At 68.3% G+C, this 40,435-nt stretch carries 38 protein-coding genes, 1 pseudogene and 1 riboswitch (1 of these 40 cut by a window edge); of the genes and pseudogenes, 21 read left to right on the forward strand and 18 right to left on the reverse strand.

Translation table 11 applies throughout. The annotated features are described in order from the left end of the window. Both AWC03_RS16165 and AWC03_RS16170 read right to left on the reverse strand, forming a co-directional pair. A protein-coding gene (locus tag AWC03_RS16165) for a VWA domain-containing protein (protein ID WP_085241779.1) crosses the window boundary here: on the reverse strand, positions 1 to 738 show its 5' portion. The gene continues 270 nt to the left of window position 1, outside the view; the window shows 738 of its 1,008 coding nt (coding positions 1-738); the start codon lies at positions 736 to 738; its stop codon lies beyond the left edge, outside the window. Between the two features lie 48 nt (positions 739 to 786). Beyond that, the gene (locus AWC03_RS16170) at positions 787 to 1,815 is read right to left on the reverse strand and encodes a cupin domain-containing protein (RefSeq protein WP_085241724.1); all 1,029 of its coding nucleotides are present in this window, start codon (positions 1,813 to 1,815) and stop codon (positions 787 to 789) included. A 192-nt stretch (positions 1,816 to 2,007) separates the two neighbouring features. Here AWC03_RS16170 and AWC03_RS16175 point away from each other — a divergent pair, with 192 nt between their 5' ends. Both AWC03_RS16175 and AWC03_RS16180 read left to right on the forward strand, forming a co-directional pair. Further along, positions 2,008 to 2,679 carry a GntR family transcriptional regulator gene (locus tag AWC03_RS16175; RefSeq protein WP_085241725.1) on the forward strand — a complete coding sequence of 224 codons (672 nt, stop codon included), beginning with the start codon at positions 2,008 to 2,010 and terminating at the stop codon, positions 2,677 to 2,679. 93 nt (positions 2,680 to 2,772) lie between these two features. Continuing rightward, entirely contained in the window at positions 2,773 to 3,057 is a 285-nt protein-coding gene (locus AWC03_RS16180) for a GlsB/YeaQ/YmgE family stress response membrane protein (protein ID WP_085241726.1), read from the forward strand. 42 nt (positions 3,058 to 3,099) lie between these two features. Here the strand turns inward: AWC03_RS16180 and AWC03_RS16185 are convergent, their stop codons facing one another. Genes AWC03_RS16185 through AWC03_RS16195 form a run of 3 tightly spaced genes read right to left on the reverse strand, consistent with a single transcriptional unit; the run spans position 3,100 to position 5,869 of the window. Next, on the reverse strand, positions 3,100 to 4,191 hold the full coding sequence (locus AWC03_RS16185; RefSeq protein WP_085241727.1) for an adenosine deaminase: 1,092 nt from the start codon (positions 4,189 to 4,191) through the stop codon (positions 3,100 to 3,102). Next, complete coding sequence (locus AWC03_RS16190) at positions 4,188 to 5,474, reverse strand: thymidine phosphorylase (protein ID WP_085241728.1); 1,287 nt, start codon at positions 5,472 to 5,474, stop codon at positions 4,188 to 4,190. Before AWC03_RS16190 ends, AWC03_RS16185 begins: the two co-directional genes overlap by 4 nt. Further along, positions 5,471 to 5,869, reverse strand: a complete 399-nt coding sequence (locus AWC03_RS16195) for a cytidine deaminase (RefSeq protein ID WP_085241729.1) — start codon at positions 5,867 to 5,869, stop codon at positions 5,471 to 5,473. Before AWC03_RS16195 ends, AWC03_RS16190 begins: the two co-directional genes overlap by 4 nt. Before the next feature lie 254 nt (positions 5,870 to 6,123). On the opposite strand from AWC03_RS16195, the gene sdhC reads away from it, so the two are divergent. From sdhC to AWC03_RS16215, 4 genes are read left to right on the forward strand one after another with little or no spacing between them, the layout of a single operon-like run. Continuing rightward, entirely contained in the window at positions 6,124 to 6,462 is a 339-nt protein-coding gene (sdhC, locus tag AWC03_RS16200; protein WP_244275515.1) for a succinate dehydrogenase, cytochrome b556 subunit, read from the forward strand. Then, on the forward strand, positions 6,459 to 6,929 hold the full coding sequence (locus tag AWC03_RS16205) for a succinate dehydrogenase hydrophobic membrane anchor subunit (protein WP_085241731.1): 471 nt from the start codon (positions 6,459 to 6,461) through the stop codon (positions 6,927 to 6,929). Before sdhC ends, AWC03_RS16205 begins: the two co-directional genes overlap by 4 nt. A gap of 4 nt (positions 6,930 to 6,933) precedes the next feature. Then, the gene (gene sdhA / locus AWC03_RS16210) at positions 6,934 to 8,706 is read left to right on the forward strand and encodes a succinate dehydrogenase flavoprotein subunit (RefSeq protein ID WP_085241732.1); all 1,773 of its coding nucleotides are present in this window, start codon (positions 6,934 to 6,936) and stop codon (positions 8,704 to 8,706) included. Continuing rightward, positions 8,706 to 9,500 carry a succinate dehydrogenase iron-sulfur subunit gene (locus tag AWC03_RS16215; RefSeq protein WP_085241733.1) on the forward strand — a complete coding sequence of 265 codons (795 nt, stop codon included), beginning with the start codon at positions 8,706 to 8,708 and terminating at the stop codon, positions 9,498 to 9,500. Before sdhA ends, AWC03_RS16215 begins: the two co-directional genes overlap by 1 nt. A gap of 12 nt (positions 9,501 to 9,512) precedes the next feature. Here AWC03_RS16215 and AWC03_RS16220 read toward each other — a convergent pair whose 3' ends face one another. Continuing rightward, on the reverse strand, positions 9,513 to 10,583 hold the full coding sequence (locus tag AWC03_RS16220; protein WP_085241734.1) for a GGDEF domain-containing protein: 1,071 nt from the start codon (positions 10,581 to 10,583) through the stop codon (positions 9,513 to 9,515). 62 nt (positions 10,584 to 10,645) lie between these two features. Between AWC03_RS16220 and AWC03_RS16225 the strand changes: the two are divergent. Continuing rightward, positions 10,646 to 11,312 (forward strand): annotated as a pseudogene (locus AWC03_RS16225) (carboxymuconolactone decarboxylase family protein); the annotation flags it as partial. Here AWC03_RS16225 and AWC03_RS16230 read toward each other — a convergent pair. Next, positions 11,251 to 12,186, reverse strand: a complete 936-nt coding sequence (locus AWC03_RS16230; protein ID WP_085241736.1) for a sigma-70 family RNA polymerase sigma factor — start codon at positions 12,184 to 12,186, stop codon at positions 11,251 to 11,253. The pseudogene AWC03_RS16225 and the gene AWC03_RS16230 overlap by 62 nt on opposite strands. Positions 12,187 to 12,221: 35 nt before the next feature. Between AWC03_RS16230 and AWC03_RS16235 the strand changes: the two genes are divergently transcribed. Further along, positions 12,222 to 13,556 carry an aspartate aminotransferase family protein gene (locus AWC03_RS16235; protein WP_208859433.1) on the forward strand — a complete coding sequence of 445 codons (1,335 nt, stop codon included), beginning with the start codon at positions 12,222 to 12,224 and terminating at the stop codon, positions 13,554 to 13,556. Here the strand turns inward: AWC03_RS16235 and AWC03_RS16240 are convergent. Next, complete coding sequence (locus tag AWC03_RS16240) at positions 13,553 to 13,777, reverse strand: hypothetical protein (RefSeq protein WP_085241780.1); 225 nt, start codon at positions 13,775 to 13,777, stop codon at positions 13,553 to 13,555. The genes AWC03_RS16235 and AWC03_RS16240 overlap by 4 nt on opposite strands. A gap of 227 nt (positions 13,778 to 14,004) precedes the next feature. Here AWC03_RS16240 and dacB1 point away from each other — a divergent pair, with 227 nt between their 5' ends. The 3 genes from dacB1 (at position 14,005) to AWC03_RS16255 (ending at position 18,773) form a co-directional block, all read left to right on the forward strand. Then, the gene (gene dacB1 / locus AWC03_RS16245) at positions 14,005 to 15,258 is read left to right on the forward strand and encodes a D-alanyl-D-alanine carboxypeptidase DacB1 (RefSeq protein WP_085241738.1); all 1,254 of its coding nucleotides are present in this window, start codon (positions 14,005 to 14,007) and stop codon (positions 15,256 to 15,258) included. 174 nt (positions 15,259 to 15,432) lie between these two features. Beyond that, on the forward strand, positions 15,433 to 15,870 hold the full coding sequence (locus tag AWC03_RS16250; protein ID WP_085241739.1) for an MmpS family transport accessory protein: 438 nt from the start codon (positions 15,433 to 15,435) through the stop codon (positions 15,868 to 15,870). Continuing rightward, positions 15,867 to 18,773, forward strand: coding sequence for an MMPL/RND family transporter (locus AWC03_RS16255; RefSeq protein ID WP_085241740.1), 2,907 nt, complete (start codon positions 15,867 to 15,869; stop codon positions 18,771 to 18,773). The genes AWC03_RS16250 and AWC03_RS16255 overlap by 4 nt, the downstream gene beginning before the upstream one ends. A gap of 4 nt (positions 18,774 to 18,777) precedes the next feature. Here AWC03_RS16255 and AWC03_RS16260 read toward each other — a convergent pair whose 3' ends face one another. After that, positions 18,778 to 20,046, reverse strand: a complete 1,269-nt coding sequence (locus AWC03_RS16260) for an MFS transporter (protein ID WP_085241741.1) — start codon at positions 20,044 to 20,046, stop codon at positions 18,778 to 18,780. Between the two features lie 103 nt (positions 20,047 to 20,149). After that, complete coding sequence (locus tag AWC03_RS16265) at positions 20,150 to 21,463, reverse strand: MFS transporter (protein WP_085241742.1); 1,314 nt, start codon at positions 21,461 to 21,463, stop codon at positions 20,150 to 20,152. A 119-nt stretch (positions 21,464 to 21,582) separates the two neighbouring features. Here AWC03_RS16265 and AWC03_RS16270 point away from each other — a divergent pair, with 119 nt between their 5' ends. Both AWC03_RS16270 and nagA read left to right on the forward strand, forming a co-directional pair. Beyond that, positions 21,583 to 22,917 (forward strand): sugar porter family MFS transporter, encoded by a 1,335-nt coding sequence (locus tag AWC03_RS16270; protein ID WP_085241743.1) that lies wholly within the window; start codon positions 21,583 to 21,585, stop codon positions 22,915 to 22,917. Beyond that, positions 22,911 to 24,044: an N-acetylglucosamine-6-phosphate deacetylase gene (gene nagA, locus AWC03_RS16275; RefSeq protein WP_085241744.1), complete on the forward strand. Its 1,134-nt coding sequence runs from the start codon at positions 22,911 to 22,913 to the stop codon at positions 24,042 to 24,044. Before AWC03_RS16270 ends, nagA begins: the two co-directional genes overlap by 7 nt. Here nagA and yhjD read toward each other — a convergent pair. Together yhjD and trpS are read right to left on the reverse strand one after the other, a co-directional pair. Further along, positions 24,041 to 25,066, reverse strand: coding sequence for an inner membrane protein YhjD (gene yhjD, locus AWC03_RS16280; protein WP_085241745.1), 1,026 nt, complete (start codon positions 25,064 to 25,066; stop codon positions 24,041 to 24,043). The two genes, nagA and yhjD, sit on opposite strands and share 4 nt — an antisense overlap. Before the next feature lie 7 nt (positions 25,067 to 25,073). Beyond that, complete coding sequence (trpS, locus tag AWC03_RS16285; RefSeq protein ID WP_085241746.1) at positions 25,074 to 26,093, reverse strand: tryptophan--tRNA ligase; 1,020 nt, start codon at positions 26,091 to 26,093, stop codon at positions 25,074 to 25,076. A 290-nt stretch (positions 26,094 to 26,383) separates the two neighbouring features. Here trpS and AWC03_RS16290 point away from each other — a divergent pair, with 290 nt between their 5' ends. Then, a complete protein-coding gene (locus AWC03_RS16290) occupies positions 26,384 to 27,181 on the forward strand; it encodes an alpha/beta fold hydrolase (protein ID WP_169716531.1) in 798 nt (265 codons plus the stop codon). Here the strand turns inward: AWC03_RS16290 and AWC03_RS16295 are convergent. After that, on the reverse strand, positions 27,174 to 28,403 hold the full coding sequence (locus AWC03_RS16295; RefSeq protein WP_085241748.1) for an NADP-dependent isocitrate dehydrogenase: 1,230 nt from the start codon (positions 28,401 to 28,403) through the stop codon (positions 27,174 to 27,176). The two genes, AWC03_RS16290 and AWC03_RS16295, sit on opposite strands and share 8 nt — an antisense overlap. Positions 28,404 to 28,438: 35 nt before the next feature. Then, positions 28,439 to 30,679 (reverse strand): NADP-dependent isocitrate dehydrogenase, encoded by a 2,241-nt coding sequence (locus AWC03_RS16300; protein ID WP_085241749.1) that lies wholly within the window; start codon positions 30,677 to 30,679, stop codon positions 28,439 to 28,441. Between the two features lie 147 nt (positions 30,680 to 30,826). Then, positions 30,827 to 30,943, forward strand: a riboswitch (SAM riboswitch). Between the two features lie 166 nt (positions 30,944 to 31,109). Between AWC03_RS16300 and AWC03_RS16305 the strand changes: the two genes are divergently transcribed. The 4 genes from AWC03_RS16305 to AWC03_RS16320 all read left to right on the forward strand — a co-directional run bounded on the left by AWC03_RS16305 (position 31,110) and on the right by AWC03_RS16320 (position 34,623). Beyond that, entirely contained in the window at positions 31,110 to 32,489 is a 1,380-nt protein-coding gene (locus tag AWC03_RS16305) for a bifunctional o-acetylhomoserine/o-acetylserine sulfhydrylase (protein WP_085241750.1), read from the forward strand. A gap of 9 nt (positions 32,490 to 32,498) precedes the next feature. Beyond that, positions 32,499 to 33,638 carry a homoserine O-acetyltransferase MetX gene (gene metX / locus AWC03_RS16310; RefSeq protein ID WP_085241751.1) on the forward strand — a complete coding sequence of 380 codons (1,140 nt, stop codon included), beginning with the start codon at positions 32,499 to 32,501 and terminating at the stop codon, positions 33,636 to 33,638. Then, the gene (locus AWC03_RS16315; protein WP_085241781.1) at positions 33,635 to 34,369 is read left to right on the forward strand and encodes a class I SAM-dependent methyltransferase; all 735 of its coding nucleotides are present in this window, start codon (positions 33,635 to 33,637) and stop codon (positions 34,367 to 34,369) included. The genes metX and AWC03_RS16315 overlap by 4 nt, the downstream gene beginning before the upstream one ends. Positions 34,370 to 34,431: 62 nt before the next feature. Further along, complete coding sequence (locus AWC03_RS16320) at positions 34,432 to 34,623, forward strand: three-helix bundle dimerization domain-containing protein (RefSeq protein WP_141659267.1); 192 nt, start codon at positions 34,432 to 34,434, stop codon at positions 34,621 to 34,623. Here the strand turns inward: AWC03_RS16320 and AWC03_RS16325 are convergent. Both AWC03_RS16325 and AWC03_RS16330 read right to left on the reverse strand, forming a co-directional pair. After that, positions 34,616 to 35,068: a hypothetical protein gene (locus AWC03_RS16325; protein WP_142278410.1), complete on the reverse strand. Its 453-nt coding sequence runs from the start codon at positions 35,066 to 35,068 to the stop codon at positions 34,616 to 34,618. The two genes, AWC03_RS16320 and AWC03_RS16325, sit on opposite strands and share 8 nt — an antisense overlap. Positions 35,069 to 35,188: 120 nt before the next feature. Continuing rightward, on the reverse strand, positions 35,189 to 36,619 hold the full coding sequence (locus AWC03_RS16330; RefSeq protein WP_249025899.1) for an FAD-dependent oxidoreductase: 1,431 nt from the start codon (positions 36,617 to 36,619) through the stop codon (positions 35,189 to 35,191). Positions 36,620 to 36,914: 295 nt separating this feature from the next. Between AWC03_RS16330 and AWC03_RS16335 the strand changes: the two genes are divergently transcribed. Then, complete coding sequence (locus AWC03_RS16335; RefSeq protein WP_085241755.1) at positions 36,915 to 37,502, forward strand: DUF732 domain-containing protein; 588 nt, start codon at positions 36,915 to 36,917, stop codon at positions 37,500 to 37,502. Here the strand turns inward: AWC03_RS16335 and AWC03_RS16340 are convergent. Both AWC03_RS16340 and AWC03_RS16345 read right to left on the reverse strand, forming a co-directional pair. Beyond that, positions 37,499 to 37,780 (reverse strand): DUF3017 domain-containing protein, encoded by a 282-nt coding sequence (locus AWC03_RS16340; RefSeq protein WP_085241756.1) that lies wholly within the window; start codon positions 37,778 to 37,780, stop codon positions 37,499 to 37,501. The two genes, AWC03_RS16335 and AWC03_RS16340, sit on opposite strands and share 4 nt — an antisense overlap. Beyond that, on the reverse strand, positions 37,777 to 38,622 hold the full coding sequence (locus AWC03_RS16345; protein WP_085241757.1) for a bifunctional methylenetetrahydrofolate dehydrogenase/methenyltetrahydrofolate cyclohydrolase: 846 nt from the start codon (positions 38,620 to 38,622) through the stop codon (positions 37,777 to 37,779). Before AWC03_RS16345 ends, AWC03_RS16340 begins: the two co-directional genes overlap by 4 nt. A gap of 83 nt (positions 38,623 to 38,705) precedes the next feature. Between AWC03_RS16345 and AWC03_RS16350 the strand changes: the two genes are divergently transcribed. Continuing rightward, positions 38,706 to 39,923: an NADH:flavin oxidoreductase gene (locus tag AWC03_RS16350; protein ID WP_085241758.1), complete on the forward strand. Its 1,218-nt coding sequence runs from the start codon at positions 38,706 to 38,708 to the stop codon at positions 39,921 to 39,923. A 78-nt stretch (positions 39,924 to 40,001) separates the two neighbouring features. Beyond that, a partial coding sequence (locus AWC03_RS16355) for an FHA domain-containing protein (RefSeq protein ID WP_211279245.1) occupies positions 40,002 to 40,435 on the forward strand: 434 nt, incomplete at its 3' end.

A 40,435-nucleotide genomic window follows, 5' to 3' on the forward strand; every position in this document is an offset into this window, starting at 1 on the left:
CGTCCCGAACGAGATCGTCGAGATCTGCACGCCCTCGGCCTTGGCGGCGCGGGCGGCGGTGAAGGCGCCCTGCGGGGCGTTGGGGTCCAGCGGCACGTTCTCGGCGCCGTCGGACTCGAGCACGATACGCGCCGGCGGTGGGCCCTCGCCGCCACCCATCACCGAGCCCACCGTCGCGATCGCCTGCAGCGCCGTGAAGAGCCCTTCACCGGTCGCGGTCTTGGGGGCCGGTTTGAGGCTGTCGATCGCCGCCTTCACCGCCTGCCGGTTGGTCGTCGGCGAGACCAGCAGCGAGGCGTTGGCCGCGAACTCCACCAGCCCCAGGTTGATGGCGGGGGTGAGCTCGTCGGCGAATTGCTTGCCCGCCACCTTGGCCGCGGTCAGCCGGTCGGGCGCGACGTCGTTGGAGGCCATGGATTCCGACACGTCGATCACCAACACGACGACCGCCCGGTTCAGCGGGATCCGGACATCGGAGGTCGGCCCGGCCATCGCGGTGGTCAGCAGCACCAGCGAGGTGGCCAGCAGGATCGTCGGCAGGTGCCGCCACCGGCTGGGATGCGCCGGCGCGACCCGCTCCAGCACCTCCATGTTGGCGAAGCGCAGCACCCGCCGGCGGCGGGCGAACTGCAGCACGACGTAGATGCCCAGGACCAGCAGGACGGCCAGCAGGAACAGGAAGAACCACGCGTTCTGGAAGCCGGTGACCGACACGGGGCCCAGCAGGGGCAACTTCATGTCCAGCCACACTATGCGCCCGGTGTGGAAGGCGCACGGCCCGCCGGATCAGCCGGCGACGAGGTCGCGGCGCTGCGTGAACTTGATGTCGAGGCTGCGCAGGTGGGTCTGCAGCCCGGCGTCCTGGATGGGGATCAGGTGCGCGGGGTGGTCGGTCTCGTTGTAGTGGGCGTGCCACATGCCCGGCGGAGTGGTGAAGGCGCAGCCGGCCCGCCAGTCCACCCGGGTCGGATCGACGATGTCGCCGCGCTCGTCGAGCCGGGTGCCCAGCAGCGTGTAGCAGCCGTCGGCCGGCGCGTCGAGGATCAGGTCGAGGGCGACCGACTGGTGCCGGTGCGGGCGCTGCACCTGGTTGGGGGGCAGCACGCCGAACATGGCCCACAACACGTGGGTGATGGTCAGGGTCTGTTCCTGGTTGGCGTTGGCCAGCAGCACGCTGACCCGGCTTTTCTCGTTGGCGCCCGGCCGGGAGGCGATCTCCTCCAACTTGGCGACGGCATCCGTTCGGCGGAACTTGGTCGCACGGAACCGCGGCCGGGTGGCGTCGGCACCCAGGTAGCGCATGAGCGGCTCGTCGTGCACCCAGTACATGGCCGTGTCGGCGGCCGCGTAGAACACCGAGTGGGTGCCCGCGGGCAGGGTCAGGAAGTCGCCCTTCTCCCACTCGACGAGGTGGCCGTCGACCGCGGCGAAGCCCCGGCCGTAGAGCACGTAGTACAGCTGCGAGGTGGCGTTGGGGCTGGTGTCGATCTGTTCGCCCGGACGGATGCGCAGGAAGTTGGCCAGCAGCGCGGGGCTGGTCGCCGCACCGGTCTCGATGCGCAGCTCCTTGGACAGGTCGAGCGGGATCACGCCGGTCGGCTGGCCGGTGTAGACATCCGGATCGAAGCGGGTAATCGGCACCTGCGGGACATGTCCCGAGCCGATGGGGTTGGCGGCTTTGGAGTACTCGAAGTACTCCGCGTCCTCGGCCCAGTCCTGGAAGCGGCCTTCGAACCCGTACTCGGCCACGTTGATCATCGGGGCGGGAATCGTCGGATCGAGGTTCGGGGTCAGGGCTTGTTCCGTGCCGGGCATTTCGCGTCTCCTTCGCACTGCTCGAGCGCTTCCTGAGTGCATCTCATGTCTTTCTCGTATCTATCTTGTATCTCAGTTGCTCCGGTTGTCAATGCCACCACGGAAGATGTCCCGATATCCGCCGGCCGAGGCCGCGGCGCGGGTACCGTCACCACACTGCTGGGATACGACTGAGCTACAGGAAGGGCTGCGGTGGCAACGGGTGAGCCCCGGGCGGGCACAGCAAAGGACCGCGCGCTGGATTACGTCAAGACGCGGGTGCTCACCGGCGCGTTCCCCGGCGGGGAGTTGATCAGCGAGGGCGACGTCGCCACGGCGCTGGGGATGTCGCGCACGCCGGTGCGCGAGGCGTTCCTGCGACTGGAGGCCGAGGGACTGCTGCGGCTGTACCCCCAGCGCGGCGCCCTGGTCGTCCCCGTGTCGCCCGACGAGGTCCGGTCGGTGATGGAGGCGCGCCTGGTGCTGGAGCAGTTCGCCGCGACCAAGGTGGTGCGCCGCGGAGCTGCCGCATGCGCCGCCGTTTTCGAGCGGTTGTCGGGCGAGCTGGAGCGGCAGCGGACCGCCGTCGACCGCACCGATTGGCCCGAGTTCCTCGATGCCGACCGCGCCTTCCACGCCATCACGCTGGCCGAGTCGGGGAACGCCATCTTGTCGGGCTTCTATGCCTCGCTACGCGATCGGCAGATGCGGATGATCGGCGAGTCGTCGCTGCGCGACCCCGACCGCGTCACGACGATCCTGGCGGAACACCGCGCTATCGCCGAGGCGCTGCGTGACGGCGACGGCCCGCGGGCGCTGGAGGCGGTGCAAACCCACCTGCTCAGCACGGTGCGCGCCATCGGACTCGCCGCCGACGCGATCTGACGTCCGCGCGAATTGTGTTAGAAGTCGGTCTCTTAGGGGAAATCCCAGTCGAAGATGGCGCCCACCCCGGGAGCCGCTATGACAGGAGCTGAAATGGTCGGATCCATCATCCTCGCCATCATCGTGGGCGCGATAATCGGTGTCGTCGCCCGTCTGGTGATGCCGGGCAAGCAGAACGTCGGCATGATCATGACGGTGGTGATCGGCGCCGTAGGCGGCTTGATCGGCTCGGCGGTGGCCAGCCAGTTCGGATACCACAATGCCAACGGTGGCATCGCGTGGATTCCGTTCTTCATCGGAGTCGCCGCAGCTGTCGTCCTCATCGCCCTCTACGAGGCGCTGACGGGTCGCCGCACCGGCACGCGGCTCACCCGCTGAGCCGAAAGCTGCGCCGCTCGCCTGCTTTTCGGGTGAGCGGCGTCAGCCTGCGATCAGCACCGCGTAGCGCGGCTTGATGACGTCGTCGATAATGGCCAGCCGCTCGTCGAACGGCAGGAACGCCGACTTCATCGCGTTGATGGTGAACCGCTCCAGGTCGCTCCACCCGTAGCCGAAAGCCTGCACCAGCCGGTGCATTTCGCGGCTCATCGAGGTATCGCTCATCAGCCTGTTGTCCGTGTTGACGGTGACCCGGAACCGCGTTCGGGCCAGCAGGTCGAACGGATGGTCCGCGATGCTTTTCACCGCACCGGTTTGCACGTTGGAGCTGGGACACAGCTCCAACGGAATTCGCTTGTCCCGCAAGATGGACGCTAGCCTGCCCAGCCTGACCTCTCCGTCGGCGAGGACGTCGATGTCGTCGACGATGCGCACCCCGTGACCCAGGCGGTCGGCGCCGCAGAACGCGATCGCCTCGTGGATGGAGGGCAGCCCGAACGCCTCGCCCGCGTGAATGGTGAAGCGCGCGTTGTGGTCTCGCATGTACTCGAAGGCGTCCAGGTGCCGCGTCGGCGGGTTTCCCGCCTCCGCGCCGGCGATGTCAAAACCCACAACTCCTTTGTCCCGGAACCGAATCGCCAGCGCGGCGATCTCCCGGGACACCGCGGCGTGGCGCATGGCGGTGACCAGCAGCCGCACCACGATCGGCCGGCCCGCGGCGGCGCAGGCCTTCTCACCGTCGGCGAAACCGGCCAGCACGGCGTCGACGATCGCGTCGAAGGACAGCCCACGGTCGATGTGCAACTCGGGCGCGAACCGGACCTCGGCGTAGACGACGGAGTCGGCGGCCAGGTCCTCGACGCACTCGTAGGCGACCCGGTGCAGCGCGTCGGCCGTCTGCATCACCGCCACGGTGTGCGAGAACGGCTCCAGGTAGCGCTCCAGCGAGCCGCTGTGCGACTGGGTGCGAAACCAGGTGGCCAGCTCGTCGACGTCGCTGGTGGGCAGCCCGTCGTAACCGGTCTGTTCGGCGATCTCCACCACGGTCGACGGGCGCAGCCCCCCGTCCAGGTGGTCGTGCAACAGCGCCTTGGGCGCCTTGGCGATCTGCTCGAGGCCCAGTGGCGTGGTCACGTGACGATCCGATCGATGATCAGCGGCCGCGAGGCCGGCGGTGTGTCGCCCACGCGGTAGCCGCCGTCCAGCTCGGCCAGTGCGGCGCCGAAGCGCTCCGGGGTGTCGGTGTACAGGGTGAACAGCGGCGCACCGGCCGAGACCGGCTCGCCGGGACGGCGGTGGATCCGGATGCCGGCGCCGGCCTGCACCCCTTCGCCCGGACGGGACCTGCCCGCGCCGAGCCGCCATGCCGCCAGCCCCACTGCCATCGCGTCGATATCGCCCATTGTGCCGCCCCGGGCCGCGGTCACGGTCTCGGAATGCGCACCGATCGGCAACGGAACCGACAAATCGCCGCCCTGGGCGGCGATCAGCCGGCGGAATCGGTCCATCGCGGTGCCGTCGCACAGCGTGTCGGCGGGATCGCGGGCGTCGACCCCGGCCAGCTCGAGCATCTCGGACGCCAGCCGCAGCGTCAGCGCCACCACGTCGGGCGGCCCGCCGCCGGCCAGCACCTCCAGCGACTCGGCGACCTCGAGGGCGTTGCCGACCGTCGCGCCGAGCGGGCCGTTCATGTCGGTCAGCAGCGCGTGGGTGGGCACCCCGTGCGCGGCGCCCAGCTCCACCATGGTGTGGGCCAGCTCGCGACACCGCTGCGGGGAGCTCAGCAGCGCCCCCGAGCCGACCTTCACGTCGAGCACCAGCGCGCCCGCCCCCTCGGCCAGCTTCTTGCTCATCACCGAGCTGGCGATCAGCGGTAACGACTCGACGGTAGCGGTGACGTCGCGCAGCGCGTACAGCTTGGCGTCGGCCGGCGCCAACTCCCCGGCGGCGAAGATGGCCGCGCCGACGTCGCGCAGTTGGTCGCGCACCCGCTCGTTGGACAGCATGGCGGAAAACCCGGCGATGGACTCCAGCTTGTCCAGCGTGCCGCCGGTGTGCCCGAGCCCGCGCCCCGACGCCTGCGGCACCGCGGCGCCACAGGCGGCGACCACGGCCACCAGCGGCAGGGTGATCTTGTCCCCCACTCCCCCCGTGGAATGCTTGTCCACGGTGGGCGTGCCCAGGTCGCTGAAGTCGAGCCGGTCCCCGGACGCCAGCATCGCCGCCGTCCAGCTGGCGGTCTCGCCGCGGTCCATGCCGCGCAGGAAGATCGCCATCAGCAGCGCCGACATCTGTTCCTCGGCGACCCGGCCGTGGGTGTAGGCGTCGACGACCCACTCGATGGCGGCGTCGGACAGCCGGCCGCCGTCGCGCTTGGTGCGGATCACCGTCGGCGCGTCGAAGCCCAAGTCGGTCAACGGGGTTCCCGCGGCAGGTCGGCGGTGAACGCGTCGGGCAGCAGGTCGCCGAGGCGGCGCGGGCCGTCCGGATGGTCGATCAGCAGCTCGGGGCCGCCGTGCTCGAGGAGCAACTGGCGGCAGCGCCCGCACGGCATCAGCGGCGATCCCCGCCCGTCGACACAGGCCAGCGCGATCAGCCGGCCACCGCCGGTCGTGTGTAGGGCGCACACCACACCGCATTCGGCACAGAGACCAAGGCCATATGAGACGTTCTCCACATTGCAGCCGGTGATCACCCGCCCGTCGTCGACCAGTGCGGCCGCTCCCACCGGGAACCGGGAGTAGGGCGCGTAGGCCCCCGCCGCAGCACCGATCGCCTTGTGGCGCAGCGCGTTCCAGTCGACATCAGGCATACCCAACCCCGTTCAAAACCCCGCTCACCGACGGGCTCGTGCGACTGCCACCCTAACTCTGGCACGACGCTTCGCCTCGCGGACTGTTCGGCACGGGCCGTCCTTCGGCCGGGTTAGGCTGAACTGCCCGAACGATGTCAGAAGGCGGTGAGGACTGGGTGACCACACAGGCGACAACCGCGGATCCGGCAAGAGAATCTGCGCCCGCGCGTAAGCGGCGACCGCCCCGGACGCTGTATCGGGGCGACCCGGGCATGTGGTCGTGGGTGTTGCATCGCATCAGCGGCGCGACGATCTTCTTCTTCCTGTTCGTCCACGTGCTGGACGCCGCGATGCTGCGGGTCAGCCCGCAGACCTACAACGCGGTGATCCACGACTACCAGACCCCGGTCGTCGGCCTGATGGAGTACGGGCTGGTGGCCGCGGTGGCATTCCACGGGCTGAACGGGGTCCGCGTCATCCTCATCGACTTCTGGTCCGAGGGCCCCCGCTACCAGCGGTTGATGTTCTGGATCGTCGGCGTCGTCTTTTTGCTGCTCATGGTTCCGGCCGGCGTGGTGACCGGGATCCACATCGCCGAGCACCTGCGATGAGCTCCCCCGACCTGCAGCTCGGCCGGGGCCAGGTGGCCCCGGTGCTTCAGCGCAGCCACGACCGGCCGCCCAGCCTGGACAACCCGCGCTCGCCGCGGCGCCGGGCCGGCATCCCCAACTTCGAGAAGTTCGCGTGGCTGTTCATGCGGTTCTCCGGCGTCGCGCTCATCGTCCTGGCCGTCGGCCACCTGTTCATCATGCTGATGTGGGACGACGGCGTGTACCGCATCGACTTCAACTACGTGGCGCAGCGCTGGGCTTCGCCGTTCTGGCAGTTCTGGGATCTGGCGTTGCTGTGGCTGGCGCAGCTGCACGGGGGCAACGGGCTGCGCACCATCATCGACGACTACAGCCGCAAGGACAGCACCCGGTTCTGGCTCAACAGCCTGCTGCTGTTGTCGATGGGGTTCACGTTGGTGCTCGGCACCTACGTGCTGGTGACATTCGACCCGAACATCGGAGGCTGACCAGGTGATCTCCCACCACCGATACGACGTCGTCATCGTCGGCGCCGGCGGTGCCGGCATGCGCGCGGCGGTGGAGGCCGGTCCGCGGGTCCGGACCGCGGTGTTGACCAAGCTGTACCCGACCCGCAGCCACACCGGCGCCGCCCAGGGCGGGATGTGCGCGGCGCTGGCCAACGTCGAGGACGACAACTGGGAATGGCACACGTTCGACACCGTCAAGGGCGGCGACTACCTCGCCGATCAGGACGCGGTGGAGATCATGTGCAAGGAAGCCATCGACGCGGTGCTCGACCTGGAGAAGATGGGGATGCCGTTCAACCGCACCCCCGAGGGCCGCATCGACCAGCGCCGGTTCGGCGGGCACACCCGCGAACACGGCAAGGCCCCGGTGCGCCGGGCGTGCTACGCCGCCGACCGCACCGGCCACATGATCCTGCAGACCCTCTACCAGAACTGCGTCAAGCACGACGTGCAGTTCTTCAACGAGTTCTACGCGCTGGACCTGGTGCTCACCGAGACGCCGAGCGGGCCGGTGGCCACCGGCGTGGTGGCCTACGAGCTGGCCACCGGCGAGATCCACGTCTTCCACGCCAAGGCCGTGGTGATCGCCACCGGCGGTTCGGGCCGGATGTACAAGACCACCTCCAACGCCCACACCCTCACCGGCGACGGCATCGGCATCGTGTTTCGCAAGGGACTTCCGTTGGAGGACATGGAGTTTCATCAGTTCCACCCGACCGGCCTGGCCGGCCTGGGCATCCTGATCTCCGAGGCCGTCCGCGGCGAGGGTGGCCGGCTGCTCAACGGCGAGGGCGAGCGTTTCATGGAGCGCTACGCCCCGACCATCGTCGACCTGGCACCGCGCGACATCGTCGCCCGCTCGATGGTGCTGGAAGTCCTCGAGGGCCGCGGCGCCGGCCCGCACAAGGACTACGTCTACATCGACGTGCGCCACCTCGGCGAGGACGTGCTGGAGGCCAAGCTGCCCGACATCACCGAGTTCGCCCGCACCTACCTGGGCGTCGACCCGGTGCACGAGCTGGTCCCGGTGTACCCGACGTGTCACTACGTGATGGGCGGCATCCCCACCACCGTCACCGGACAGGTGTTGCGGGACAACACCTCCACGGTGCCGGGCCTGTACGCGGCGGGCGAGTGCGCGTGTGTGTCGGTGCACGGCGCCAACCGGCTGGGCACCAACTCGCTGCTGGACATCAACGTCTTTGGCCGCCGGGCCGGCATCGCCGCCGCCAACTACGCGCGCGGGCACGACTTCGTCGCCATGCCACCGAATCCGGAGGCGATGGTCGTCGGCTGGGTGGGCGATATCTTGAGCGAGCACGGCAACGAGCGGGTGGCCGACATCCGCAGCGCGCTGCAGCAGTCGATGGACAACAACGCCGCGGTGTTCCGCACGGAGGAGACGCTCAAGCAGGCGCTGACCGACATCCACGCGCTCAAGGAGCGGTACTCCCGAATCACCGTGCACGACAAGGGGAAACGCTTCAACAGCGACCTGCTGGAGGCCATCGAGCTGGGCTTCCTGCTGGAGCTCGCCGAGGTCACGGTGGTGGGCGCGCTGAACCGCAAGGAGTCCCGCGGCGGGCACGCCCGGGAGGACTACCCCAACCGCGACGACGTCAACTACATGCGTCACACGATGGCCTACAAGGAAATTGGGGCCGACAAGCAGAGCACCGACCTGCTGAGCGACATCGCGCTGGACTTCAAGCCCGTCGTGCAGACCCGCTACGAGCCCAAGGAACGGAAGTACTGATGTCTGCAGGCGAAGCTGTCGAACCCCGCGTCGAGCCGCCGCTCCCGCCCGTCCCCGAGGGCGCGGTGCTGGTGACCCTCAAGATCGCCCGCTTCAACCCCGACCAGCCCGACGCCTTCGCGGAAACCGGCGGCTGGCAGAGCTTTCGGGTGCCCTGCCTGCCCAGCGACCGACTGCTCAACCTGCTGATCTACATCAAGAGCTACCTGGACGGGACGCTCACCTTCCGGCGCTCGTGCGCCCACGGAGTGTGCGGTTCGGACGCCATGCGCATCAACGGCGTCAACCGGCTGGCCTGCAAGGTGCTGATGCGCGACCTGCTGCCCCAGAAGAAGGGCAAGCAACTCACCATCACGGTGGAACCGATCCGTGGCCTGCCGGTCGAGAAGGACCTGGTGGTGAACATGGAGCCGTTCTTCGACGCCTACCGCGCGGTGAAGCCCTACCTGGTCACCAGCGGCAATCCGCCCACGCGGGAACGCATCCAGAGCCCCACCGACCGCGCCCGCTACGACGACACCACCAAGTGCATCCTGTGCGCGGCCTGCACCACCAGCTGCCCGGTGTTCTGGCACGAGGGCAGCTATTACGGCCCGGCGGCGATCGTCAACGCGCACCGGTTCATCTTCGACAGCCGCGACGAGGCCGCCGCCGAGCGCCTCGACATCCTCAACGAGGTGGACGGCGTGTGGCGGTGCCGCACCACGTTCAACTGCACCGAGTGCTGCCCGCGCGGCATCCAGATCACCAAGGCGATCCAGGAGGTCAAGCGCGCGCTGATGTTCACGCGCTGACCGGGCGCGGGGTCAACACAGCTCGTGATGACTACTTCGGTTGCCGCCCAACCGCTTAGCCTGGTACATCGCCGCGTCGGCGGCGGTGACCAACTCGCTCAGCAGCGTATGCGGTTCGACCGCGGTGTCGTCCAGGCGGGCGCACGCGGTGCCGATGCTGGCGGTGACCCCCGCGGGCGAGGCCGCGATGGCCCGGCACATCCGCCCGGCCAACGCCTCGGCGTTGCACCGGGAGGACGTGCCCGCCAACAGGAACTCCTCGCCGCCGCTGCGCGCCACCACCGCCTGGTCGTCGGCGGCGGCCAACAGGGCCTGGGCGACTTGGACCAGGGCGTGGTCCCCGGCGGCGTGGCCACACCTGTCGTTGAGGGATTTGAATCTGTCGAGGTCGATCAGCATGACCACCAGGTGGGAGTCGATGCCCCGGCGCGCCACGATCATCCCCAGCGCCTCGTGCTGGAATGCGCGCCGGTTGAGCAGGCCGGTCAACGGGTCGCGGTCCGCGGTCAGCAGATCGCCCGACAGGGCGCGCACCAGGATCCGGATCGCCAGCGGTAGGGCGATGTTGACCTCGATCACCAGCCACAGATCCACCCCGGCCAGGCTGGGGTGGCCGGTTCGGGCCAGCGACAAGGCCTCCCAGGACCCGACGGCCGCAGCGACGGCGAAGTTGTACAGCACGAATCCCGTGGTGTGGAAGAACGCCATGTAGGCGCCGAACGTCGCGAACGCGATGCAGCCGATCAGGGCGGCCAGCGGGTTCGGGTGCGCCAGGCACGCGAGGGCGGTGGCCGTGTTGCACGTCATGGCGAAGGCGACCGACTGCCGGCGCGTGGGCCAGCGCCATACCCACAGCAAAACGCCCGCCACCCCGCCGGCGACGGCAACCCACATCATCGCCACCGGGACCGATCCCCGCGGACCGTCGGAGCCGGCCAGCAGCGCGAACAGGCACAGCACCATCGACGCGGCGATGGACGCCATCACCGCCCGGGTGGCGCCGCTGAGGCGCCGCGAGGCGAGATAACCGGAGAGCCAGTCGTACTGATCGGCGCGCCACCATGGGCTGAACAGCGCGGTCATCGGCGGCTCCCCGTCGCGAACCACCGGTCGTCGATGTCAGGTGGTTAGGCGCATGCTACGACCCTCGGGCGGCCGACGAGGGCGGATTCCGCCCGTCACACTTGGCCGCCCCGTCTCGTCTTCAGGGGTATGACACAGAAAACCCGCATCGAGCCCCTGCCCCCCGAGCGCGCCGGGCTGCTGACCCGCGCCATGTACCGGATCGCCAAGCGGCGCTACGGCCAGGTTCCCGAACCCTTCACCGTGGCCGCCCACCACCGCAAGCTGATGGTGGCGAGCGCCGTGCACGAGACGATGATCGACCGCGCGTCCACGCGGCTGCCGGTCGGCGTGCGCGAGCTCGCGGTGCTGTGGACCGCGCGCAGCATCGGCTGCTCCTGGTGTGTGGACTTCGGGTCCATGCTGCAGCGCCTCGACGGCCTCGACGTCGAGCGACTGAAAGAGATCGACAACTACGACGCCTCAACGGCGTTCACCGACGACGAGCGCGCCGCCATCCGCTACGCCGACGCGATGACCACCGATCCGCACACCGTCACCGACGAGCAGGTCGCCGACCTGCGGGCGCGCTTCGGTGACGCCGGGGTGATCGAGCTGACCTACCAGATCGGCGTGGAGAACATGCGGGCCCGGATGAACACGGCGCTGGGCATCACCGAGCAGGGCTTCAGCTCCGGCGACGCCTGCCGCGTGCCGTGGGCCGGCGAGGCCGCAGCGGAGAGCCGGTGAACTTGTCCGGGTTGGCGATATCCCAAAGGGCGCAGACCTTTCCGGCGCGCACCGTCAGCGCCGTGATCCGCGGCAACATCTCGCGATAGCCGTCGGAGGCGGGACAGCCGGCCGTGTAGATGCCGAGTTCGCCGTTGACCAGCCCCAGCTGGTACGAGGTGAACATCGCCGGTCCGTAGCGCTGCGCCAGGCCCAGCATGAACCGCACCACTTTGTCCGGGCCGTGGATGACCTGAACGGCCGTGGGCGCCTTGCCATTCGAATCGCCGGTGAACGTGACGTCGGGATGCAGCAGCGAGACCACCGTGTCCAGGTCGCCGGCGGCCATGGCGGCCATCAGCCGGCCGACCACCTCGTCGTGCGACGGGTCGGGCTTGGGGGGCGGTTGGGCCGCAACCGCCTTGCGGGCCCGCGAGGCCAGCTGACGGGCGCCGGCTGCACTGGTGCCCAGCACGCCCGCCACTTCGGCGAAGGGCACCGCGAACCCGTCGTGCAGGACGAACGCGACCCGCTGATCCGGCGACAGGCGTTCCAGCACCACCATCGCCGCGAACCGGGCGTCCTCGCGGGAAACCACGGCCGACAACGGATCGGCGCCGTCGAGGCGGGTGACCACCGGCTCGGGCAGCCAGTTGCCGGTGTAGGTCTCGCGCCGGTGCGCGGCCGAGCGCAACTTGTCCAGCGCCAGCCGGCTCACCACGGTGGTCAGCCAGGCCCGCAGGTCGGTGATGTCGGCGTCCTGTCCGTCCCAGCGCAGCCAGGCGTCCTGCACGATGTCCTCGGCGTCGGCCACCGTGCCGGTGAGCCGGTAGGCGACCGCCATGAGGTGCGGCCGCAGGGCTTCGAATTGTGAGACCTGTTCGGTCCCGGTCATATCGCGAGCCTAGCTTGGCTAGTCTCGCAGACACCATGACAGATCACCTGTGGCTGCACTTCGCCCGGCACGGCGCCGGCATCACGCCGCCCGTCATCGTCCGCGGCGACGGCGTGCGGATCTTCGACGACCGCGGCAGGAGCTACCTCGACGCGCTGTCCGGGCTGTTCACGGTGCAGGTTGGCCATGGCCGCGCGGAACTCGCCGAGGTCGCCGCGCGGCAGGCCGGCACGCTCGCGTACTTCCCGCTGTGGGGGTACGCGCACCCGACGGCGGTCGAGCTCGCCGAGCGCCTCGCGCAGTACGCCCCGGGGGACCTGAACCGGGTGTTCTTCACCACCGGCGGCACCGAGGCGGTCGAGACGGCCTGGAAGCTGGCCAAGCAGTACTTCAAGCTGACCGGCAAACCCGGTAAGCACAAGGTGATTTCACGTTCGATCGCTTACCACGGCACCACGCAGGGCGCCCTGGCGATCACCGGCCTGCCGTCCTACAAGGCGCCCTTCGAACCGGTGACGCCGGGCGGCTTCCGGGTGCCCAACACGAACTTCTACCGCGCACCCGACCCGTTCGGCAACGACCCCAAGGCATTCGGGCAATGGGCCGCCGACCGGATCGCCGAGGCGATCGAGTTCGAGGGGCCGGCGACCGTCGCCGCGGTGTTCCTGGAACCGGTACAGAATGCGGGCGGCGCCATCCCGCCTCCCCCCGGCTATTTCGAACGGGTCCGCCAGATCTGCGACTCCTACGACGTGCTGCTGGTCTCCGACGAGGTGATCTGCGCGTTCGGCCGGATCGGGTCGATGTTCGCCTGTGACGACTTCGGCTACGTGCCCGACATCATCACCTGCGCCAAGGGCCTGACGTCGGGCTATTCGCCGCTGGGCGCGATGATCGCCAGCGAGCGATTGTTCGAGCCGTTCAACGACGGCGTCACCGTCTTCCCGCACGGCTATACCTTTGGCGGGCACCCGGTTTCGACGGCCGTGGGGCTGGCCAACCTCGACATCTTCGAGCGCGAGGGCCTCAACGACCGGGTCAGGCAACACGCGCCCGCCTTCCGCGCCACGCTGGAGAGGCTCTACGACCTGCCCATCGTCGGCGACGTCCGCGGCGAGGGCTACTTCTACGGCATAGAACTGGTCAAGGACAAGGCGACCAAGGAAACGTTCAGCGATGCCGAGTGCGAGCGGCTGTTGCACGGCTACGTCTCACCCGCACTCTTCGAGGCGGGCCTGTACTGCCGCGCCGACGACCGCGGCGATCCCGTCGTGCAGGTGGCGCCGCCGCTGATCAGCGGCCAGGACGAGTTCGACACCATCGAATCCGTCTTGCGGGACGTGCTCGGGGAAGCGTCCCGGCGGCTCTAGGCGCGCTTCACCGCGTCGGCCGCGACCAAAACCTCCCGGGAATGCGCGGCGGTGGGGCTGGCGGCCATCCGCGAAACCGAGTTGCACAGCCATGTGAGCGCTTCACGCAGGCCGGCGTCGGAGGCGGCGTCACGATGCTGCCGCAACTCGGCGAGCACGCCCTCGAGGCCGGAGCGACGCACCTGCGTCGCCTTCTCGACCTCCTTGAGCAGCTGTGGCAGCGATCGCGGAGCGTCGCGGGTCCGCCATAGGCGGGACAGGAACCGGTTGTCGGGAATGGCAGGCCCTCGCGGTTGGGCGGGAAGATTCGGCGCCGTCACGGCGACGGCATGCTCAGCGTAGTGGCCCGGCCGCATTCCCGCCGTCCCGTAGCTTAGCAACTTCCGTCTCACCAGTCACAGCGCGGCTCCCCCGAATCGGTCCCGCGATCGCCTAGTCTGCACAAGCAATGAACTTCCTACGCCCCGCATCGTGCCTGGCAGCGGCCGTTTTCCTGGTCGCCGCCCCGGTGACGCTGGCCGCCCCCGCGGCGCTGCCGGTCGGACGGGCCGAGCCCGGCGCCGCCGAGCCCAACGCCGCGCCCGCGAACTGCCCGTTCAGGGTGAACACGCCGCCCGCGGTGGATTCTTCGGAGGTTCCCCAGGCCGGCGACCCGCCGATCCCGCTGGCGGTGCCCGCCAAGCCGGTCGGCGGCGAGGCGCTGGGCGGCTGCGGCATCGTCACCGCCCCCGACACACCACCGCTGCCCACCGACGTCTCCGCCGACGCATGGCTGGTGGCCGACCTGGACAGCGGCGCGGTGATCGCCGCCAAGGACCCGCACGGCCGCCACCGCCCCGCCAGCATCATCAAGGTCTTGGTCGCGATGGCGTCCATCAACGCGCTCAACCTGAACAAGTCGGTGCCCGGCACCGCCGAGGACGCGGCCGCCGAGGGCACCAAGGTCGGCGTCGAAGAGGGCGGGGTGTTCACCGTCAACCAGCTGCTGCACGGCCTGCTGATGCACTCCGGCAACGACGCCGCGCACGCGCTGGCCATGCAACTCGGCGGGATGCAGCAGGCGGTGGAGAAGATCAACGTGCTGGCCGCCAAGCTCGGCGGCAAGGACACCCGGGTGGCGACGCCGTCCGGGCTGGACGGGCCGGGCATGAGCACGTCGGCCTACGACATCGGCCTGTTCTATCGGTACGCCTGGCAGAACCCGACCTTCGCCGACATCGTCGCCACGCGGACGTTCGACTTTCCCGGCCACGGCGACCACCCCGGCTACGAGCTGGAGAACGACAACCAGCTGCTCTACAAATATCCGGGCGCCCTGGGCGGCAAGACCGGTTACACCGACGACGCCGGCCAGACGTTCGTCGGCGCGGCCAACCACAACGGCCGGCGCCTGATGGCGGTGCTGCTGCACGGGACCCGGCAGCCGATCGCCCCCTGGGAGCAGGCGGCGCACCTGCTGGACTACGGATTCAGCACGCCGCAGGGCACCCAGGTCGGCAACCTGATCGAACCCGACCCGTCGCTGGCGCCCGCCAAACGCGACAGCGCCGCCGACCGGCAGGCCAACGGCGCCCAGGCCGCGGGCCTGCTCCCGGCGGCGGACGCGCTGCCGATCAGGGTGGGCGTCGCCGTCATCGGGGCCATCGTGGTGTTCAGTTTGATCATGGTCGCGCGCTCGATGAACCGCCGACCGCAGCACTGAACCACGGCGCGGTGCCGCGCCCGCATAACGATTGACTGAAACCCAGGATGCATTTGTCCGTCGGCGGTAGCGTCTACGTCGCCAACGCACGAGACATGAGACTGCTACGCACGCCGAAGATTGGGAGATCGAGCGACAACATTGCGACACGGGGGCAAAGCACGAGGGTAAAAGATGACTTCGGTTACCAGGGTCGCGAAGCGAATGTGGTTGCTGCTGGCCGTCATCATCATCGGCAGTGTCGCGGGGCTCGGTATTTATCGTCTCCACAGCATGTTCGGCGTTCACGGACACCCCGTTGTCAGGGTCAAGGCCGATCTCGATGATCCCTTGTTCGACCCGAAGCGGGTGACTTATGAGGTCTTCGGCCCCGCGGCGACCGCACGGATCGCCTATTTGGATCCCGACGCGCGCGTGCAACGCCTGGAAAACATTCCGCTGCCCTGGTCGGAGACGGTGACGACGACCCTGACGTCGGTCACCGTCAACCTGCTGGCACAAAGCAACGGCAGCGAGATCGGCTGCCGCATCAGGGTGAACGACGCAACCAAGGACGAGAGGTCCGAGACGGGACCGAAAGCCCTGACGTTCTGCCAAGTGAACGCCGGATGAGCGAAACCGCCGCCACACCGGCCTCTGGCCCACCGTTCTTGCCACAAATGATCCGCCGGTTTGCGGTGCCGATCGTCCTGTTATGGATCGGGATCACCGCCGTTCTCAACGTCGCGATCCCGCAGTTGGAAGTGGTCGGCAAAGCGCACTCGGTTTCGATGAGTCCCGCGGGCGGCGCCTCGATTCAAGCGCTGAGACGCATCGGCAAGGTGTTCGGGGAGACCGGCTCCGACAACGCGGCCACGATAGTGCTGGAAAACGACAAACCACTCGGCGATGACGCTCACCGGTTCTATAAGGAGCTGTTGCAACGACTTTCGGCTGATACCGACCACGTCGCGCACATTCAGGACTTCTGGAGCGATCCGCTCACCGCGGGGGGATCGCAAAGCCCCGACGACAGGGCCGCGTACGCCGTGGTCTACCTCGCCGGCAAAAGCGAAACGGCGGCGTACAACTCGGTGTACGCAGTGCGGCATATCGTGGACACCACGCCGAAACCGCACGGGCTCAAGGCATATGTGACCGGCTCGACGGCGCTGATCGCCGACCAATCCGAGGCCGGCGACAAAAGCATCGCAAGGGTCACGCTGATCACCGGGGCCGTGATCGCGGTGATGTTGCTCTTCATCTACCGCTCGGTCGTCACCGTGCTCCTTGTCCTCGTCACGGTCGGCATCGAGCTGGGGGCAATCCGGGGAGTCGTCAGTTTTCTGGCCGACCACAACGTCTTCGGCCTTTCGACCTTCGCGGTCAATTTGCTCACGCTGTTGGCCATCGCCGCCAGCACCGACTACGCGATCTTCATGCTGGGCCGTTACCACGAGGCCCGCTACGCGGGTAGGGACCGGGAAAGCGCGTTCTTCGCAATGTTTCACGGGACCGCCCACGTGATTCTGGGCTCCGGATTGACCATTGCCGCCGCCATGTATTGCCTCAGCTTTGCCCGACTGCCGTACTTCAAGTCGCTCGGCCCGCCCTGCGCGGTCGGCATGGTGGTCGCGGTCCTCGCCGCGCTCACCCTTGGACCGGCGGTGCTGACCGTTGGCAGCTTCTTCAAGTTCTTCGAGCCCAGGCGGAGGATGGCCACCCGGCGGTGGCGCCGGGTGGGGACCGCAATCGTCCGCTGGCCCGGCCCGGTGCTGGCGGCGACGTGCGCGGTGGCGTCCATCGGACTGCTGGCGTTGCCGAGTTATAGGACGACTTACGATCTACGCAAATTCGTGCCGGCCGGCATGCCGGCGGTCGTCGGTGATACGGCCGCGGGCCGTCACTTCTCGCAGGCGTTGCTGAACCCCGATGTGCTGTTGATCGAGACCGATCACGACATGCGCACGCCGGTTGACATGCTGGTCCTGGACAAGATCGCCAAAGCCATTTTTCACACGCCTGGAATCGCACAGGTAAAAGCGATCACCCGCCCGCTGGGAACGTCCATCAAGCACACTTCGATTCCATTTATCATCAGCATGCAAGGCGTCTCGAACGCCGAAAACATGGGATTCATGAAAGACCGCTTGGACGACATGCTCGTGCAGGTCCAGGCCATGGATGTGTCCATCGCAACGATGAAGCACATGTATGACCTGATGGGTCAAATCGTCGACAATACCGTCGACATGGACCACCTCACGCATGACATGTCGAACACCACGGACACCATAAGGGATCACCTTGCGGATTTATCGGATTTCCTTCGACCCATCGGCAGCTATTTCTATTGGGAAAAACATTGCTTCGACATTCCGGCCTGCTGGGCGATAAGGTCGGTATTCGACACCTTCGACAATGTCGATCAGCTGAGCGCGAAATTAGAGGGTCTGGTCAAGGATTTGGATGTCCTCACCCGGCTCCTGCCGGAGATGCGCGCACAAATGCTGCCGATGATCTCGACGATGACCATCATGCGCGACATGCTGGTCGTCTGGCACGGCACGCTCGTGTCCTTCTACAAAGAACAGGACATGAACAGCAAGGATCCCGGCGCGATGGGCCGGGTCTTTGACGCCGCTCAAGTCGACGATTCGTTCTATCTGCCGCAGTCGGCGTTCGACAACCCGGATTTCCAGCGCGGTCTGAAAATGTTCTTGTCCCCCGATGGCAAAGCGGCCCGCTTCATCATTGCCCTGGACGGTGACCCGTCGACGCCGCGGGGCATCTCGCGCGTCGAGCCGATCCAGCAGGCGGCGAGGGAGGCCATAAAGGGGACTCCACTGCAGGGCGCTGCGATCTCCATGGGCGGCATCGCTTCGACGTATCGGGATATCGAGGAGGGCGCCTTCTACGATCTGCTCATTGTCGGAGTGGCGGCCATCAGTCTCATTCTCATCATCATGATGATTGTCACCCGAAGCCTGATCGCCGCCGCGGTCATCGTCGGGACGGTGCTGCTTTCCCTGGGCTCCTCCTTCGGCCTGTCCGTGCTCCTGTGGCAAGACATTCTCGGCATCGATTTGTATTGGCTGGTGCTGGCGATGTCGGTGATCCTGCTCTTGGCGGTGGGATCGGATTACAACCTACTGCTGATCTCTCGACTCAAAGAGGAAATAGGCGCCGGTTTGAATACGGGAATCATCCGCGCGATGGCCGGCACGGGAGGCGTGGTGACGGCTGCCGGCATGGTGTTCGCCGTGACGATGTCTCTGTTCGTGTTCAGCGACTTGCGGATCATCGGCCAGATCGGCACCACCATCGCCCTGGGACTGCTTTTCGACACCATGATCGTGCGCTCGTTCATGACGCCGTCCATTGCCGCGTTGCTCGGACGCTGGTTCTGGTGGCCGCAGCGGGTGCGCCCGCGCCCGGCCAGTCAGATGCTCAGGCCCTCCGGGCCCCGCCGATTGGTGCGTGCCCTGCTGCTGACGCCCGCGGAGAAGTCGCCAGCGCTCGATCGACACCCTTGAGGCGTCACCGAGTACGCCCCCGCGCCGGCGACAACGACCGCTCGCGGTGTCCCCGGGGCGCGCCCAATGACACCAGGGCGGCGGCGACGGACAGAATCAACACGATGACAACCGGCCAGATCATGGTGTGCTTCTGGGCGATTCCGCCGAGCACGCCGCCCAGCACCGTGGACGCAACGGCAACGAGTGTCGAGGAGAATCCGATCAGTGTCCCGCGGTGTTCTTCGGCGGCGACGACGCTGATCCACGAGATCCCGGCGGCCACAACTGCCGCGGTGGCTATCGTCGCCAGCAAGAACACCGTGCCGTACGCCCATACGTGAGACCACAGGTCGCACGACTCGGCCGCGATGCACAGTGCGGCGGCGAAGGCGCTGAGCAGGGCGCTGCCCACCAGCATGCCGCGCACTCCGAACAAGCCGTACACCTTCCCCCACAGCGGCGAACCCAGAACGAATCCGATGCTGGACACAATCACCAGCACGTGCAGACCGCCACCCTGATGGGCGGTGCGCAACGCGTAAAACGTGGTACCCATGCTGACCGGGGCGAACAACAGCGACGTGATCACGTACCGGCGAAACCATGGCTCCGACCGGGCAACCGCGAAGCCCTGCCGGTAGGTGTCTCGCATAGACATTCGCGTGCGGACCGAAATGGAGCGCACCGGGCCGATGAACAGCGCCGCGACCCCGGAGGCCGCCAATCCGACCGCGCCGAGCCACAGCAGGTCACGGTGATACGCCAGCTTGCTGCCGTGGGCCAGCACAGGCACGAGAAGCAGCGCGACCACGGTGGCCATCACCGACCCGATGGCACCCTTGACCAGGAGCAACTCGCCCCGCCGTACCGCGGATAGCCGGCTGGAAATCAGGTCGAGGTAGGCGACGCGAGAGACCGCGACGACGACGCCGCCGCCCGCGGACACCAGCACGAACACCAACGCGGCGAAAACGCCGGTCCAGGGCACTACCGCATCACACACGATCAGTGCGGCCGAGATCGCCGCCGACAGCGCCAGCAGCAGGTGCTGCATTTCGCCGGCGCGCTGCAGGGCCGCCGGCGACATCGAGTGTCCCGCGATCGAGCCAATGCTGTACGCGGGGAACAGCATCGCGGCAGCCCAGGTGAGACCGTGGTGCGCGGCGATGAACGGCAACACCACCGCACCGTTGCTCAGCTGCATCGCGGCGGTGTGAATGGTGCCCTGCGAAAGAAGGCGCCAGAACGGGTTCGTCTGCGCCGAGACGCCGTGCGCCAACGATGTGCGCATGGCTGGTGACGGTACCGGCCGCTGAGCTGGAAGAACCGTGTTTCGATCGGATACGTTCGGCGAAGGTGTCAACCGCCGGATCCCGGGGGCCCGAAGCCCGGCCCTAGGCGGCCTGCAGGCAGGGCGACGGCGACATCGCCGAGACGGACCGGTCCGAACGTGCAAGACGACGACGGATTGCGCGCCGCGCCTCCGGCGCAGGTGCGCCGAGCGCCGCGACGGCGGCGGCGACGGTCAGCGTCAGCAGGATGACGTCGGGCCAGACCGTGCCGCGCATCTGCGCGAGTGCGCCGAGGGCGGCCCCCAACACCGCGGACGCAACATTGAACAGCGCCGAGGCGAAACCTATCAGCGTCCCGCGGTGCTGTTCGGCGGCGACCACGCTGATCCACGAAATCGCCGAGGCGAAGATGGCCTGGCCGGCCACTGTCGCCAGGAAGAACGCCGTGCCGTACGCCCACGTGTTTGACCACTGGCCGCTGGACTCGGCCAGGGTGCACAGCACGACGGCGGCGACGCTGAGCAGGCCGCTGCCCAGGAGCATGCCGCGCACCCCGAACACGCGGTACACCTTGCGCCACAGCGTCGAACCGAGAACCAGGCCGATGCTGGAAAGGATGATCAGCACGTGCAAGCTGCCGCGGTGGTGGGCGGCGCGCAGGGTGTAGAAGAAGGTGCCGAGGTTGACCGGAGCGAACAGCAGGTACGTGATCACATAGCGACGGAACCACGGCTGGGTCCGGGCGACCGCGAACCCCTGCCGGTAGGTGTCTCGCACCGACATGCGCGCGGTGATCGACGTGCCCTGCATCGGCCCGACGAACAGCGCCGCGATGCCGGACGCGGCCAGTCCCGCGGCGCCCAGCCAGAGCAGGTCGCGGCGGTACGCCATCTGGTCGCCGTGGGCCAGCATCGGCACCACCAGCAGCGTGACGACGGTGGCCAGCACTGACCCGATGGCCCCTTGGGCCAGCAGCAGTTCGCCGCGCCGCGCTGCCGATAGCTTGTTGGAGACCAGGTCGGGGTAGGCGACGCAGGAAACCCCGACGACGATTCCGGCGCCCACGCAGGTCAACAGGAACACGGCGGCGGTCAACGTGCCCGTCCAGGGAATCAGCGCGTCGAGCAAGACCAGGGCGGCCGCGGTTGCCCCGATCACCGCCATCAGCAGGTGGCGCATGCGGCCTGAGCGCTGCAGGACCGCCGGCGCCATCGAGTTCCCCGCGATCGCGCCCATGCCGTACGCCGGGAAGATCAACCCGGCCGCCCAGCTGATGCCCTGGTGCGCGCAGATGATCGGCAACACCACGGCGCAATTGCTCAGTTGCATCCCCGCCGTGTAGAGCGAGCCCTGGGAGAGCAGTCGCCCGAAGACGTTGGTCTGCGCCGAGGCGGTGGGCGCCAGCGTGAGGGTCATGAAGGGAATTTATGGGCGCTGAGCAGCCGGAAGTATCCCCCGATCGGGCGGAGTGGGGGGAATTGCGTGTCCTCCGATCGGGGGACACGGCGCCGGGGCGCGACACTAGACTCACCCAGATGACTGACGCCCGCCGGGGCCTGCTGGTCGGGCTGACCGCTGCGAGCATCGGCATCATCTACGGCTACGACCTGTCCATCATCGCCGGCGCGCAGCTCTATGCCACCGAGGACTTCGGCCTGTCCACGCGGCAACAGGAACTGCTGACGACGATGGTGGTGCTCGGCCAGATCGCCGGGGCGCTCGGTGCGGGCGTGCTGGCCAACGCGATCGGGCGCAAGAGGTCGGTGGTGCTGCTCCTGGTCGCCTACGCCGCGTTCGCCCTGCTGGGCGCGCTCTCGGTCTCGTTGCCGATGCTGTTGACGGCCCGGTTCCTGCTGGGCCTGACCCTCGGCGTGGCGGTGGTGGTGGTCCCGGTGTACGTGGCGGAGTCGGCCCCGACGGCGGTGCGCGGCTCGCTGTTGACCGCCTACCAGCTGGCCATCGTCAGCGGACTCATCGTGGGCTATCTGACCGGATACCTGCTGGCCGGCACCCACAGCTGGCGGTGGATGCTGGGGCTGGCCACCGTGCCGGCAATGCTGTTGCTGCCGTTGCTGATTCGGGCGCCGGATACGGCGCGGTGGTACGTGCTCAAGGGCCGGCTCGACGACGCCCGGCGGGCGCTGCTGCGGGTGGAGCCCACCGCCCGGGTCGACGAGGAGCTCGCCGAGATCGGCCGCGCGCTCGGCGAAGGCCGGGGCGGCTGGTCGGAGATGCTGCGCCCGCCGTATTCGCGGGCCACCGCCTTCGTGGTCACGCTCGGCTTTCTGATCCAGATCACCGGCATCAACGCGATCATCTATTACAGCCCAAGGATTTTCGCGGCCATGGGCTTCACCGGCAATTTCGCGTTGCTGGCGCTGCCCGCCCTGGTCCAGGTCGCCGGGCTCGCCGCCGTGGGCGCGGCGCTACTGCTCGTCGACCGGGTGGGCCGGCGCCCGATCCTGTTGTCCGGGATCGCCATGATGATCGCCGCCGACGTGGTACTGATGGCCGTGTTCGGGCGGGGTGTCGGCGGCGCGTTCCTGGGCTTCGCCGGCATCGTGCTGTTCATCTTCGGCTACACCATGGGATTCGGCTCGCTGGGCTGGGTGTACGCCAGCGAGAGCTTCCCGTCCCGACTGCGGTCCATCGGGTCGAGCACCATGCTCACCTCGAACCTGGTGGCCAACGCGATCATCGCCGCCGTGTTTCTCACCATGCTGCATTCCCTCGGCGGCGCGGGCACTTTCGCGGTGTTCGCGTTTCTCGCGGTGATCGCGTTCGTCGTCGTCTACCGGTATGCGCCCGAGACCAAGGGGCGCCAGCTGGAGGAAATCCGGCACTTCTGGGAGAACGGCGGCCGATGGTAGTCATCGCCGCCGGCGCCATGGTGCTCGACGGGCAGGTCGCCCGGCCGGGCTGGCTGGAGACCGACGGCGGGCGGATCCTGGCCTGCGGCGCGGGCGCCCCGCCGCGTCCGGCCGACGCGGACTTTCGCGACGGCACCGTGGTGCCCGGCTTCGTCGACATGCACGTGCACGGCGGCGGCGGGGCTTCCTACACCGACGGTCCCACCGACAGCGGGGGCATTGCCGGGGCGGCGGATTTCCACCTGCGGCACGGCACCACGACCACGCTCGCCAGCCTGGTGACCGCCTCGCCCGCGGAGTTGCTCGCCCGGGTGCGCGCGCTCGCCGAAGCCACCGATCACGGCACCGTCGTCGGCATCCACCTGGAGGGGCCGTGGCTGAGCCGGGCCCGCTGCGGGGCGCACGACCCCGCCCAGTTGCGCGACCCGGACCCGGCCGAGATCGACGCCGTGCTCGACGCCGGCGCCGGCGCGATCCGGATGGTCACACTGGCCCCCGAGCTGCCCGGAGCCGAGGCGGCGATCCAACGGCTCGTCGACGCCGGAGTCGTTGTGGCCGTGGGACATACGGACGCGGGCTACGAGCAGACCGAGCGGGCCATCGCGCTGGGCGCCACGGTCGGCACCCACCTGTTCAACGCGATGCCGCCGCTGCACCATCGCGACCCGGGGCCGGCGCTCGCCCTGCTGCGGCATCCGGGGGTCACCGTCGAGCTGATCGCCGACGGCGTGCACGTGCACCCGGCCGTCGTGCAGGCGGTGATCGAGGCCGCCGGGCCCCACCGGGTCGCGGTGATCACCGACGCCACCGCCGCGGCGGGCCGCGGCGACGGCACGTTTCGCCTCGGCGCGGTGACCGTCGACGTCGTGTCCGGTGTGGCACGGGTGCGCGGAACGTCGACGATCGCGGGCAGCACCGCCACCATGGACCAGATCTTTCGCACCGTGCACGCCGGTGCGGGGCTGGCCGTCGCGGCGCAGACCACCTCGGCGACACCGGCGCGGGCGCTCGGCCTCGAGCGGGTGGGCAGCCTGCGCGCCGGCTATCAGGCCAACCTCGTTGTGCTGGATGGGGATCTGCGGGTGGCCGCGGTGATGACGGCCGGCCGTTGGCGGCTGGGCGGCTAGCGCAGCCACCGGGTGACACGGGAAAGCACCAGCGCCCCAACGGCTCCCATCGCCATCGCGGTCAGCGTCTGGCGCGTGCTGATGCCCTCGTCCGCTTGCACGCGCGGGGCGATGATCACCGGCGCGGGCGGGGCGACGTGGCGGGCCCGCGGGTGACCGGATGCCGTCGCCGCCCACGCCGTGCAGAAGAGCACGAGATACGCGGTGATGTAAGCGAACACCATCAGGCCCAGTACCGGGCCGAAGGTGGCGCCCGCGGGGCTGCGCAGCACCACCCGCAGATAGATCGAGCCCACCTGTTTGAACGCTTCGAATCCGACCGCCGCCATCAGCGCGCCCCGGGCCGAGTCGGCCACGCTGACCTTCTCGCGTGGCAGCCGGGCGATCATCCAGGCGAACAGCAACCACGACACCGCCGTCGAGACGACGATCGACAGCACGGCGAAGAGCCAGTCGAGCACCAGAAGCTGCGGTATGCCAAGCCATTTCAGCAGTGCGGACATCGGCGCCTGATGGCTTAGGGTGGTCAGGCCGATGGTGGCCACGGTCACCGCGAACGTCCCCACCATGGCGAACAGATCGGAGATCTTGTTGTGCACGAAGCCCGGCGACTCGATGGAGTCGTCCCACCACATCTGGGTCAACGCCTGGCGCAGATGCGATATCCAGCCCAGGCCGGCCCACACGGCCGTGGCCAGGCCGATGACGCCCACCGACGCCCGCGCGTGGATCGCCGAGTTCATCAGGTCCAGCAGCTGATCCCCCAGGGCGCCGGTCACCTGGGACCGGATGTGGTCGTCGATCGTTCTCAGCAGCTCCGGCCGCTGGACCAGGATGAACCCGAAGGCCGCGAAACCGACCATCAGCAAGGGGAATAGCGCAAAGATCGTGTAATAGGTGAGCCCGGCCGCGAAGAAGACGCCGTTGCGATCGTCGAAACGCCGGTAGGCGCGGATGGCGTGGTCGAGCCAGCCGTACCGGGCCCGCAGCCGATCGAGGACGCCCGCCGCCGGCTCGCTCATGGTGAACTCATCCTCGCTGCGGAAGGAAGCCCAGGCGATCGTAGACCCGCCGAACGGTTTTGCCGGCGACATCCTCGGCCCGCTGCGCTCCGGCCGCGAGCACCGACTCCAATTCGGCCGGGTCGGCCAGCAATTCGTCGACGCGGGCCTTGATCGGGCCGACGAACGCGACGACCGCCTCGGCGGTTTCCTTCTTCAGGTCGCCGTACCCCCGTCCGGCGTAGCCTTCGACGAGCTTGTCGATGCCGAGGCCGGTGACCGCCGACTGGATGGTCAGCAGATTCGACACACCCGGCTTGGCGTCGGCGTCGAAACGGATTTCGCGCTCGCTGTCGGTGACCGCCGAGCGGATCTTCTTGGCCGACGCGGCGGGCTCGTCGAGCAGGTTGATCAACCCGGCGTCGGTGGCCGCGGATTTGCTCATCTTCGACGTGGGGTCCTGCAGGTCGTAGATCTTGGCGGTGGCCTTCGGGATGAGCAGGTCGGGAACCACGAACGTGTCGGGGAACCGGCTGTTGAACCGCTGCGCCACGTCGCGCGCGAGCTCGAGGTGCTGGCGCTGGTCCTCGCCCACCGGCACCAGCTCGGCGTCGTAGGCCAAGACGTCGGCGGCCTGCAGCACCGGATAGGTGAACAGGCCCACGGTGGTCGAGTCGCCGCCCTGGCGGGCGGACTTGTCCTTGAACTGCGTCATCCGCGAGGCCTGCCCGAAGCCGGTGAAGCAGCCCAGCACCCAGGCGAGCTGGGAGTGCGCGGGCACGTGGCTCTGCACGAAGATCGTGCTGCGGGCGGGGTCGACGCCCAGCGCCAGGTATTGGGCGGCCGTGACCAGGGTCCGGCGGCGCAGCGCCTCGGGGTCCTGCGGGATGGTGATGGCGTGCAGGTCGACCACGCAGAAGAAGGGGTCGTGATCGTCCTGCAGCGCGACCCACTGGGTGATGGCGCCCAACGCGTTCCCCAGGTGGAGCGAATCGGAGGTGGGCTGCACGCCGGAGAAAATCCGGCGGGATCCGGTAGCGGTGCTCATGATGCACCGATCTTTTCACGCGGTTCTTTCCGGTAACCCGCCGAGTGTGCGGCCGGCTGCAAGCGCCGAGTGCGCGGCCAGCTGCACACTCGCGAGCGGCCGGCCGGGCGCCCGCGCCGCACCTCGCTTGCGGTACCGGCGGTACCGCCTTTAATGTCGGCGGTATGAGACGTCTCGGCTCCTTACTCGTGAGCTCCGCTCACTCGATGTCGCCTCGAATGGGGAGCAAGAGGACCAACAGCAACACGGGGACGCGGCCACCGATCCACCTCGGCTCGGGAGAGCCGGTGCTGTTGCTGCACCCGTTCCTGCTGTCGCAGGCGGTATGGGAGGACGTCGCCCGGCGGTTGGCCGACACCGGGCGGTACGAGGTCTTCGCCCCGACGATGGCCGGCCACAACGGCGGGCCGCCCGCGGGCACCTGGTTCCTGTCCTCGGGGGTGCTGGCCGACCACGTGGAGCACCAACTCGACGAGCTGGGCTGGGACACCGCGCACATCGTGGGCAACTCGCTGGGCGGCTGGGTCGCGTTCGAACTCGAGCGGCGCGGACGGGCGCGCAGCGTGATGGGCATCGCCCCGGCCGGCGGATGGACGCGTTGGAGCCCGGCCAAGTTCGAGGTGATCGCCAAGTTCATCCTGGGCATCCCGCTGCTGATGCTGGCCTGGCTGTTCGGCCCGAAGGTGATGCGCCTGCCGTTCAGCCACCGGCTGGCCACCTACGCGATCAGCGCGACGCCGGACGGGGTCACCGACGAGCAACTGCTCGGCTGCATCGACGACGTCGCGCACTGCCCGGCCTACTTCCAGCTGCTGGTCAAGTCGCTGCTGCTGCACGGCCTGCGGGAGCTGGCCGACAACGCCGTCCCCGCACACCTGGTGATCTGCGAGAAGGACCGGATCGTGCCCGCACCCCGGTTCAGCCGGCATTTCACCACGCACCTGCCCGACGACCACCAGGTCACCAAGCTCGACGGCGTGGGGCACATCCCGATGTTCGAGGCGCCGGAGCGCGTCGCCGAACTCGTCACCGAGTTCCTCGACGAGTGCACCCACGCGCGCCGGGGCGCCAACCCCTCGGCTAGTTAGCCAGCTTCTTTTCCAGGTTCTCGGCGATCGAGTTGAGAAACTCCTCGCTCTGCTGCCATTCCTGGTCGGGGCCGATGAGGATGGCCAGGTCCTTCGTCATCTTGCCGCTCTCGACGGTCTCGACGACCACGTCCTCCAGCGTCTGCGCGAACTCGACCACGTCGGGGGTGTCGTCGAGCTTCCCCCGGTGCTGCAGGCCCCGCGTCCAGGCGAAGATCGAGGCGATCGGGTTGGTCGAGGTCGGCTTGCCGGCCTGGTACTGGCGGAAGTGCCGGGTGACGGTGCCGTGCGCGGCCTCGGCCTCGACGGTCTTGCCGTCGGCCGTCATCAGCACCGACGTCATCAGCCCCAGCGAGCCGTAGCCCTGCGCGACGAGGTCGGACTGGACGTCGCCGTCGTAGTTCTTGCAGGCCCACACGTAGCCGCCCTCCCACTTCAGGCAGGCCGCCACCATGTCGTCGATCAGCCGGTGCTCGTAGGTCAGCCCCTCGGCCTCGAACTTGTCCTTGAACTCCTCGTCGTAGATGCGCTGGAACTCGTCTTTGAACATGCCGTCGTAGGCCTTGAGGATGGTGTTCTTGGTGGACAGGTACACCGGCCACTTGGCGTTGAGGCCGTAGGCCAGCGAGGCGCGCGCGAAGTCGCGGACGGATTCCTTGAAGTTGTACATCCCCATCACGACGCCGCCGTCGTCGGGAATGGACACCACCTCGTGCACCATCGGCTCGCTGCCGTCCGCGGGCGTGAACGTAATCGAGACGGTGCCCGGCTTGTCGACCTTGAAGTTCGTCGCCCGGTACTGGTCGCCGAACGCGTGCCGGCCGATGACGATCGGCTTGGTCCAGCCCGGCACCAGGCGCGGCACGTTGGAGATCACGATCGGCTCGCGGAAGATGGTGCCGCCCAGGATGTTCCGGATCGTGCCGTTGGGCGACAGCCACATCTTCTTCAGGTTGAATTCGGAGACCCGCGCCTCGTCGGGGGTGATGGTGGCGCACTTGACGCCCACCCCGTGCTTCTTGATGGCGTACGCGGCGTCGATGGTCACCTGGTCGTTGGTGCGGTCGCGGTTCTCGATGCCGAGGTCGTAGTAGTCGAGGTTGATGTCCAGATGCGGCAGGATCAGCAGGTCCTTGATGAACTTCCAGATGACCCGGGTCATCTCGTCACCGTCGAGCTCGACGATGGGCCCTTTGACCTTGATCTTGCGTTCGGCTGCCATCTCGAGTTCGACTTTCTCTCCGCGACTCTTCGAGCCTACGAGCCCTGCGAAGCGGCCAGCGCTTCATTGAACGTCTTGCTCGGCCGCATCACCGCAGTCGTCTTCTCGTTGTCGGGGTAGTAGTAGCCGCCGATGTCGACCGGCTCGCCCTGCGCCTCGGCGAGCTCGGCCACGATGGTGTCCTCGTTCTGGCCCAGCGAGTCGGCGAGAGCGGCGAAGTGCTTGCGCAGCTCCTCGTCGTCGGACTGCGCAGCAAGCTCGGAAGCCCAGTACAGCGCCAGGTAGAACTGGCTGCCGCGGTTGTCGAGTTCACCGGCCTTGCGCGACGGGCTCTTGTTGTTCTCCAGCAGCTTGCCGATCGCCGCGTCCAGCGTCTTGCCCAGCAGTTTGGCGCGCTCGTTGCCGGTCTTGATGCCGATGTCCTCGAAACACGCTCCCAGGGCGAGGAACTCGCCGAGGGAATCCCAGCGCAGGTGATTCTCCTCGAGGAGTTGGTGCACGTGCTTGGGCGCCGAACCACCCGCCCCCGTTTCGTACATTCCCCCGCCGGACATCAGCGGCACGATGGACAGCATCTTGGCGCTGGTGCCGAGCTCGAGGATGGGGAACAGGTCGGTGAGGTAGTCGCGCAGGATGTTTCCGGTCGCGGCGATGGTGTCCTGCCCGCGCACCGCGCGCTCGATCGTGTACCTCATGGCCCACACCTGCGGCATGATCTGGATCTCCAGGCCCTCGGTGTCGTGCTCCTTCAGGTACTTCTTCACCTTGTTGCGCAGCTCGACCTCGTGCGGCCGCTCGGTATCCAGCCAGAACACCACCGTCATGCCCGAGTTGCGGGCCCGGGTGACGGCCAGCTTGACCCAGTCGCGGATCGCTTCGTCGGTGACGATGGGCATCCGCCAGATGTCGCCTTCTTCCACGTTCTGGGTCAGCAGGACTTCGCCGGTATCGATGTCGACGATGTCGGCGACGCCGTCCTCGGGGATCTCGAACGTCTTGTCGTGCGAGCCGTACTCCTCGGCCTGCTGCGCCATCAGCCCGACGTTGGGCACGGTGCCCATCGTGGTCGGGTCGAACTGCCCGTTGGTTTTGCAGAAGTTGATGATCTCCTGATAGATGCGGGAGAACGTCGACTCGGGGTTGACGGCCTTGGTGTCCTTCTGGCGCCCGTCCGCGCCGTACATCTTGCCGCCCGCGCGGATCATCGCCGGCATCGACGCGTCCACGATCACGTCGCTGGGCGAATGAAAGTTGGTGATGCCCTTGGCCGAATCGACCATCGCCAGCTCGGGCCGATGCTCGTGGCAGGCGTGCAGGTCGCGGATGATCTCCTCGTGCAGCGACGCGGGCAGCGACTCGATCTTGCTGTACAGGTCGACCAATCCGTTGTTGACGTCGACGCCGAGTTCGTCGAAGAGCTCCTGGTGCTTGGCGAAGGCGTCCTTGTAGAAGACCTTGACGGCGTGGCCGAAGACGATGGGGTGGGAGACCTTCATCATGGTCGCCTTGACGTGCAGCGAGAACATCACGCCGGTCTCGTAGGCGTCCTGCATCTGTTCCTCGTAGAACTCGACCAGGGCCTTCTTGCTCATGAACATGCTGTCGATGACGTCGCCTGCGCGCAGCTCGACCTCGGGCTTGAGCTCGAGGGTCTTGCCGCTGTGAGTCTTGAGCACCATCTTCACGTTGCGCGCGCGGTCCAGCGTCATCGACTTCTCGCCGTGGTAGAAGTCGCCGTGGCGCATGGTCGCGACGTGTGTGCGCGACGCCGGCGACCACTTGCCCATGCTGTGCGGGTGCTTGCGCGCGTATTCCTTGACGGCCTTGGGCGCGCGACGATCCGAATTGCCTTCCCGAAGTACCGGGTTGACCGCGCTCCCCAGGCATTTGCCGTAGCGGGCGCGGATTTCCTTCTCCTCGTCGGTCTTCGGGCTCTGCGGGAAGTCCGGGATCTTGAAGCCCTTGCCCTGCAGCTCCTTGACGGCGGCGACCAGCTGGGGCACCGAGGCGCTGATGTTGGGCAGCTTGATGATGTTGGTGTCCGCCAGCTTGGTCAGCCGGCCCAGCTCCCCCAGGTTGTCCGGGACCCGCTGTTCTTCGGTCAGGTAGTCGCCGAACTCGGCGAGGATCCGCGCCGCCACGGAGATGTCACTGGCCTGGATCTCGATGCCCGCCGGCTCGGCGAAGGCGCGCACGACCGGAAGGAACGCATAGGTCGCCAGCAACGGCGCCTCGTCGGTCAGTGTGTAGATGACGGTCGGCTGTTCGGCGCTCACGGTCCCTCTCCCGGCATGGAAAACCTCGAATATTCGGTCAGATCTGTGGGGGGCTCAGCGTTCTGCCTGCCACGTTATCAAGGGCGTTTAGGCAGGTGTCGACCTGCCATTGGCATCCAGTCGGCACAGTAAGATAGTCTCCGTATTGGTCATGAGCGCCAGCATCAAGCCCCGGCTTGCTGGCCGGCAACCCTCCAACCGCGGTGGGGTGCCCCGGGTGATGACCAGGTCTAGTAGCCACAGGCTGCGCGGCAAGCGCGGGTCCGCCATAACGGACCCCTGACTAGAGGGGAACACGTGATGTGCACATCGTCAGCTCCTTGCGATCGGCTCATGTGTCGAAGCGCGTGTCGCTGTTAACCCGAGGCCACCCGGCCACCGGCTAACCCGATACCCGATTCGTCAATCCCGAACCAGAAAGCAAACTCACGTGAGCCCCGACAACAGCACCACCAGCAGCGACGACGCCGACCCGACCGCGCGCTGGTCATTCGAGACCAAGCAGGTACACGCCGGCCAGCAACCGGACCCGGTGACCCACGCCCGCGCCCTGCCGATCTACCAGACCACCTCCTACACCTTCGACGACACCTCACACGCCGCGGCCCTGTTCGGGCTGGAGGTTCCCGGCAACATCTACACCCGGATCGGCAACCCGACCACCGATGTCGTCGAGCAGCGCGTGGCCGCGCTCGAGGGCGGGGTGGCCGCGCTGTTCTTGAGCTCGGGCCAGGCCGCTGCGACATTCGCCATATTGAACCTCGCGTGTGCCGGGGATCACATCGTGTCCAGCCCGCGGCTTTACGGCGGCACCTACAACCTGTTCCACTACTCGCTGGCCAAGCTCGGCATCGAGGTGAGCTTCGTCGACGATCCCGACGATTTGGACGCGTGGCGGGCCGCGGTGCGGCCGAACACCAAGGCGTTCTTCGGCGAGACCATCTCCAACCCGAAGATCGATGTGCTCGACATTCGCGGGGTCGCCGAGGTTGCCCACGCCAACGGCATCCCGCTGATCGTCGACAACACCGTCGCCACGCCGTACCTGATCCAGCCGTTCTCCCACGGGGCCGACGTCGTCGTGCATTCGGCCACCAAGTACCTGGGTGGGCACGGCTCCGCGATCGCCGGGGTGATCGTCGACGGCGGCACCTTCGACTGGACGCAGGGCCGCTTCCCCGGTTTCACCACGCCCGACCCGAGCTACCACGGCGTGGTGTTCGCGGAGCTCGGACCGCCGGCGTTCGCGCTCAAGGCGCGCGTGCAGCTGCTGCGCGACCTCGGTTCGGCCGCTTCGCCGTTCAACGCTTTCCTGGTGGCCCAGGGCATCGAAACGCTGAGCCTGCGGATGGAACGCCACGTCGCCAACGCGCAACGGGTCGCCGAATACCTCGAGCGACATGAGGGCGTGCTGTCGGTCAACTACGCCGGGCTGCCCGGCTCGCCCTGGCATGAGCGGGCAAAGGAGTTGGCGCCCAAGGGAACCGGCGCGGTGCTGTCGTTCGAGCTGGCCGGTGGCATCGAGGCCGGCAAGGCGTTCGTGAACGCGCTGAAGCTGCACAGTCACGTGGCCAACATCGGCGACGTGCGCTCGCTGGTGATCCACCCGGCGTCGACCACGCACGCCCAGCTGAGCCCCGCCGAGCAGCTGAGCACCGGCGTCAGCCCGGGCCTGGTGCGGCTGGCCGTCGGCATCGAGGGCATCGACGACATCCTGGCCGACCTGGAGCTCGGGTTCTCCGCGGCGCGCAAGCACGCCGCGGGTGCGCAGGCTTCCAGCTCGGACCCGCAAGCAGTGGCGGCGTTCTAAGGGCCGGCGATGACGATCTCCGACGTCCCCACCCAGACGCTGCCGGCCGAGGGCGAGATCGGCCTGGTGCACATCGGCTCGCTGACCACCGAGAGCGGCGCCGTGATCGACGACGTCTGCATCGCCGTTCAGCGCTGGGGTGAGCTGTCGCCGACCCGCGACAACGTCGTGGTGGTGCTGCACGCCCTGACCGGTGATTCGCACATCACCGGGCCCGCCGGCCCCGGCCATCCCACCGGCGGCTGGTGGGACGGGGTCGCCGGACCCGGCGCGCCGATCGACACCGACCGCTGGTGCGCGGTGGCCACCAACGTGCTGGGCGGTTGCCGCGGCTCCACCGGGCCCAGCTCGCTGGCCCGCGACGGAAAGCCTTGGGGCTCAAGGTTCCCGAAGATCTCGATCCGCGACCAGGTGGAAGCCGATATCGCCGCGCTTGCCGCGCTCGGCATCGACGAGGTGGCCGCCGTGGTCGGCGGATCCATGGGCGGCGCAAGGGCTTTGGAGTGGATGGTGGGCCATCCCGGCCGGGTCCGGGCCGGGCTGCTGCTGGCGGTCGGCGCGCGGGCGACCGCGGATCAGATCGGAACGCAGACCACGCAGATCGCGGCCATCCAGGCCGACCCGAACTGGCAGGGCGGCGACTACCACGACACCGGCCGCACACCGGACACCGGGCTGACGATCGCCCGCCGGTTCGCCCACCTGACCTACCGCGGGGAGGCGGAGCTCGACACCCGGTTCGGCAACGACGCACAGGGCGGCGAGGACCCGACCAATGGCGGCCGCTACGCGGTGCAAAGCTACCTGGAACACCAGGGCGACAAACTGTTGGCCCGCTTCGACGCGGGCAGCTACGTGACCCTGACCGAGGCGCTGAACAGCCACGACGTCGGCCGCGGCCGCGGCGGCGTGCGCAAGGCCCTCAGCGGTTGCCCCGTGCCGGCCGTGGTCGGCGGCATCACCTCCGACCGGCTCTACCCGTTGCGGCTACAGGCGGAGCTCGCCGAACTGCTACCGGGCTGCGGCGGCCTGCAGGTCGTCGACTCCATCTGCGGGCACGACGGCTTCCTGGTGGAGTCGGAGGCGGTCGGCGACCTGATCCGCATGACGTTGGACTTGGCCACTACCGAAGGCACGTGCCGGCGGTGACCCGCTCTCACCACGATCGCTCGCTGTCGTTCGGGTCGGCGGCGGCGGCCTACGAGCGGGGGCGTCCGTCCTACCCGCCGGAGGCCATCGACTGGCTGTTGCCGCGCGGCGCACGCCAGGTGCTGGACCTGGGTGCGGGCACGGGCAAGCTGACCACCCGGCTGGTGGAACGCGGCCTGGACGTGGTGGCCGTCGACCCGATTCCCGACATGCTCGAGGTGTTGCGCGCCTCCCTGCCGGAGACCCGGGCGCTGCTGGGCACGGCGGAAGGCATTCCGTTGCCCGACAACAGCGTCGACGTCGTGCTGGTTGCGCAGGCGTGGCATTGGGTGGATCCCGAGCGCGCGATTCCCGAGGTGGCCCGGGTGCTGCGGCCGGGCGGGCGGCTGGGCCTGGTGTGGAACACCCGCGACGAACGGCTGGGCTGGGTGCGGGAGCTGGGCGACATCATCGGCTCCGACGGCGACCGGGGCCGCTTCGACGTCACGCTGTCCGAGGCGTTCACCCAGCCGGAGCGCCACCAGGTCGAGTGGACGAACTACCTGACGCCGCAAGCCCTGATCGACCTGGTCGCGTCGCGCAGCTACTGCATCACCTCGCCCACCGAGGTCCGCACCAGAACCCTGGACCAGGTGCGTGAGTTGCTGGCCACCCACCCGGCGCTGGCGAATTCGGCCGGGCTGGCGTTGCCCTACGTCACCGTGTGCATCAGGGCGACCCTCGCCGGGTAGACCGGGTCGTTTTACGACGCGACCCGGATGGCAACCCGGTGACCATGGGTGAAATGGTTCAGATGAGCGAAGAAGGCCTGTTAACCGATGTCGAGCGGCGACTGGTCGACGAATTTCCCCGCTTCTCGGCCGACGAGGTGGGCAACCTGGTGCGGCAAGAGCACGCCCGGTTCCGCGGCAGCCGGATCCGCGACTTCGTCACGCTCCTGGCGGAGAAACGCGCCCGCGATCAACTCAAGCGCAGACTCAACTGAGGTCTTCGACGAGGATGTCGTTGACCGTCTTGAGGTCATCGATCGCCCGCTGGGTGAACGCGTCCGCCTGGTCCAGATCGGCCGGGGTGCTGTTCGGCCCCAGTGACATGCAGATGTGCGTCGCCGTGTTGAAGTCGTTGATCTCCGCCTGCAGGGCCCTGGTCAGCGCGGGGTCCGGCGTGGGCAGGTGGGCCTGGAGGCCGACGGTTTGTTCGTCGTGGACGTTCGAACAGGCCGCGTGCAGAGCGACGAGGTCGTTGGCTTTGATCGCGTCCACGACCGCCTGCATGTAGTTCGCCGTGTTGGCCAAATGCTCTTGGGCCTGCGCGTACCACTCCGGGACGCCGACGTAGTCGGCGCCGGCCATTCCCGCTGTGCCTACGGTGAAAAGACTCGCCGCGGCGACGGCGGCACCCCCCCAGCGCTTGATTACCTGCATGAACATGCCTGACCTGCCTTAGGTGCGGAGCCGTGATATGCACAGTCTGAGCACCGGGCACCATGGCCGATAGGGCCTTCGGGCCCGTCGTGTGGGCCAAAGGACCCGCGCTGGGGACGCGGACCGTCAGAAGTTCAACCCGGAGAACATGATCCGGTTCGGGTCGTACTTTTGCCGCACGGTCGTCAGCCTCGACAGATTCGGGCCGAAGTAGCGCGCGGGCGCGGCGTTGGCCTCCAGATAGTTGACGTATCCGCCGACCGAAATCTGTTGCACCGCTTGGTGGGCGGAGCTCAGCCAGCTGTTCGCGGCGGAGACCTGGTTGCCGGCCGGTTCGACGTACCACTGCAGGACGGCGGACTGGGTGCGCCAGGGGAACGCGGTGTCGCCCACCGCCACGTCCGCGACCGCGCCACCGAGTGGGTCGACGAGGACCGACGCCTGCCCGGCGCCCGAGGGCCACTGCCCGATCGCGGTGGCGATGGCGCGGGCCGCGGTGGCGTCGACGGGGCCGATGACGTCCGACCCGGCGACGAACGAACGCGCCGGTGGCGTGGAAGTGCCACCGGCCAGGAACATCAGCAGATCCGTGCGGCTCATCGTCTTGTTGGAGACCGACGTGGGCGCCACCCCGACGGCGGACTTGATCGCGTCGACCACTCCGGACCCCGCCCCCGCCGGGCAGGTCGCCAGCACGTGGCAATTCGGCGCCGAGCCGACCATGAGATCGACGATGCCCCAAGTGTTTCGGTCCGCGGCGCTGAGCCAGGACTGCCAGCCGACGAGCACCTGCGTGGCCGACGCGGGCGGGAAGTCCAGGCGCACGACGTCGCTGTCGGCCGTCGCGAACGTGGCGAACGTCATCGACGTCGTCACCCCGAAGTTGCCGCCGCCACCGCCGCGAAGCGCCCAGAACAGATCCGGATTGTCATTGGCGGACGCGGTGACCACGTCGCCGCTGGGCAACACCACCGTGGCCGACCGCAGCGCGTCGCACGTCAGGCCGGCGTGGCGGCTGTCGGGGCCTATCCCACCGCCGAGCGCGAGCCCGGCGACGCCGACGGTCGGACAGGTGCCGCCGGGTATCGCCCGACCGGCGCCGGTCAACGCCTGATGGATCGCGTACAGGGTGGTCGCCGGGGTCACCGTGACGCTGTTGCCGTCGAAGTTGGCACCGCCCGGGAGCCCGCGCAGGTCCAGCACCAACGTGCCGTTCGCGCTGGACGCACCGACGTAGGAATGCCCGCCCCCGCGCGGGGCGACCTTGAGGTTGTTGGCCGTCGCGAAAGCGACCGCCTTCTGCACGTCGGCCTGGGAGGAAGCCGTCACCACCGCGGCCGGACTGGAGCTGTCGTAAAACGAGTTGAAAACCTTTTTGCTGGTGGAGAATTGAGCGCTGTTGGCCGGCAGCACAACGGTGCCGCCGATGGCGGACGCCAGCCCGCCCCAGCCGACGGCGGGGTCGGCGGCGGCCCGCGCGGTACCCAAAACCGCGCCGGTGGCCAACATCCCGACGGCGCCGCGAAGGAATGCCTGGCGCGAGATGCCGCCCTCCACGGAGGGGCCCGGCGGACGGCTGCGATTCGTCGTCATGTGCGGAGATTCTCGAACATTTCTCACGCAAAAGCCCGGCCCGGGCGCTCGTGTCAGATCACAGTGTGGCTTCGATCGCCAAGCGCGACGCCACCTCACGAGGGCGCCCAATAACCGAGGCCCGCGCCGCGGCGAACCCACAAAACGGTTATTGTGCGAACCTTTACCCCACCGTGTCGTGAACGTGACGGTGATAGATCAGAGTTCCTAACGTGATTCGAGTGCCCCGCGCGCACTCCACGACCAAGGCGGAGGCTGCATGAAGGCGCTGGCACGAACGCATCACTGGGTCTGGGTGTTTCGCAATCAGCCCCTGACTGTTCGGCTGCTGGCCGTGGCCGCCGGCCTGCTCACCGCCGCGTCGGCGTTCGCCGCGCCGGTGCGGGCGGACAACCCCGACGACAACTTCATCGACGCGCTCAACCACGCCGGCATCGACTTCGGTGAACCCGGCAACGCGATGTCGGTGGGCCAGTCCATCTGCCCGATGCTCGCCGAGCCGGGCGGCAATTTCGCCGCGGCCGCCTCCAGCGTGTCCGGCCGGGGCATGTCGCCGATGATGGCGCGCATGTTCACCACCATCGCGATCCAGACGTACTGCCCCGAGCAGATGGCAAACCTGGCCAGCGGCAATCTCTCCGGCGCGGTGCCGCAACTGCCCGGAATGCCGGGCCAGATACCGGGCATGGCGGGCCAGATGCCGGGCATGGCGGGCCAGATCCCCGGAGTGACGGGCCAGATCCCCGGCATCGCGGGCCAGATCCCCGGAGTGACGGGCCAGATCCCCGGCATGGCGGGCCAGATCCCCGGCATGGCGAGGCAGATACCGGCAGTGCCCGCTACCTAACCGGTGCCCAGCGGATCGATGGTCCACGCGATGTAGACCATCGCGGTCGCGACCGGGGCGGTGGTGACGAAGTCAATTCCCTTGCTGCGCACCATCAAAAGGCCGGACCGCTCGTCGGGCAGCACCAGCCGCAGCACCGCGGCCAGCCCGACGCCGATGCCGATCAGCAGCGAACCGCGCCGCCAGAAGTTCGCGCCCACCAGCGCGAGCGCCGTGGCGAAGGTCAACCCGACCAGCAGGATTGGCCACTGGGCCCGGACGACGGACCGCGCGCTCATTCCCGCTCGGCCAGCTCGACGACGTTGCTCAGCAGGAACGCGCGGGTCAACGGGCCGACGCCACCGGGATTCGGCGACACGTGGCCGGCCACCTCCCACACGTCGGGATGCACGTCGCCGACCAGCCCGTTCTCGGTCCGGCTGACGCCCACGTCGACGACGGCCGCGCCGGGACGCACCATGTCGGCGGTCAGCATGTGCGGCACCCCGACCGCGGCCACGACGATGTCGGCCTGCCTGGTGTAGGCCGCCAGATCGCGAGTTCCGGTGTGGCACAACGTCACCGTGGCGTTCTCGGAACGGCGGGTCAGCAGTAGGCCCAGCGGCCGACCGACCGTCACTCCCCGGCCGATGATGACCACGTGTGCCCCCGCGATCTCGACGCCGTAGCGCCGCAGCAGGTGCACGATCCCGCGCGCGGTGCACGGCAGCGGCGCGGGAACGCTGAGCACCAGCCGGCCCAAGTTCGTCGGGTGCAGCCCGTCGGCGTCCTTGTTCGGGTCGACGCGCTCGAGCGCCGCGTTCTCATCCAGGTGCCGGGGCAGCGGCAGTTGCACGATGTAACCGGTGCAGTCGGGGTTGGCGTTCAGCTCGTCGATGGTGTCCAGCAGCGTGGCGGCGCCGATGTCGGCGGGCAGGTCGCGGCGGATCGACGTGATGCCGACCTTGGCGCAGTCCGCGTGCTTGCCCCGGACGTAGGCCTGCGACCCGGGATCGTCGCCGACCAGGATGGTGCCCAGCCCGGGGGTGCGACCCGACGCGGTCAGGGCGGCGACGCGTTGTTTGAGGTCGACGAAGATCTCGTCACGGGTGGCCTTGCCGTCCAGTGTGATTGCGCCCACGCCTGACAGTCTGGCAGATATCGATGGTGGCGACCCGCCACGCCCGGCTTCGCCGCGCTTGCGATCGCCATTAGGCTCCCGGTATGTCTACCCCTCCGGACGTGTTCAGCCCGGCCAAGCTCGGCCCGATCACGCTGCGCAACCGCACCATCAAGTCGGCCACCTTCGAGGCCCGCACGCCCGACACCCTGGTGACCGACGACCTCATCGAATACCACCGGCAACCCGCCGCGGGCGGCGTCGGCATGACGACCGTCGCCTACTGCGCGGTCTCCCCCGGCGGCCGCACCGAGGGCAACGGGATCTGGATGCGCCCGGAGGCGGTGCCCGGTTTCCGCCGGCTCACCGACGCGATCCACGCCGAGGGCGCCGCGGTCAGCGCGCAGATCGGCCACGCCGGTCCGGTCGCCAACGCCAAGTCCAACGGGGCCAAAGCGCTGGCGCCGGTGCGGTTCTTCAACCCGATCGGGATGCGCTTCGCCAAGAAGGCGACCCGCGACGACATCAACGACGTCATCGAGGGGCACGCCAACGCCGCCCGCCTGGCCGTCGAAGCCGGCTTCGACGCGGTCGAAATTCATTTGGGCCACAACTACTTTGCGAGCTCGTTTCTGTCCCCGCTGATCAACCGCCGCGACGACGAGTTCGGCGGCTCACTGGAGAACCGGGCCAAGGTGGCCCGCGGCATGGTGATGGCCGTCCGCCGTGCGGTGGAGAAGGAGGGCACCCCCATCGCGGTCACCGCGAAGCTCAACATGGCCGACGGCGTGCGCGGTGGCATCAGCACCGAGGAGTCGCTGATCACCGCCAAGTGGCTGCAGGACGACGGCGGCCTGGACGCGATCGAACTCACGGCGGGCAGCTCGCTGGTCAACCCGATGTATCTGTTCCGCGGGGACGCGCCCCTCAAGGAATTCGCCGGTGCGTTCAAGCCGCCGCTGAGCTGGGGCATGCGCATGACGGGCAAGAAGTTCCTGCGCGAGTACCCCTACCGCGAGGCCTATCTCCTGCGCGACGCCAAGCTGTTCCGCGCCGAGCTGACGATGCCCCTGATCCTGCTGGGCGGTATCACCAACCGGGAAACGATGGACCTGGCGATGGCAGAGGGATTCGAATTCGTCGCGATGGCCCGGGCGCTGCTGGCCGAGCCGGACCTGATCAATCGGATCGCCGCCGACGGCGCCCAGCACAGCGTGCGTTCGGCGTGCACGCACTGCAATCAGTGCATGCCCACGATCTACACCCGGACGCGCTGCGTGGTCACCGGGGCCCCGGACGTGTTGGCGGGCAATCGGGCCTAGCCGCCGGGCGATCGGGCGTCGCCGAACGCACATTTGGGCCTCAGGGTTGCCTTGGCTTCACGAGATACAGTTGGTCCGATGAGTGCAGCAGCCCCACCCGTCTTGACGGTTCGTTATGACGGGTCAGAACGCACGTTTGCCGCCGGTCACGACGTGGTGGTGGGGCGCGATCTGCGCGCCGACATGCGCATCACGCACCCGCTGATCTCGCGCGCACATCTGTTGCTGCGCTTCGACCAGGGCCGGTGGCTGGCGATCGACAACGGTTCGCTCAACGGCACATTCGTGAACGGCCGGCGGGTGCCGGTGGTCGAGATCCACGACGGCCAGTGCCTCAACATCGGGAATCCGGACGGGCCGCAGCTGATGTTCGAGGTCGGGCGCCACCTGGGAATGGCGGGGCGTCCACCGCAAACCGAATCGATGGGTATCCCGGTCGCGGCTCACCAGGCCGGGCCGGCGTGGTCCGCCGCACCGGCGGGGCCCCCTCCGGTCGCGGCCCCACCCGGCAA

It is taken from the genome of Mycobacterium europaeum, assembly GCF_002102155.1.
GTDB classification, from domain to species: Bacteria; Actinomycetota; Actinomycetes; order Mycobacteriales; family Mycobacteriaceae; genus Mycobacterium; species Mycobacterium europaeum.

Excerpts from the sequence above, each read along its gene's own strand:
- AWC03_RS16170 (WP_085241724.1), bottom strand. The coding sequence starts at position 1,815 with ATGCCCGGCACGGAACAAGCCCTGACCCCGAACCTCGATCCGACGATT.
- AWC03_RS16180 (WP_085241726.1), top strand. The coding sequence starts at position 2,773 with ATGGTCGGATCCATCATCCTCGCCATCATCGTGGGCGCGATAATCGGT.
- AWC03_RS16195 (WP_085241729.1), bottom strand. The coding sequence starts at position 5,869 with ATGCCTGATGTCGACTGGAACGCGCTGCGCCACAAGGCGATCGGTGCT.
- sdhC (WP_244275515.1), top strand. The coding sequence starts at position 6,124 with ATGTGGTCGTGGGTGTTGCATCGCATCAGCGGCGCGACGATCTTCTTC.
- AWC03_RS16205 (WP_085241731.1), top strand. The coding sequence starts at position 6,459 with ATGAGCTCCCCCGACCTGCAGCTCGGCCGGGGCCAGGTGGCCCCGGTG.
- AWC03_RS16215 (WP_085241733.1), top strand. The coding sequence starts at position 8,706 with ATGTCTGCAGGCGAAGCTGTCGAACCCCGCGTCGAGCCGCCGCTCCCG.
- AWC03_RS16220 (WP_085241734.1), bottom strand. The coding sequence starts at position 10,583 with ATGACCGCGCTGTTCAGCCCATGGTGGCGCGCCGATCAGTACGACTGG.
- AWC03_RS16230 (WP_085241736.1), bottom strand. The coding sequence starts at position 12,186 with ATGACCGGGACCGAACAGGTCTCACAATTCGAAGCCCTGCGGCCGCAC.
- AWC03_RS16235 (WP_208859433.1), top strand. The coding sequence starts at position 12,222 with ATGACAGATCACCTGTGGCTGCACTTCGCCCGGCACGGCGCCGGCATC.
- dacB1 (WP_085241738.1), top strand. The coding sequence starts at position 14,005 with ATGAACTTCCTACGCCCCGCATCGTGCCTGGCAGCGGCCGTTTTCCTG.
- AWC03_RS16250 (WP_085241739.1), top strand. The coding sequence starts at position 15,433 with ATGACTTCGGTTACCAGGGTCGCGAAGCGAATGTGGTTGCTGCTGGCC.
- AWC03_RS16255 (WP_085241740.1), top strand. The coding sequence starts at position 15,867 with ATGAGCGAAACCGCCGCCACACCGGCCTCTGGCCCACCGTTCTTGCCA.
- AWC03_RS16260 (WP_085241741.1), bottom strand. The coding sequence starts at position 20,046 with ATGCGCACATCGTTGGCGCACGGCGTCTCGGCGCAGACGAACCCGTTC.
- AWC03_RS16265 (WP_085241742.1), bottom strand. The coding sequence starts at position 21,463 with ATGACCCTCACGCTGGCGCCCACCGCCTCGGCGCAGACCAACGTCTTC.
- AWC03_RS16270 (WP_085241743.1), top strand. The coding sequence starts at position 21,583 with ATGACTGACGCCCGCCGGGGCCTGCTGGTCGGGCTGACCGCTGCGAGC.
- nagA (WP_085241744.1), top strand. The coding sequence starts at position 22,911 with ATGGTAGTCATCGCCGCCGGCGCCATGGTGCTCGACGGGCAGGTCGCC.
- yhjD (WP_085241745.1), bottom strand. The coding sequence starts at position 25,066 with ATGAGCGAGCCGGCGGCGGGCGTCCTCGATCGGCTGCGGGCCCGGTAC.
- trpS (WP_085241746.1), bottom strand. The coding sequence starts at position 26,093 with ATGAGCACCGCTACCGGATCCCGCCGGATTTTCTCCGGCGTGCAGCCC.
- AWC03_RS16295 (WP_085241748.1), bottom strand. The coding sequence starts at position 28,403 with ATGGCAGCCGAACGCAAGATCAAGGTCAAAGGGCCCATCGTCGAGCTC.
- metX (WP_085241751.1), top strand. The coding sequence starts at position 32,499 with ATGACGATCTCCGACGTCCCCACCCAGACGCTGCCGGCCGAGGGCGAG.
- AWC03_RS16320 (WP_141659267.1), top strand. The coding sequence starts at position 34,432 with ATGAGCGAAGAAGGCCTGTTAACCGATGTCGAGCGGCGACTGGTCGAC.
- AWC03_RS16325 (WP_142278410.1), bottom strand. The coding sequence starts at position 35,068 with ATGTTCATGCAGGTAATCAAGCGCTGGGGGGGTGCCGCCGTCGCCGCG.
- AWC03_RS16335 (WP_085241755.1), top strand. The coding sequence starts at position 36,915 with ATGAAGGCGCTGGCACGAACGCATCACTGGGTCTGGGTGTTTCGCAAT.
- AWC03_RS16340 (WP_085241756.1), bottom strand. The coding sequence starts at position 37,780 with ATGAGCGCGCGGTCCGTCGTCCGGGCCCAGTGGCCAATCCTGCTGGTC.
- AWC03_RS16350 (WP_085241758.1), top strand. The coding sequence starts at position 38,706 with ATGTCTACCCCTCCGGACGTGTTCAGCCCGGCCAAGCTCGGCCCGATC.